Origin of the sequence: Thermosipho globiformans (assembly GCF_003990895.1) — a bacterium.
Classification (GTDB): domain Bacteria; phylum Thermotogota; class Thermotogae; order Thermotogales; family Fervidobacteriaceae; genus Thermosipho; species Thermosipho japonicus.
In genome coordinates this window covers 1-42747 of record NZ_BHXD01000014.1, presented here as the reverse complement: position 1 = coordinate 42747, position 42747 = coordinate 1, and the positions used below count along the sequence as shown (strand labels likewise).

The window sequence follows — 42747 nt, the reverse complement described above, 5'->3', positions numbered from 1 at the left end:
TACAAAAACAATTTTAGCAGGTGTAGCCCTTTTTTTATATTCTAATTTAACCTATTTTTTACTTTGGCCAGGGTCTATTATTTTAACATGAATTAAGTTTTTTAATTGCTCTTTCAAGTCTGTATAGCATTTCATCTATTTCATTATACGTAATATTAAGTGCAGGGAGTAATCTAATAGTATTACCTTTTACAATATTTAGTAGTATTTTTTCATTTAAACCATATTCAATGATTTTTTCTGAACGATTGTTATTATTAATCTCAATTCCTAGCATTAAACCAATACCTTTAATCTCTTTAATAATTGGATAATTTTTTTTCAAAGTTAATAACTTATTTTTTAGGTAGCTTGATTTTTCTTTCACACTATCTAAAAATGTTTTTGTTATTCTATTGATAACAGTTTTTCCTGCAGCAAGAGAAACAGGATTTGGTGCAAAGGTTGAACCATGATCGCCAACAGAAAAAACATCTTTATATTTCCCTGTAAATATAGCGGCAGATAATGGAAGACCACCACCAAGTGATTTTGCAACTGTCACAATATCAGGATTAAGATTAAAATTTTGATATGAGTAAAATTCTCCAGTTCTTCCTAAACCAGCTTGAACTTCGTCTGCAACGATAATGTAATCATAAATATCTTTATACTTATTTATTACTTCTACAAAATCTTTGCTGACGGTATCAAGGCCACCACTTCCATGTACACATTCGACAAAAATTGCTGATATTTTCTTACCTTTTTTCTCAATAAAATTTTCAAGTTTTTTTGAATCATTAAATGGTAAGAATGCAATATTTGAAAGTAATGGTTCAAATTGCTCTCTTAAATTTTGAAATCCAGTTATAGAAAGGGAACCAATAGACCTCCCATGAAAATTATTTTCAAATGAGACTATAATTCCTTTTTTTACCTTCTTTATAGCTTTCAAAGCTGCTTCGTTTGCTTCTGTTCCAGAGTTTGCAAAAAATACAGTACCATCTTTTTTAGTTTCTTCTACAAGTCTTTTTGCCAGAATAATTGCATTTTCATCGATAAAAAAGTTTGAAATATGCGTATACTTTTTTATTTGCATTGAAATTGCTTCATTGATTTCTTCATCGCAATGCCCGAATGAAAGAACTCCAATACCAGAAAATGTGTCAAGGTATTTTTCACCACTTTCATCATAAATCCATATACCTTTAGCATTTTTAACTTTTATTGGTAATCTTTTGTAAGTGTTTGAAATAAACATATTTTCATCCTCCAAGTGAAAATTCTTTTGCAAGTTCTTTTAACAATATTTCAGATTTTTCTTTAGAAACTAAGACAGATATCTTTATTTCTGAAGTAGTAACTAATTCTGGAATAATGTTATTTTCATAAAGAACTTTGAAGAATCTTGCGGCAACACCTGGACTTGATTTCATACCAACTCCAACAATTGATACTTTATCAAACATACCCTGATAAGACATTTCAATTAATGGATTTGCAACCTTTATTGACTTTTCTATAGTTTCTTTAAGATCATTTAATACTGAAAATGATAAATGGAATTTTTCATTATCAGCAAACATTGAAATCATGTCAATGTTTATTTTATTATCACTTAATGTTTCAAATATTTTTTCAATTATTTTTTTGTCTTTCGGAAGGTTATTTAAAGTTATTTTTATTTGATCCTTTTCTATAGTTGCGCCTGTAACTACAGGTTGTTCAAGCCATTCTGGTAATTTATCAACCACCCAAGTTCCCTCCTCTTCAGAAAAGGTTGAAGCGCAATATATTTTTATATTGTATTTTTTAGCAAGTTCAACAGCTCTAGAATGTAATACCTTTGCACCAAGAGAAGATAATTCTAACATATCATCATATGTTATATATTTTAATTTTTTAGCGGATTTAACTATTCTTGGATCGCATGTATATATTCCATCTACATCACTGTATATTTCACAATTGACATTTAACTTTGCAGCTATTGCAACTGCACTAGTATCTGATCCACCTCTTCCAAGTGTTGTTAGATCGCCATTTTCTGTTATACCTTGAAAACCGGTTACAATAATAACTTCATTTTTTTGAAGCTCATTATTTAATTTATCTATATCGATATCAATTATTCTAGCCTTTGTATGTTCGGTTGTTGTTTTTATATTTAATTGAAAAGCGTTTAATGATTTTGATTTAATTCCAAGTTCATTTAATGCAATTGAAAGTAAAGCCACAGACATCTGTTCTCCAGTTGTTAAAAGCATGTCCATTTCTCTAGGATGAGGATTTTTACTTAAAGATTTAGCAAGATTAATAAGGTTATCGGTAGTTTTTCCCATTGCAGAGACAATTACAATTATCTTATCACCTTTCTCTATTCTTTTTTTAATCCTTTTTGCAACTTTTAAAATTTTCTCCACATCTGCTACAGATGATCCACCATATTTTTGCACAACAATCATTTGATCACCTCAATTTTCTTAATCCTTCTACGATTTGTGTTTTTTGTTTTGTCTTTTCATCAACTTTTTTAATAATTTTTGCAGGAACACCAGCTACTACTGAGTTTGGTGGAACATCTTCTATAACAACAGCTCCGGCGGCAATTACACTGTTTTGTCCTATATGTACTCCTTCAAGAATTACTGCGTTTGCACCAACCATTACATTGTCTTCAATAATTACTGGTTGAGCGCTGGGCGGTTCAATTACACCGGCTATAACTGCACCAGCACCAATATGACAGTTTTTACCGATTATAGCTCTTCCTCCAACTACTGCATTCATATCTATCATTGTTCCTTCGCCTATTTTTGCTCCTATATTAATAACTGCTCCCATCATTATTACTGCACCGTCGCCAATTTCAACTAAATCTCTAATTATTGTTCCAGGTTCAATCCTTGCATTGTATTTTGCTAAGTTGGCAAGAGGGATTGCAGAATTTCTTGCTTTGATTTCTAACTTGTATTTTTTGATATGCTCTATGTTATTTTCAATTAATTTAACTATTTCTTCATACTCGCCAAATAGAATTCCAAAATTTTCAGTTCCAAAAAATTCAAGAGACTTAAAGTCTATATTTTTTAGATTTCCTGTTAAGTAAGCAACGGTTAAAGTTTTCTTTTTTGAATTTGCAATTAATTTTATAATTTCCTGTGTATTCATATTGAAGCCTCCTTTATAATGTCTTTGAATGTATAAATACCACTTTTTTTATTTAAAATGAATTTTGCTGCTTTTAGTGCTCCTAATGCAAAAACTTTTCTTGAGATTGCTCTATGTTTTATTTCAATTAATTCCCCTTCGTTTGAAAACAAAACAGTATGATCCCCGGGGATTCCACCTAATCTAAGAGAATGAATTTCTACTTCTCTATTTAAAGCATTTTTTAACAAAATAGCAGTGCCCGAAGGCTTGTCTTTTTTCTTTGAATGATGAATTTCAGTTATTTCACAATCCCAACCATTAAACATTTTTGTTGCTTTTTCTAAAAGATCTAAAAGTATATTAATACCAATTGAAAAATTGTACGATTGCACAACAGCAACTTTTTTTGATAAATTTTCTAATATTTTTAAATGTTTTTCAGTAAGTGCAGTAGTTCCAATTACCAGATTGCTATTGTATTTTTCACAATAACTTGAAGTTTTTTCTAGTGCATCCGGTGTAGAAAAATCTACAATAACTTCTGGAAAATCTTCTTCGATTATTTCATCTTTATCAATGAGTAAAACTGGTGTGTGTCCATCATTTGAAAAGACATCTAAAATTATTTTTCCCATTTTCCCTTTAAAGCCAACAAGTCCAAATCTCATATAACACCACATCCTTTAAGTGTTTCAGTTATTATTTTCATTGTTGGCTCTGAAGCCGGGACAAGTGGCAGCCTCAATTCATTATTTATAAACCCCATTATCGATAAAGCAGCTTTTACAGGGATTGGATTAGTTTCAATAAATAAGTTTTTAAATAGCTTATAATATGAAAAATGAATATTTCTAGCTTTTTCTATTTCCCCATTTTTTATAAACTTAAACATTTGAACCATTTGTAAAGGTATAACGTTTGATGCTACTGAAATTACACCATCTCCACCGCTTGCAAGTAGTTGAAAAGCCGTATCATCATTTCCGGAAAAGATTTTAAAATCTTTTAATTCTTTTAATAATAGTAAATCTTTATTGATTTGTTCAAACGATGAATTTGCTTCTTTTAATGCTTTAACATTTTTGCAGTCACTAGCAATTTTGTATACGGTCTCTGGTAGTATATTTATTCCAGTTCTGCTAGGAACATTGTATACAATTATATCTAAATCTGTATGTTCAGCGATATATTTATAATATTCATACAACCCATTTTGGGTTGGCTTGTTATAGTAAGGGGTTACAATTAAAAGACCATCTGCACCGTTTTTTTCGGCATTTTTAATTAATTCTATTGTATGATTTAATCCATTTGATCCTGCTCCAACTATAACTTGGGCTTTATTACCAGATACTTCCTTTGCTTTTTTTATCAATATTTCTCTTTCATCTAGAGAAATGTTTGGGGCTTCACCTGTTGTTCCTAAAACTATTATTGCATTAATTTGATTGTTAATTTGGAAATTTAATAGTTTTTCATAGCTTTCTATATCTAATTTCCCTTCTTTAAAAGGTGTAACAATTGCAGTTCCTATTCCTTCAAACATTTTCCACACCTCCTTCAAGGTAGATACCTTCATTTAAGAAATGAACAAAAAGAGTTCCTCCACGTGCCTTTACTTCTATTTTTTCTAAGTTATTTTTGTTGAAGACATATGCACTAGCTGTTGTTCCGCTTCCGCATGCAAGGGTTTCAGCCTCAACACCCCTTTCAAAAGTTCTAATTTTAATTGTTTTTTCATCTAATTCTTGGACAAAATTAATGTTACTATTTAGCTTTTCTCTTAAATGTTTTCCAATTTTGTTAACATCTATATTTTCTACGTTATCAACAAAAATTACAAAATGTGGTACTCCAACATTTAAAAGAAAACCTTCGAAAGAATCAATTGTTAATTTTTGTGGTATATTTGGTGCAGGCATTTTAATCATGACACCATTTTTGGTAAGTTTACCTGTAATTTCTCCAGCGTATGTATTAAATTTAACAAAGTTTTCTTTAACGTACCCTTTTTTCATCAAGTAATATAAAAATGTTCTTGCTCCATTACCACAGAATGCAGCTCTATTTCCATCTTTGTTGAAATAATCCATAAAAAATTGATCATCTCTTTTTTCAACAAAAATTACGCCATCTCTATCTTTTGAATTTTTAAGTACGAAATTACTTTTTTCCTCATCGCTTAATTTTGAGTCTAAAATATCACAAACTATAAATGAATTTCCTGTAGCTGTGAACTTTTCAACTATCATAACAATCCCACCATTAACATTAAAATTCTAATCGCATTTGTGGCTGCTCCTACTCTAATGTTATCTGCTACATTCCAAAAAGAAAATGTAAATTCATCAATTTTTCTAAGTCTTGAAACATATACATAATCACTTCCTGCTACATCGATAGGAGTTATTATTTCATTAGTAAGAATAACATTCTTTGAATTTTTAATTTGATTTTCAATTAATGACATATCATTGAAAGGAAGTTTTGTTTTAACAACAATAGTTTCTGAATGTCCATAAAATACAGGGACTCTTACGGTAGTAGGATAGACGTTTATTGAATAATCATCAAGAATTTTTCTTGTTTCATTAATCATTTTATGTTCTTCGGTACTAAAACCATCTTCTTCAATTTCACCTATTAGTGGGATAACATTGTGAGAAATTTGCTTTGGAAAAACTGTTTTTGATTTATCCCCAGCTAATTGTCTTTGCAATTCTACAATTGCTTTGTGACCTGCTCCTGAAACAGCTTGGTATGTTGAAACAAATATTTCATTGATTTTGAACTTTTCATGAACTTTATATAGAGATAAAACCATTTGAATTGTTGAACAATTTGGATTAGCAATTATCCCTCTATAGTTTTTTAATAAATGGCCATTAATTTCAGGGACAACTAATGGAATTTCTTTTTCCATTCTGAAAGCAGATGAGTTATCAATCACTATATTGCCTGCTTTTGCAGCAATTGGTGCAAAGATTTTTGAAACAGTTGATCCAGCTGAAAATAGTAAAAAGTCGAATTTTTGTTTCATTGAGTCTTCAGTCAACTCTTCAACAACAATTGGAGTGTTATTAAAAGTTAAAATTTTTCCAGAAGATCTTTTAGATGCAAAAAGTTTTAACTCGCTTACAGGAACCTTGAATTCTTCTAATACTTTAATCATTGTTCTTCCAACTTCACCTGTTGCACCAACTATACCAATTTTCATTTGAACACCTCCTAATAAAAAAACTCGCCTCGTGAAGAGGCGTTCGTTGAGAAAATATAAAATTATTCTCAACGATCGGCTCTCCACGGATATTTCCGTGACAGTGGCACAGGTATTCCCTGTACCCCCAGGCATGTAAGGTGGGAGAAACCTTACACCCTTCGGCGTCCTCGCCTTTCAGGCTCTCCCAATATTCTCCCCTTGAAAGAGAACCTTACTCATCTCGGACGCGCCTCCGATCGTATTTGTTAACTATTATAACAGAATTATAGAAAATATATATTACAAATTAGTTAATATAGAAAATAGTTTGTTAAATATAACCATTCCAAGTAGTGCGAAGGGATATGTTGCACCGTATCCTGCTGTTACAAGTTCACTTTTTGTTGAGTCTAAAGCAGCTCCCAATCCTGGAGTACTTGTCATACCGCCAGTTATTGCACCGGCGAGTATTATCCAATCAAGTTTGAAGATGTATTTTCCTATTATATAACCAACTAAAATTGAAAAAATGGCGCAGACAAATGAAATCACCATGAGATATAAACTTTCTCTGTTAAAATTTGAAATTACCTTATAACCGCTTCTTAGACCAATCGATGATAAAAATATTACAAGTCCTAAGTTTTGAAAGACCTTTAGTATATTTTTATTAAATTCAAAACTTAGATTGCCTATTTTTCCAAGTGAGCCTAAAAATAAAGAACTTAATAATATTCCCCCAGTGTTTCCAAGTTTTAAGGATGCAAATTTTAGGTTTAAATTTAAATTTCCAATTAGTATACCTAAAATTATAACTATTGAAAAGCTAATAAAATTAAAATTGGAATCTTTTGAATTAGCGATGCTTTCAATTTTATATGATTTTTTTTCTTCATTTATATTAATTTTAAAAATTATCGGGATAAAATAAATTGAAAATATTACTGCTAAAACACCGGGTATATAACCAACTGTATAGCCATAAATAATATCGGTAGAGCCTTCTTTTATGCTTTCAAGTGCACTAGCTAGACCAGGTGAGCTTGTCATGCTACCAGAAAAAACTCCTAACAAATTGAGGTTGTTTAAATTGGTAATGTAGGTAAAAAGTAATGTTGAAATAAATCCTGAAAAAGTTATTAAAAAGCCTAAGATTATAAATTTAAAGCCGTGGGTTTTGAGAATTTTTTTAATATCACTTGAAGCAATTAGGCCTATGGAAGAGACGAACAAAATGAGTGAGAAATTAAAAAACGTGTTTAAACTATTTTGAATGTTAATTAATTCTTTTTGAGAGTTTGTAAATAATGGAAACATCCAGCCAAAGAAAAGACCAGCAAAAAGTGTACCTGAAGTACCTAGTTTAAAGTTCTTAAATTGAATTTTTCCAAGTAATAATCCATTTAAAATTGAGATGAATAATAGAAAAAATGGATTGCTCATTTTACCCCTCCAATAATTCTTCAATGTATTTAGCAACAAAAATACCCATATTATTTAATTTGTTTTCTTTATATTCTATTGAACCTTCATAGCCTTCAATAATAGCACCTGCATGTCCCATTCTTTTACCTTTTGGAGCAGTTCTTCCAGCAAAAAATACTTGTATATTAGCATTATAACCTTTTTTTAAAAATTTTTCTATACCTATTATTTCATCATTACCGCCTATTTCACTGATGATAACAATTTTCCTTGGGTTTAAATTCGCAACAAATTCTAAAGCTTTATCAATTGATGTTCCAATTATTGGATCACCGCCTAATCCAATTGCAATTTTAATGCCAGTGGACTTTTTTGAAAGGTAATTGGATACTTCGTACATTAAAGTACCACTTTTTGAAATAATTGCTATATCACCAGGTTTGAAAGCAGATGATGGCATTATACCAATTTTGCTTATTCCTGGAAAAATAATTCCTGGACAATTTGGACCTACAAATGTTATATTTTTCTCTTTTACTTTTTTATATATTTCGATCATATCGTGAATTGGAATGTGTTCAGTTATTGTGACAATTTTTTTTATTCCTGAATCAATGGCTTCAAATATAGCACTTTTAGCGTGAGGTGCTGGTACGAAAACTATAACTAGTATCGCAATTATATTTTTCAACTGCTTCATACATGTTATCTAATACAGGTATACTTTCAACATTTTTTACAGCTTTGTTTTTTGAAACTCCACAAACTATATTTGTTCCATATTCAATCATTTTTTTCGTGTGAAATTTCCCATATTTTCCTGTAATACCTTGAACACAGACTTTTTCATTTCCATTAATCATTGATACTCCCCCTTATTGCAAATTTAATCATATCGTACATATCATCAAAATAAGCTATGTTATTTTCGTCTAATATTTGTTTGGCTTCTTCTTCATTGGTACCGGTTATTCTGACAAATATAGGAAGATTTTTATTTTCGTTTTTGAATTTTACGATTGCTTTTGCTATTTCGTCGCATTTTGTAATACCACCGAATATATTCATTATGATTTTTTTTACATTTAGTGACTTTAGTAATCTCAATGCTTCTAAAGTTACATTTGAATTTGCACCACCACCAAGATCCAAAAAGTTGGCAGGTTTTCCACCATATAGATTTACTGCATCCATTGTTGCCATAACTATTCCAGCTCCACAACCGATAATGCCAATATCACCATCTAATTTTACGAAATGAAATGGATATGAATCATTTACAAATTCTTGAGCCCATTTTTGTCTAAATAATGCATTGTCATCAAGATGCATTACACAATCAAGCGCGATTAACTTGCCATTTTCATCTTCTGCAAGAGGATTAATTTCAAGAAGGGTCAGGTCTTTTTCAGTAAATAATTTATGTAGCTTAATAACAATATCGTGAAATTTATCGGGAAGCTTTTTATAATCATTTATGCTTAGATTTAAAATATTATTTTTATTATTCTCAATTTCTATACCACCATTTTCTGAAAAAAGTATTTTTATATCTTTTTCTATTCTATCAATATATAAAGAAATGTAATATTCATGTTTAATATTTATTTTTTCTTCAACAAGAATTGCATAAGGTTTTTCTCCTTGAATTTCTTTTTTCAATAATTCAGACGCATTGGTTAAAAATTCGTCTTTTGTGTTTGCAAATAGTATTCCACCTGCTTTCATTCGACTTCCAACAAGGACTTGACTTTTTAATACAGCAGGAAGGAATTTTACTTGTAAATTATCTAAGTTTTTAATGATATAACCTTTTGGTGTTTCAATCCCTGCCTCTTTTAAAATTTTTTTACCAACAAACTCATGGATTTTCACCATCTCACCTCCAAAGTATTGAATAAAAAATTTTTTCTCAATCTTCCCTCGAGATTGAGAAACGCTTTGGAATAAAGGCAGGTCTCCTGGCTTCCGATTCATCCTATTCTCCACGCCTTCCCAGGAATACTTCCCAGTGGCATGTTGTGGATTTCGTCCTCGGTTACAGTGGCGGGGCCGCGCTGGATTTTCACCAGCTTCCCTTTTAAGCCAAATAGGCACCTTTATTCCAAAATAATATTCACTTTTCTAGAAAATTATAACAAAAATTATAATTTTTGTAATCTTTAATTATTTTAAAAAAGGCCAATTAATTGCGTATTATTCTTCGAAAGCAAATTCGTTTTTAATTTTTTTAACGCTCATATTAATTATTGGACTATTGAAAATTGATAGAGCCAGCTTTACTATGTACTGTGATAATATCATGTTAAACAGTACGTTAAGATCGTATGAGCCGAAAAAGGATACTACAACGAAAACTATAGAATCTACAAATTGAGTTATTATCATTGAAAAAGTATTTCTAAAGGTAACATTTCCATAGTTAAATAATTTTTTAGGCAAATTAAAAGCCCAAATATTAGTATATTGTGCTGAAAGATACGCTAAAAAGCTTGCTAATATTATTCGTGGAGTCGAATTAAACACTATTACATAGGCATCGTTTTTATTAAAAATATTTGATGGAGGATAAAATATCACTAAATATGAATATGCAACTAAGATTAGTGAGGCTAAAAATCCAACTTTGATAACCTTTTTGGCCATATTAGCTCCGTAAACTTCAAATATAATATTAGATATACCAAAACTGAGTGGATAAATTAAAACTGATAAAGTGATGACAAATGGGCCAATATTAACTAGTTTTCCTGCTATTATGTTTGAGATGATAATGACGGCGGTAAATAATCCTGTTAAAAGTATTAACCTTTCCTGTGATTTTTCCATGATCAACCTCCTTGTCTATAAATTAACAATTCATTTAGCATCTTATTCTATAACATTGCGTAATAGATTTCAAGTAAAAATAAGGTTAATAACATTAAATATTTATAAATATCAAAGTTTATAATGTTAATATTTTTATAATTCTAAAAAACTGAAAAATGCTCATTTTTCTGGTATAATAAATAATAAAAGGGATAGAAAGGGAGGGGAAAATATGAATAGTATTTGTTTATATGATGATGGCAAGCATAAATATTACCTTCTTGGATGGGAAGAAACAGAGGAGCCAAATATGGTCCCAACTAATCAATATTTAATTGTCCATGATAATAAAGGATTTTTATTAGATCCAGGTGGAGCACATGTTTTCCCAAGGGTACTTGCAAATGTATCTGAAATTATTGCTCCTGAAAATATAGAAGGGATCTTTTATTCCCACCAAGACCCCGATGTTTCTTCTGGAATAACAATGTGGCTTACAATAGCAAGCAGAGCAAAAATTTATATTTCAGAACTTTGGATAAGATTTTTACCTCATTTTGGTGTTTTTGATAAAAACAGAATAGTTGGACTAAAGGATAGAGGGGAGAAAGGTGTTAGATTTTCCGGATATACACTTGATTTTGTTCCGGCACATTTTTTGCATGCTCCAGGTCACTTTAATGTCTATGATCCAATCTCTAAAATATTATTCAGTGGTGATATAGGAGTTTCTTTACTACCGTTTAGTCAAAGAGTACAAGTATATGAAGGTGACTTTAAAAATCTAGTAAGTGCAATGGAAGGCTTTCATAAAAGATATATGAGTTCAAATGCTGCTTGTAAGATTTGGGTTGATAGAGTATCAGAATATGAAATTGATATGATTGCTCCACAGCATGGTGCTGTTTTAAAGGGAAGTGTTGCCAAAGAATTTTTGAATTGGTTTAAGACATTGAAATGCGGTAGCGATATAATTGAACAATTTTACGGGAGATGATAGGTATGAAAATAGATAAAAAAACTTTAAATACTTTATCATCGGCTTTTTATGTGCAAAATTTAATGTTATCTTTTATGTCGCAGTTGGATGAGGTATTAGTTTCTAGGATAACTGATATAAAGGAGGATATAGAAAAGATTACAGGTAGATTTGAAGAATTAAATGATAATATTTTTAAGCTTCTTGAGAATTTTTCAAAAGAAAGCAAAAGTATAGTTGAAAACGTAGAATATGCTACAGAAGTTAATCAGAAAATTAATGATGATTTAAAAAGTCTTGGAACAGATGTTGATAATGTTTCATTAAAATTTAAAGATACAATTGGTAAAACATCTGAAACTTTTGAAAAATTTTCAAAAGTAGAGGAGCTTGTAAAAGCTATACAAAGAATTGCAAAACAAACAAATTTATTGGCATTAAATGCATCTATTGAAGCTGCAAGAGCAGGAGAATATGGAAAAGGATTTTCTGTTGTAGCATCTGAAATTCAAAAGTTGGCAGAAGAATCACAAGAAACATCCGCTAATATTTCAAAGATAATTTCTGAAATTTCAAATTCTGTAAATGAATCTATTAATTCGTTAAAACAAATAGAGGGACTATTTAGTGCAGTTCAAAATTCGTTAAGCGAAGCATTAAATTATATGAAAAAGAATATTCAGGTGTTAGTAAGCTCCAAAAAATTGTATGAAGATACGAGTGAAAGTTTGGAAAATGAATATAAATTGTTGTCAAATGCAGTAGAAATTTTAGGTGAAACTTCTAAGGAATTTAATACGATTAGTGAAGTCATACGTTCAATAGTTAAAGCACAAAATTCTTTGAAAGATTTAAAGTTATAGAAAGGAAGGAAATATATGAAAGAAAAGGCTTTTTTAATTATACATGGTTTTGAACAGAGAGATGAATTATTTAAATTAATAAAGTTATTGAAAGATAATTTTCCAGAAAAGGAGCTGATTTTTGCAACGACGACCCCAACTAATTTAGAATGGAAACTATCAGATTTAATAGTTGAAATTGAAAAAGAGCATGAATTTATGAAAAAGACGAAGCAGAAGTAGAGAAAGTTTTGGAGGTGATTCTATTGGCTCGATTAAGAGTATATGAGCTTGCAAGACAACTAGAAATGGATACAAGAGAATTGATGAAGGAGTTACATGAGCTAGGAATAGAGATAAAAAGTCACATGAGCTATATCGATGAAGAAACAGTTAATCTTCTTCTTGAGATGTATGGAACTCAAGAGGAAGAAGAGGAACTTATTGAAGAGTATGAAGAATATGAAGAAATTGATGAAGAAGTTAATGGAAAACACTTTAAAAACAAAGAAGGTTCTTTAGAAAAGATACAAACAAACAAAAAGAAAAATTCAGTAAAAATAACAGAAGAAGATCTAAAATTGGACAAATTTGCTGAAAAAATTGGAGTTCCACAAAATAGGATTATACAGGACTTTTTTATGAAAGGTGAAATCCTGAAACCAGGTCAGTCGCTCAATCTGCAACTTGCGAAAAAAATTGCCAAAATGTATGATGTGAGGATTTCATTTGAAACTGAGGAAAAGGAAGAAGTTATAGAAAATCCTTTAAATGAGATAGAAAAATACTTTGAAGAAAAATACAAAGATCCCGAAAATTTAAAAGAAAGACCACCAGTAGTTACAGTAATGGGGCACGTTGACCATGGTAAGACAACATTACTTGATTATATAAGAAATACAAGAGTAGCTGAAAGAGAAGAGGGTGGAATTACCCAAAGCATTGGTGCTTATCAAGTTGAAGTTAACGGCAAGAAAATTACGTTTATTGATACACCAGGACACGAAATTTTTACAGAAATGAGAGCACGTGGTGCTCAAGCAACTGATATAGTTGTATTAGTTGTTGCTGCTGATGATGGTGTAATGCCTCAAACTATTGAAGCATATAACCATGCGAAATCTGCAAATGTTCCAATTATAGTTGCGATTAATAAAATAGATAAACCAAATGCAAATGTTGAAAAAACTAAGCAAGAACTTGTGAATAAATTAAACCTCATTCCAGAAGAATGGGGTGGAGATACAATAGTTGTTCCAATATCTGCAAAGAAAGGTCAAAATGTTGACACACTACTTGAAATGATCCTTTTAGTTGCTGAAATGCAAGAAATTAAAGGAATTCCTGATGGTCCTGTTAGAGCTGTGACTATTGAGTCAAAGCTTGACAAAGGCTTCGGTCCAGTTGCAAATGTGATAATTAAAGATGGTATTTTAAAGATTGGTGATTATATAATCTCAGGAAAAGTAATGGGAAAGGTAAAAGCTCTTGTTAACGATCAGGGAAAGAGAATTAAAGAAGCAGGACCATCTACTCCAGTTATGATAGTTGGTTTTGAAGAACTACCAGATTCTCATGGAATAGTATATAGTGTTGATTCACTTGATAAAGCAAGAGAAATTTCTGAAAAAATGAGGGAAATTGAGCAGAAAGAACTTAGAAGAAAAAGACATATGAAATTGGAAGAAATTTTGAAAATGATGGAGCAATCTGAGAAAAAAGAATTGAGATTGGTTTTAAAGGCAGATACTCAAGGTTCACTAATGGCATTATCTGGTGCTATAAATAAATTGCAGAGTGAAGAAATTAGTATAAATATAATTCACTCTGGGGTGGGCTCAATTACTGTAAGTGATGTTATGTTAGCTACTGCATCAGATGCAATTATTCTTGGTTTTAGGGTTAAGGCAGACAGTCAAGCAAGAAAAATGGCTGAAGCTGAAGGTATTCAAATTAAAACATACACGATTGTGTATAAACTAATAGAGGAATTACAAGCAGCACTTGAAGGTATGTTAGAGCCTGAAGAGGTTGAAGAAATAACTGGTCGTGGCGAAATTAAAAAGGTTTTTAAGATAAAGAAAGTTGGTTCCATAGCAGGTGTTCAAATGATTGAAGGTTATGTTGAGAAAGATGGGCTTGTTAAAGTTTACAGAAGTGGTAAACTAGTTTATGAAGGGAAGATAGAATCTTTAAAACACTACCAGCAGGATGTTAAAAGAGTTGATGCACCTCAAGAATGTGGAATAAAACTTGAAAATTTTGATGATATAAAAGAGGGAGATGAACTTGAATTTTCAGTATTAAAGAAAGTGGCAAGAAAGCTAACTTTTGAGGAGGACAAAGGAGAGGAATAAAGATGTTTGTAGATACGACTTTACGAGATGGTCACCAATCACTTATCGCGACAAGAATGAGTATTAAAGATATGCTCCCAGCTTTAAATGACATGGACGAGTTAGGATTTGAGGCGATGGAAGTCTGGGGTGGAGCAACTTTTGATGTTTGTGTAAGATTTTTAAATGAAGATCCTTGGGAAAGGATAAAGACTATCAAATCGCATTTGAAAAAAACTAAGACTCAAATGTTATTAAGAGGTCAAAATCTTGTAGGTTACAGACATTATGCTGATGATGTAGTTGAATTGTTTGTTAAAAAAGCAATAGAAAATGGAGTAGACAAAATTAGGGTTTTCGATGCACTGAATGATGTTAGAAATTTGGAAAAAAGCATTGAAGTTGCTTTAGCTAATGGTGCACAGGTTCAAGGCGCGATTTCTTATACAATTAGTCCTGTTCACACACTTGAATATTACCTTAATTACGCTCAACAATTGGTTGAAAAGGGTGTTAATTCACTTTGTATTAAAGATATGGCCGGTCTTTTGACTCCAAAATCTTCGTTTAAGTTAGTTAACGAGTTAAAAAAGAGATTTAATATACCAGTTGAAGTACATACTCATTGTACCGCGGGGCTTGGTGATTTGAATTATCTAGCTGCAGTTGAAGCGGGGGCAGATTATTTAGATACAGCACTATCTCCATTTGCTCTTGGAACATCTCAACCACCATTTGAAGCAATGTATTATGCTGTAAAGGAATATAGAGATTTACCTGATATAGATTGGAAGAAAATATCGGTATTAGTTGAGCATTTTAAAGCAGTTAGAGAAAAGTATAAAGATTATGATGTTATGATGAAAAGCATCGATTATAGAATTTTAGTTTCACAAGTTCCTGGTGGCATGTATTCAAATCTTGTTAAACAATTATCAGAACAAAAGATGTTAAATAAACTTGAAGATGTTTTAAATGAGATTCCAAGAGTAAGAAAAGATTTAGGTTATCCACCACTTGTAACTCCTACAAGTCAAATTGTGGGTGTTCAAGCAGTTTTAAATGTTCTAACAGGTGAAAGATACAAGAAAGTGACTAATGAAGTAAAAAACTATGTTAAAGGAATGTATGGAAAACCACCTGCACCAATTGACGAAGAACTCAAGAAAAAAATTCTCGGTGATGAGAAACCAATAGATTGTAGGCCAGCTGATTTAATTGAACCTGAGGTTGAAAGAGCAAGAAAAGAAATTGGAGTTTTAGCAGAAACTGATGAAGAGTTATTGATTTATATTTTACTTGGAGAAGTAGGGAGAAAATATTTATATAATAAGTATCAAGAAAAAATTAAAGTTGATCTTCAGCTTGTAGATGAACTTGGGGGAGGTTATCCTGTTTGATTGTAGGTTTGGGAAATGATATTGTAGAGATAAATAGATTTGATCTAAAACTTGTTGATAGAATTTTAACAAATATAGAAAAAGAGAACAAAAAATTAAACGCCCAATATCTTGCTGGGCGTTTTTCTCTAAAGGAAGCATTTTTTAAAGCAATTGGTACTGGAGTATCTAACAATTCATTTAAAGATATTTCTTTTTTAAGTAACAAAAATGGGAAGCCCTATTTTGTTATGCATAAAGATTTTAAAGGATTTAATTTTTGCCATATTACACTTTCTCATGATAAGTTTGCAAGTTCCATGGTAATTCTTGAGAAAGTTAAAGGAAAGATATTTTTAGGTCTTGGTAGTAATATAGGAAATAGAGAAGAAAATTTAAAGAAAGCTTTAGAACATATGGAAAATTTTGGAATAGGTATTTTAAGAGTCTCAAGTATATATGTAACAAAGCCTTACGGATATCTTGAGCAGGATGATTTTTTTAATATAGCAGTAGAGGTTGACACTGATTTATCGCCATTTGAATTATTAAATACTATTATGGAAATAGAAAGAATAATGAAGAGAAAACGAGAAATAAAATGGGGGCCACGAAATATAGATATTGATATATTATTTTATGGAAACTTGGTTGTAGAAAATAAAAATCTTAAGATTCCTCATTATGATTTCAAAAATAGAGATTTTTTTATAGCTCCCATGTATGAAATTGCAAAAGATTTTGTGGATCCTATTTTTAATATGAGTATGAATGAATATTACTCTAATCTTGAGAAAAATTGGGAGGTAATAAATTGGCAGATGAAGAAATTATAAAGATTGAGGAAATGATTGATAAAGCTATAGAAGAAGAGAATTTTCAGTTGCTAAATGAACTTCTTGAAAAGAGAGAAAATCTTTTAAAAAAAGGTATAAGTAAAGAACTTGCAAAATTGATATTAAAAAAAGATAAGCAAAGGAAAAATAAGATTTTAGAAATGATGGAACAACTTGGAGTTCAAGCAAAGAATATAAAATTAGGTGAGAAGGCTTTAAAAGGCTATGGAGGCATTGATGGCCTAAATAATACTGGTGGGAGGTTTAAAGGAAAAGGATGAAAAAGAAAATATTGGAAGCTTCAAAATTTATTGTTGAAAATGGTTTAGTAAAAGGTACATGGGGTAATATATCTATAAGATATGAAGATAAAATATATATAACCCCTTCTGGTATTCCATATGAAAAATTAACTGAAAATATGATAAGCGTTGTTGATTTAAAAGGAAATCATATTGAAGGATTAAAACCTTCATCAGAACTTCCAACTCATTTAGAGATATATAAAACTCGCGAAGATGTTAATGCAATTGTTCATACACACCCCGTTTTTTCAACAACAGTTTCGCTGGTTGCAGATTATATTCCTCCATTGATAGAGGACTCTGTTATGATATTAGGTTCTAAAATATTGGTAGCCGAATATGCACTTGCTGGTACCGAAGATTTAGCAATAAATGTTGTAAAAGCACTTGGAAATAATAATGCTGTTTTGCTTAAGAATCATGGGCTTATTACAGTAGGTGTAGATATTAAAGAGGCTTTGACTGCAAGTTTAGTTTGTGAAAAAACAGCTGAAATATATTTATATGCTTTGAATATTGGTAAATTTTCAACGCTTAGTGAAGAGGACGCGATTATGCTTAGGAATAAGTATTTGAATAGTTATAGACAGATTGAGAAAGATATTAGATAATAATGTTGGAAATAATGAGCAATGAGGGGGTTAAATGATGTTTGAAAAAGAAAAATTGGAAAAGATAAAGCAGGGAATGGAAAAGTATCAACAAAACGTTGAGAAAGCTGTACAAAGGTTCCCGGAAAGAAAGGAAAAATTTACTTCTACATCAGGATATGAAATTAAAAGGTTGTATACCCCATTAGATATTGCAGATCTTGATTATGAAAAAGATTTAGGTTTTCCAGGAATGTTTCCATATACGCGTGGTGTTCAACCAACAATGTATCGTGCAAGATTTTGGACAATGAGGCAATATGCAGGTTTTGGAACAGCTGAAGAATCAAATAAGAGATATAAATACCTTTTAGAACAAGGGCAAATGGGACTTTCGGTTGCATTTGATCTTCCAACGCAAATTGGATACGATTCTGATGATCCAATGGCAGAAGGTGAAGTTGGAAAAGTTGGTGTTGCAATAGATTCCCTTGAAGATATGGAAGTTCTTTTCGATGGAATTCCATTGGATAAGGTTAGTACTTCAATGACAATTAATAGTACCGCAGCAATTTTACTTGCTATGTATATTGCAGTAGCTGAAAAGCAAGGTGTGCCAATGGAAAAACTTTCAGGTACTATACAAAATGACATATTAAAGGAATATATTGCAAGAGGAACTTATATATTCCCACCACAACCTTCAATGAGAATTATTACTGATATTTTTGATTTCTGTTCTAAAAACATGCCAAAATGGAATCCAATAAGCATTAGTGGATATCATATAAGGGAAGCAGGTTCAACTGCAGTTCAGGAAGTTGCATTTACTTTAGCAGATGCTATAGCTTATGTAGAAGCCGCAATAAAGGCAGGATTAGATCCAAATGTTTTTGGTCAAAGACTTTCATTCTTCTTTGCTGCGCACAATAACTTCTTAGAAGAAATTGCAAAATTTAGAGCAGCTAGAAGACTTTGGGCAAAAATAATGAAGGAAAGATTTAACGTTACAAATCCTAAAGCAATGCTTTTAAGATTCCATACTCAAACTGGTGGTTCGACATTAACTGCTCAACAACCGATGAATAATATTGTAAGGGTTACAATTCAAGCTCTAGCAGCAGTTTTAGGTGGCACTCAATCTTTACATACAAATAGCTATGATGAAGCATTAGGACTTCCAACTGAGGAATCTGTTAGAATAGCACTTAGAACTCAACAAATAATTGCATACGAGTCCGGTGTTGCAGATACAATTGATCCTTTTGCAGGTTCTTATGCAATTGAAGCAATGACTAGTGAGATCGAGAAAAAAGCAATGGAATATATTGAGAAGATCGACCAGATGGGTGGAATGGTAAAAGCAATTGAAATGGGTTATATACAAAAGGAAATACATGAAAGTGCATATAAAGTGCAACTTGCAATTGAAAATGGAGAGGATATAATTGTAGGTGTAAATAAATTCCAAATTGAAGAGGATCTTTCTCAAAAAGAAGTGTTAAAGGTTGATCCAGAATTAGAAGAAAAGCAAAAACAAAAATTAAAGAAATTAAAAGAAAAAAGAGACAATGAAAAGGTTAAAAAGGTTTTAAATAATGTAAAGAAGGCCGCGTCAAGTGATGAAAACTTAATGCCATATATTTTAGAAGCTGTTAAAGCTTATGCTACTGTTGGTGAAATAAGCAATGCTTTGAGAGAAGTATTTGGTGAATATACTGAGACAATAATAATTTAATTATATGGAGGTGTTTTAAATGACACAAAAAGGTACATGGATGGTAAAAGAAGGTTTTGCTGAAATGTTTAAGGGTGGAGTAATAATGGATGTTACAACTGCAGAGCAAGCAAAAATAGCAGAAGAAGCTGGTGCAGTTGCAGTTATGGCACTTGAAAGGGTTCCAGCAGATATTAGAAAAGCTGGTGGCGTTGCAAGGATGGCTAGCATTAGTAAGATTAAAGAAATTATGGAAGCTGTTTCTATTCCTGTAATGGCTAAAGTTAGGATTGGCCATATTGCAGAAGCAAGGATATTAGAAGCTTTAGGAGTAGACTTTATCGATGAATCTGAAGTTTTAACTCCAGCAGATGATAAGTATCATATAAACAAATGGGATTTTAAAGTTCCATTTGTTTGTGGAGCAAGGAACTTGGGAGAAGCATTAAGAAGAATTGCAGAAGGTGCTGCGATGATAAGAACGAAGGGAGAAGCAGGTACAGGAAACGTTGTTGAAGCTGTAAAGCATATGAGAACTGTAATGGACGAGATAAGAATGGTTCAAAATATGCCTGATGAAGAATTGGTTACCTTTGCTAAAAATATTGGTGCTCCCGTAAACCTAGTAGCAAAAGTTAAAGAATTAGGAAGACTTCCTGTTGTTAATTTTGCTGCGGGTGGTGTTGCAACTCCAGCAGATGCAGCATTAATGATGATGCTTGGTGCCGATGGAGTTTTTGTTGGAAGTGGAATATTTAAATCAAAAGATCCAGCAAAAATGGCAAAAGCAATTGTTATGGCTGTTACATATTGGAATGATCCAGAAATGTTGTTAAAAATTTCTGAAGATATTGGACAGCCAATGGAAGGTTTAGAGATAGAAGAACTTGATGTAAAACTCCAAGAGAGGGGTTGGTAAAAGTTGAAAATAGGTGTTTCTGGGATCCAAGGAGATTTTAGAGAACATAAAGTTATGCTTGAAAAACTTGGAGTAGACGTTAAGGTAGTAAGAAAACCTGAAGAGTTAGATGAAGTTGATGGTTTAGTTATTCCTGGCGGTGAATCAACTACAATGATTAGAATTATGAAAATGGTTAACTTATATGAAAAACTTAAACAAAAAATTAAAGAAGGATTTCCGGTATTTGGCACATGTGCTGGAATGATTTTACTATCAAAAGAAGTTGTAAACTTTCCTCAAGACTCTCTAGGGGTAATTGATATTAAGGTGGAAAGAAACGCATATGGTAGACAAGTTGATAGTTTTGAAGAACAGATTGAGGTAAAAGGATTTGAAAAACCATTTAATGCAATTTTTATACGTGCGCCTAAGGTAGTAGATTACGGTGAGAGCGTTGAAGTTTTAGCAACTTATATGGATAGTCCAGTGCTATTAAGACAGAATAATGTCCTTGTAGCATCATTTCATCCAGAATTGACTGAAGATACAAGGATTCACGAATATTTTTTGAATATGGTGAAAAAATAATGTGAAGATTAATAAGTAAATTTTTAAAGCCCCAATTATATAAATTGGGGCTTTTTTTAGTTTATTGATATGATATAATATTTTTTAGATAAGAAAATGTTAAATGGGGGTTAATAAATTGAGTATTCCACAGGAATTAATTTCAAAAATAAAACTTCTTGCTCCAGGAACAAAATTAAGAAAGGCGCTTGATGACATAGTATTAGCAAATTTTGGAGCACTAATTGTTTTTATTTCAGAGGAAAAATATGAAAAATATTCGGATATTTTTCAAGCGGGATTTAAATTAGAAATTCCCTTTTTACCAGAAAAATTATATGAACTTGCAAAAATGGATGGAGCAATAATAATCGATGATAATGTAACTAAGATCTTGGCAGCAAACGTACATCTTGTCCCAGACCCAAGTATACCAACAAGTGAAACAGGAACCAGGCATAGAACAGCGGAAAGAGTTGCTAAACAGCTGGGAGAGCTTGCAATAGCAGTTTCAAAAAGGAGAAATGTTATTAGTCTTTACTATGGAAGTTATAAATATATTATTAACGATATTAATTTTTTAATTACACGGGTTAATCAAGCTTTAAATACATTAGAAAAGTATAGACAGAATTTTGATAAGATGATTTTAAATTTGGATGTTTTAGAGATTGAAAATAGAGTTAATCTAATTGATGTTGTAGAAATTATCAACAAAGGGATTGAAATTTTGAAGATAAAAGAAGAAGTTGAACCGTATGTTATTGAACTTGGTGTTGAAGGAAGACTTGCATCAATGCAATTGTTAGAAATAATTGTCGAATTAGAAGATATATTAAAAAATTTGATTCTTGATTATTCTAAAGAAGATATTGATGAAGAAGATGAAGCAATGCAAATTCTTGAAGTCTTAAAAGGGTACAAAGAAAGAAAACCTATTTCAACTGCCAGACTTTTGGGATATGAAGATATAGCTAACATAAACCAATTAAATGATTATCATGTTCAATCTAGAGGTTATAGATTGTTAAGAAACGTTGCAAAAATCCCAATGGCAATTACTCACAATGTGGTAAAGGCGTTTGGAAATGTATTCTCTTTGAGTAATGCAGATTTTTCGGCTTTAAAGGAAGTTGAAGGTATTGGTGAGAAAAGAGCAAGTGCAATTATTGATAGTATAAATTCAATGAGAAAAAGGATATCCCAAGGTTAGACTTGGGATATCCTTTATTTTTTCTCTTTTAATTTCTCTATTTCTTCTTCAACTTCTTTAGCACCCTCCAAATAGAATTGCTCTTCATCTGGAGATAATTCTTTTAGAAGTCTTAAAAATTCACCAGCATGTACTTTTTCCTCATTGGCAATGTCGTATAAAACTTCTTTTGCAAGTTGGTTATCTGTTGATTCGGCAAGTTGAGTGTATAACTGAATTGCTTCATATTCTGCTGCAATCATGTATCGAATAGCTCTAACTAACTCTTCATGCGAAAGTTTTCTATCACTTTTTAATGATGAAAATGGATTGGAAAATTCTGGCATAGCATTCACCTCCATTATTTGACTTAAAGCAATTATACCATAAAAGCTTATAATTTATGATTTTGATAATTTTCCAATTTCATTTATAAATTCTTCCTCTGTTGAATAGATAATATATGCTTTCTCTTTTTCATTGTAAATATTTGGCAGACTAAAATTAATTTTTTGGCCGGTATAAACTACTATATTATCTTCATATAATTCTATCTTATTAATAGATAGTTTAGAAGCAATTATGCGCATTCTTGCGTACTTTAACAAATTTAGCGCACTTTGTGGAACTTTTCCAAAGCGATCATTTAATTCATCAATTAGATCAAAAATCATTTGTTCATTTTCGAATGAAGATATCCTACGATAAATTCTAAGTCTTTCTATTGGATTTGCAATATACTCTTCTGGTATTATGATTGAACCTTTTATACCAATTATTTCTGTTTTAATTTCGTTGGTGATTTTTCCGTATTCTTTGTTAAGTACTTCTTCTAGTATTTCAAAGTAATAGTGAAAACCAATATCATTTATAAACCCATGCTGTTCAAGTCCAAGAATATTTCCGATTCCCCTAATTTCCATATCTTTAAGTGCTATTTGAAAACCACTACCTGGTCCCATAATTTCTTTAATTGCTTTTAATCGTTCTTTGGCTACTTTATTTATTTTTGAAGGATGAAAAAAATATGCAAAAGCTCTTTTATCTGAGCGGCCAACTCTACCTCTTAATTGATAAAGCTGAGCAAGCCCATATCTATGTGCATCATCTACAATTAGCGTATTTGCATTAGGAATATCAACACCATTTTCGATAATTGATGTTGCCACAAGAACATCTAATTTCCCATGATAAAATTCTTCGATCACTTTTTCCATTTTCTTTTTTGGCATTTGACCGTTTGCTATATCTATAGATACTTCTGGAACTATTTCTTTTAACTTTTTAGCTACATCTTCTATATCATTAACTCTATTATGTACATAAAGAACCTGACCACCTCTATTTATTTCTCTCATTATAGCTTGTCTGATTATTTTTTCATCGTAAGTATTTACATAAACCTGTATGTTTTTTCTTCCAAAAGGTGGTGTTTTAATAACAGACATGTCTTTTATACCACTTAACGCCATGTGTAAAGTTCTTGGAATAGGAGTTGCACTCATTGAAAGTATATTAATGTTTATTCTTAATTTTTTTAAAGCTTCTTTTTGTTGAACTCCAAATTTTTGTTCTTCATCAATTATTAAAAGGCCAAGATCAGAAAATTTTATTGATTTTAATAAGCCGTGTGTTCCAATAACTACATCAGTAATTCCTGTTTCAATTTTTTGTTTTACTTCATCTTTTTGTTTTTTTGTAAGAGAACTGTCATATAATTCAACGTTTATTCCAAATGGTTCAAACCTTTTTTTGAAATTCTCATAGTGTTGACGTGCAAGTACTGTTGTTGGTACTAAAACAGCTACTTGTTTTCCGGAAATTGCAGCTTTAAAAGCAGCTCGCATTGCAACTTCTGTTTTCCCATATCCTGCATCTCCTGCGAGTAATCTATCCATGTTTTTCTCAGAAGAAAGGTCCTCTGAGACTTCTTCGATTGCTTTTAATTGGTCTTGAGTTTCAATGTGAGGGAATGTCTTAGCAAATTCTTTTTCAAGTTCGCTATCACCTGGTAAAGAAATTCCCTTAGTATTTTTTCTAAGTGCATTTATTCTGAGTATTTCTTTTACAATTTTTTCAATTTGTGATTTTGCCTTTTTAACTCTTTTAGACCAATTATTTTTCTTTAGATTATCCAAAGTTACATTTTCATTTGTTCCTATGTATTTTTGTACCAAATCTAATCTGTCTGTAGGAACAAAAAGCTTAGAATCGTTAAATTGTAAAATTAAGAATTCTCTTTCTAAATCTTTTTGGGTAATTTTGGTTGTACCTACAAATTTAGCAATTCCATATTCTTTGTGTACTACAATGTCCCCAATATTAAATTCATCTTCAGATAATACAGGAAGGCTATTAATTTCCTCTTTCTTTTTTTTATCGATTTTTAATTTTTGTATGTCTGTTTTTAAATCGATTTCATTTGCAATTTTTATTATTTCTTTAAAGTCTATTCCTGAATATCTTATGTAATTTTGTCTAAGTTTGGGATCTATAATTAGTTGTCTTATTTCTCTTTCTTTTTTTGAAAAACTTTCTATTACTTTAGGTTTATTAAAAATTTGAAATTCGATATTATAATCTAAAAAAGTTCCGTTGTATTTTTCACCGATCATTGTTTCATGAATAACTGGTTCAATATATTCTCTTGCTGGAAGTATAAGGGCTTTTTCAATTTTTCTAATACTTTTTTGAGTAGAAGGATCAAACTGTCTAATGTCTTCAATTAAATTGTCAAATAATTCAATACGAGTTGGTACTTCGTTAGGACCATAAAAATCTATTATATCTCCACGTATTGAAAATTGACCTCCTTCGGTAACATTATATACTCTTTCATATCCAAACTTTGAAAATAATTCTTCAGGTGACTCAAATATATCACCAACTTTTAATTCAATGACATATTTTTTAAAAATTGCGGGAGGCATTACGAACCTTGTTACAGAATACAACGTAGCTACCCCGTTTAGCTTATTATTAAGGGCAAGATATAAAGAGTATATTCTTTTTGATCTTACAAACCATGAATTTTCAAGATTTTCATATGGGAAAACATCATAGGAAGGAATATAAAAATATCCTTTGATATTGCACTCTTTTTCAGATGGAACTATTAAAATTTTATTCATATTATCCCTCAATTATTATCGGCTTTCTAAAATCCATACCAGATTTTCTTTGAGAAGAGTTAGGATAAAATAAAGTATAGATATTACTTGCAAGTATGTCTTTTTCAAATTGCCAATTATATAAGCTTATGTTAAAATCCCATCTTCTTTCACTGTTTTTTAAAACATCTTTTAGTATTTTGCTTTTGAGTGAAGGATTTGTGATGATTGGAATTTTTGTTTTTTTCTTTGCATTTGATAAAAATTCTTGACCTTTTTTTGTGAATCCAAGAACTCTTGCATATTGAGGTCCTAGTTTATTTGAAAATTCCATATAGTTTTTTTCAAAATTGAATATCGCATGGAATATCAACCTTCTTATTCTTGAGAATGTAAATCTTTTTGCTTTTATATTTTCAATGAATTCTTTAAGATTAGTAGAAATATTTGCGCTATCAATAAATCTTTTGTCTAAACCTTCACTAAAACCATATATGTTTTCTAAATTTTTCCTTGTCTTTAATCTAAATTCAGAAAGTATAAATTGTTCTAAATTTTCCAAAAAGATAGGACCTCTTCCATTTTCAAATTCCTCTTTTAGTATTGAATAAGTGCTTTCTGGTACATATTCTTTAATACTTTTTTCAAGTTTTATAGCATTTCTAATTGATGTAGCTGAAGAAAATTTTCCAGATAAATTTTGTTCATTGTATTTTGCACCAACACGTTTAATAACATGATACTTAATGTTGCTTTTATATTTAAAAATTGCTTTAATATATTCTATTCCTAGAATATCATTTGAGTTTTCTAGCTTTTTAATAGTATCCAAATCAGTCTTTAAAAATTTTTGAAGTGCAAATTTCCTTGCATTTGGATATGATAAACCTTTTTTTAGTTCTCTTTTTATTAAGTAATCAAACTCTTTTGAATTTTCATATAAGATTTTGGATATCTTTTCAAGAAAGGAAATATCAGCACTTTCACTTCCAAATACAATATCTGTAACAAGACCAAGTTTATGCATTAGGCCAACTGAGCCAATAGCAAAGCCTCCGGCATCTTGTAATGAATAAATAGTTGGAAGTTCAAATACTACATCGATACCATTTAAAAGAGCCATTTTGGCTCTTGCAAATTTGTTAACTATAGCAGGTTCTCCTCTTTGGCAAAAATTTCCACTCATAACCGCAATTGTAAAATCAGGTTTTACTAGCTTTTTTGCAGATTTTAAATGATAGAGATGACCATTATGGAAAGGATTATATTCAACTACAACTCCTAAAACTTTCATTCTTCACCTCTAAATTTTCTGAAAACAAGTATTCCGCAAATAACTAATATAGCAAGATTTATTAGGAAAAGCATCATACAAATGTACATAGCCTCAATTTTATTACCGTTAATTCCAAAAAATTCTAAACCTAACCAAGTTGGCCCTAACGATGCTAATTTGTATAATTGAAATAAAAATGATATAAATGATAGTAAAAAGGAAATTATTATCCACAAATTAGCATATTCCCATGAATCTTTGGAAATTGAATAGAAACCTATAAAAAAACCATTGAGCGTGAATGATATTGCTATTATTAGCAATGCTGATGAAATATTCATATCGATAGAAAAAATATTTTCTATCACGGGTGAAAAAAAGAAAATAGCTATGTAAAAACTTAAAAAGATTAATCCAATTGTTGAAAGCAATGTACCTAAAATATAAATTAAGTATTTTTCCATGTTTTACACCTCTTTAAATATTTTACCACAAAAATAGGGCCTTTAAGGCCCTTGATTAATTTTTTGGTGGGTGCGGCAGGGATTGAACCTGCGGCCTCTTCCGTGTGAAGGAAGCGCTCTCCCACTGAGCTACGCACCCATGCAAAAAAATAATACCATAAAAATTTTTTAAAATCAAGAATTTGGTGTATATTTTTTATGGGGGCGAATTGAAAAATGGTTAAGAAATTTATTAATTTTACGCTATTTTTTGTTTTGGCTGTTATGTTTTTTATAATTATTTCTCCTTACGTTTTTAAATATCAAAAATTTTTTCCAAAAACTTTGAACAAGGAAATTGAGTTTATTAATTCCAAACTTAAATTACATTATATTGATGATGAGAGAGTAATTAATTTTAAAGATATAAAAATTAATAGATGGATGAATAAATACGAGTTTTATAAGATTCTATTTAAAGAATTTTCAAAGTATCCTGGGGTATATATGCTATTACCAGAATCTAATAAATCTACTTATGTTCTACCATTTGAAATTAGATTTGTTGATGGAGAATTTGTGGTTATTAATTCTTCATGTGATATTGAAGAAGGTGCAGTGGTTAGTAAAATTGATAACAGGGATTTGATTGAATACTTATCGGATTTTTATTCAGAAAAATATGTTATTAATGAGAACAAACAATTTTTTTCAAGATATATTTTCCTATTTTTAGGAGAATTTTTAAAGAAAAAGAGAATTGAGGTTGAATATAAATTTTTAGGAAAGAGTAAAAAAACAATTGTTGAAACGATTCCTTATGAAGAGTTTATAAGAAAAGATCCAGTTTTAGTAGAAAACAAATCAAATGATTTTGCTAATATAACGATTTTCTCTTTTAATTTTTTAGGAGATAAATTTTCAGAAATTTTTGAAGAATTTGAAAATATTGCAAAAAATAATAACATTAAACATATAACTTTAGATTTTAGATATGCATATGATATTCCAATTGACTTAAGTAGTTTATACATGATAATGTCATTTTTAATAGATAAAAAAACAATTTTATTTGAAGAAGCAATGTTTAAATTTGGAAGCTATAAGTATACTTATAAAAATTTTGGAGAATTATCTCCAAATAATGTAACGTTCAAAAATAAAGAAGTTGAAATAGTTGAAAATTGCTTTGATCCAATTGGAAATTTAATTTGTAATATAATTAAAAATGATAAATTAGAATTTTACAATAATTATAAGGAAATTATTACTCCTTGGACAAGGTTAAGAATATACATTCCAAGTGCTAAATTTTTTATTAAATAGCTATAATATTTAATGTATATTTTTATAAAATGTAAAAGAGTTGATTTTTTTGTAAAATATGTGGTATAATATTGATGAACCATTACACTACTCCAGAAGAGGGGGGATTTTTGTGAAAAAACTTTTAGCATTTTTGATGGTAGTATTTGCGGTAGTATTATTTGCTGCCGATCCAAACACTTTGGTAGATGCAACTATTGGTGAGCCAGATACTCTTGATCCACATCTTGCATACGACACAGCTAGTGGTGAGGTTTTGTATCAGGTATATGAGAACCTTATACAATATAAAGGTTCCAGTTTGAACGAATTTGAACCAAGGCTTGCAACAGAAGTTCCAACAGTTGAAAATGGACTTATAAGAGATGGTGGAAAGACGTACGTATTTCCAATTAGAAAAGGAGTTAAATTCCATAATGGAAATGATTTAACTCCTGAAGATGTTGAATACAGTTTCCAAAGAGCACTTCTTTATAGTCCAGCAGGTGGACCAGTATGGATGCTTTGGTATTCCATCTTTGGAATGTGGGATGTTGAAGATATGGTTTATGAAGTTTCCGGTAAAAAATGGAACGAATTATTCGATGAAAATGGAAATCCACTTCCAGAGGCTGAAGAAGTATTTAAGAAAGTTTATGATGTAGTAGATAAAGCAATAGAAGTAGATGGAGACAATGTTATAATCCATCTTAGAAGACCATATGGTCCATTTTTGAATGTAATTGCTCAAAGTGCTCACTGGGGAGCAATTCTTGATAAAGAATGGTGTATAGAAAAAGGACTTTGGGATGGTCAACCAACTACATGGTGGAAAGAGCATGTAATGTCAAAAGAAGATTCTCCAATTTATCAAACGGCAATGGGAACAGGACCATACAAATTTGTAGAATGGGATAGAGCACAACAAAAGGTAATACTTGAAGCAAATGAAAATTATTGGAGAGAACCAGCAAAGATTAAGAGAGTAATTATATGGGGTATTGATGAATTTTCAACTAGAAAAGCAATGCTAGAAAAAGGTGATGCTGATATTGCATATATTCCAACACAATATCTTGATCAAGTAAGAGGAAATCCAGATCTTGAAATAATTGAAGGTATACCAACATTATCAGTTACAGTTCTTGCATTTAACTGGTCAATTAGAGAAGGAAGCAAATACGTTGGTAGTGGAAAACTTGATGGAAATGGAATTCCATTGGATTTCTTCAGCGATGTTCATGCAAGAAAAGCAATTGCACATGTTATCAACTATGATGCACTTATAAGTGAAGTATTGAAAGGCTTTGCTAAGAGAGTTCCAACAGCATTACCAGAAGGTCTTCTTGGATTTGATCCTTCACTTCCATTGTATGATTTCAATCTCTTTAAAGCAAGACAAGAATTAATGCAAGCATGGAACGGAGAAGCATGGAAAAAAGGATTCAAATTCTCAGTTGCATATAACTTAGGAAATGAAGCAAGACAAAGAACAGCAGAAATGGTAAAAATGTATCTTGAAATGTTATCACCAAAGATTAAAGTTGATGTAGTTGGTTTGCAATGGCCAACATTCTTAGATGCAACAAAACGTGGAGAACTTCCAATATTCATACTTGGATGGCTTGCAGACTTCCCAGACCCAGATAACTTCATATTTACATATTATGATTCAAAAGGTGACTATAGTTCAAGGCAAGGAGCAAAATTCAGAGAATTTGTAAGTACACCTATGGAAGAACTTGGTGGAAAGAGTTTGGATGATTTAATTGAGCAAGCTTCAGCAGAAACAGATTCTGCAAAGAGAGCAGAGTTGTATGCACAAATTCAAAAATTTGTTGTAAAATATGCAATTAGTGTACCTCTTTATCAACCTGTTGGAGTTAGGGTTCACAGAAAATGGCTCAAAGGTTGGTATCCAAATGCAATGAGACCAGGTGATGATTATTACGCATACTGGTTTGAGGGAAAAGAATAATTAAAAAGTAATTAATTTCTTGCGGCCCATTATGGGCCGCATTTTTTATGTTATACTTAGGTATAGGAGGTAGATAAAATGCCATACGATGGGTTTGTTATGAGGCAATTTTTAGAATATTCAAAACCATATTTGCTTAATGCTCATATTAGAAATTTTTATATCTTTAATAAGATAATTTATTTTAGTTTTCAAAATTTTGATTTAAAAGTTTCTCTCAATCCAAGTTATTCTTATATAACTTTTGAAAAAAGAAATTTACCTTTAAACACTAAAAGTCATTATTTTGTTGAGTATTTAAGAAGTAAAGTTAGAGGTGGTATGATAAAAAATATTGAGCAAATTGGATTGGAAAGGACTTATAAGTTTGAAGTTTACAAAGTTGATGACGTTGGAAATAAACATAATTATGAAATTTATATCGACATAATGGGAAAACATTCAAATATAATTTTAGTAGAAAATGGGATAATTTTGGATGCCTATAAACGAATAAAAAATAGATTTAGAAACATTTTTCCAGGAGAACAATTTAAAATTTTCAGTTCAAATAAAATTAATCCTCTTGATGTAAATCAAATTAAAAAGCTTAAAACTATTAATGAAAGTAAAAAGGCTTTAGAATTTATTTACAAAAATATTCAGGGATTTTCTAAAGTAACTGCTAGAGAATTGTTGTATAGAGCAGGTATAGATGAAGATGAAGTTATTAAATGGGATGATAAATTAGAAAAAATTTTGAAGGAAATTATTCAGGAATTTAGTGAAAATTATATGTATGTTTATTTTGAGAATAATAAACCATTTGAAATTTCTGCATTTTCTTTAAATCATTTAGCTGAAAAATTTAGAAAATTTTCAAAACCTGACGAAGCAATTAATTTGTTTTTTAGTTGGAATGAAAAAAAGAGTTTAATTTATCAAAAGAAAAAGACTTTAGAAGATGTATTGGTAAAATATATAAGCAAGTTGGAAAATACATTAGATAAGATTAATAGTGAAATTGAAAAAAATAAAAATTACGATTTGTATAAAAAATATGGAGAACTTTTAAAGGCTTATTTTTATCAAATTGATGAAAAGATGAACAAAGTAGTTTTGTATGATTGGGAAAATGATGAAAATATCGAGGTTCCTCTAGATTCTAATAAAGAACCACTTGAAAATGCAAATCATTACTTTAAAAAATACAATAAAATGAAAAATAAGTTGAAAGGTCTTTTAGAGAGGAAGAAAGTATTAGAAGATGAATTAGACTACCTATATCAAATCTGGTACACAATTGAAGAAGCTGAAAGTGAAGAAGAAATTGAAGAGATAAAATTTGAAATGCAAAATATGGGGTTGATAAGAGAAAAGAAAAGCAGAGGTAAAAAAGTTAACAAATCAGAGCCAAGAAAAGTAGAGCATAATGGGTTTGTAATATATATTGGGAAAAATAACAAACAAAATGATGAGCTTGTTCGCAAATCAAATGATGAAGACTTGTGGTTTCATGTTCATGAAATGCCTGGATCACATGTTGTATTGAAAAACAATGGAAAGGTTATAGACGAAGAAGTTATAAGATTTGCTGCGGAGCTTGCAGCTGGGTATAGTAAAGGTAAAAATTCAGGAAAGGTTCCAGTTGACTATACAAAGGTAAAATATGTTAGAAAAACTAAAGGTTTAAAACCTGGCCTTGTATTGTACAGTAATTATAGAACAATTTATGTAAGACCGAGGAGGATTGATGATGTTTAAGGTCTATTCGGATTTTTCACCGTCAGGAGATCAACCTGAGGCAATTAAAAAATTAGTTGAAGGTTTAAAAAAAGGATATAGAATACAAACTTTATTAGGTGTTACAGGAAGCGGAAAGACATTTACAATGGCCAAGGTTATCGAGAATGTTGGCAAACCAACTCTTATAATTTCACCCAATAAAACTCTAGCTGCTCAATTATACTCTGAATTTAAATCTTTTTTTCCAGAGAATAAAGTTGAATTTTTTGTAAGTTACTATGATTATTATCAACCGGAGGCATATATTCCAACCAGGGATTTATATATTGAAAAAAATGCTGACATTAATGAGGTAATTGAAAAAATGAGAATCAGTGCAATAAAGTCAATTATGACTAGGAAAGATGTTATTGTTGTAGCAAGTGTTTCAGCAATATACAATTGTGGAGATCCTAAAGATTTTAGTGATTTGAATTTTGTTTTATCTGTAGGGCAAGAGATTGATTTAGAAGGATTTTTAACACATTTAGCAAGAATTGGTTATGAAAGGAAGGAAGAAGTTGCACTTGGAGGAACTTTTAGAGTTAAAGGCGATGTCATAGAAATATATCCTAGATATCAAGATGAAGGAATAAGAATTGAACTTTTTGGTGATGAAATAGACTCGATCTATACTTTTGATCCATTGAACCGAAAAATTATAGAAAAGCTTGACAGGGTAGTTATCTATCCTACAAAAGAATTTATTACGACAGAAGAAAAAATACAAAGAGCAGTCAAGTCAATTTTAAAAGAATTAGAAGAACAGTTAGAACATTTTAAAAATCAAGGAAAGTATTTAGAGGCTGAAAGATTGAAGCAAAGAACAATGAATGATATTGAACTTCTTACAGCACTTGGATATTGTTCAGGTATAGAAAACTATTCAAGACATTTTGATGGTAGAAATCCTGGAGATCCACCATACAGTCTTTTAGATTATTTTGGAGATGATTATCTTGTATTTATAGATGAGTCGCATATAACTATTCCCCAACTTAGAGCAATGTATAGAGGAGATTTTTCAAGAAAGAAAAACCTGGTAGATTATGGTTTTAGACTTCCATGTGCTTATGATAATAGGCCACTGAAATTTGAAGAATTTTGGAATAAGGTTAAAAATGTTATTTTTGTTTCAGCAACACCAGGAGATTTTGAAATTAATAATTCTCAACAAGTTGTAGAGCAAATAATAAGGCCAACAGGACTTGTTGATCCTGAGGTTGAGGTAAGACCTACTCAAAATCAAATAGATGATCTAGTTAATGAAATTACCAAAATAAGAAAGCAGAATGAACGCGCATTAGTTACTGTTCTTACTAAAAAAACTGCTGAAAAATTAGCAGAATATTTAATAGAGATGGGTATTAAAGCCTTGTACATTCATTCTGAACTTGATACGATAGAACGTGTCGAAGTATTAAAAAAACTTAGAAGAGGAGATGTAGAAGTAGTTGTTGGTGTAAATTTGTTAAGAGAAGGATTAGATTTACCAGAAGTTTCATTGGTTGCGATATTAGATAGTGATACTGAAGGGTTTCTGAGGAGTGAAACTACATTAATACAGATTATTGGCAGGGTTGCCAGAAATATAAATGGTAAAGTAATTATGTATGCTGATAAAATAACACCGGCTATGAAAAAAGCAATTGATGAAACAAATAGAAGAAGGAAAATTCAGATTGAGTATAACAAGAAACATGGTATTACTCCAAAAACTATAATTAAACCACTTGATGAAGAGATATTTAAGCAGTTTATGATAGATGAAGATGAGGAAAAAGAAGAAATTAAAACAATATTTGAATTAAAAGAATCGCTATCAATTGAAGAGTATATTGCATTGCTTGAAGAAGAAATGTATAAGGCTGCATCAGAGTTAAGGTATGAGGATGCGGCAAGATTAAGAGATGAATTATTTAATATCAGAGAAAAATTAAAGAATAAATCTTTTTAAACGATAATATAAATGAAAATAATAAAAAAATTGTATAATAAGGTGAGAGTATGGAAAAGATATCAGATGTTATATTCAAAGCAAGTGAAACTTTGAAGGAAAAGGCATTATTTCCATTATTTTCAATTTCTGTTATAGATATAATTGGAACAATTGAAAAGAAAGATTTTTTCTATAAAATGGCTAGGACTTTGTTTAATATAGTTCCAGCAGTAAATGGTGTAGAGATTTTTGATAACATTAAGTTAATAGCATCGTTTGGGACAACTAATGGTAAAAATAAAGATTACAAACTAGATAATATAGTTTTTAGATTGTATTATAATAAAATTACTCAATTTGAAGAAAGCCTTTTAAAATATATTTTGACAATTGCCGAAATTCACTATAGAAATGTTAAAAAATTCGAAGAGGTGAAAGAAAATTCACTATACGATGAATTAACTGGTGCTTTAACAAGAAAAGCTGGAATAGAAATTTTGCAAAAAAAGTTTTACGAGATTAAAAGAAGCAACAAAAAAGCAAGTATAGTGTTTATAGATATCGATGGTTTAAAAGAAACGAATGATAAACTTGGACATTTTGCAGGTGATAAATTGCTAAGAGAGTTTGTTTTAGTTATTAAAGAGTTAATAAGAAAAGGTGATTTTATAATTCGTTGGGGTGGTGACGAGTTTGTATTGTTTTTAAATACTATGGATGCAAAGAGTGTAATTAATAGATTGGAGAATTTGATCAGAACGAAGTTTTCATGGGGCGTTTCCATAATTCCAGAAGGGTTTAATGACATTTTAGAAGCGATTGAATATGCAGATAAGCTTATGTATAAACAAAAATTTTTAAAAAAGATGAAAAATAATTAAAAAAGTGCCTCTTTTAAAAAGAGGCACTTTTCATAATAAAAGTATAGATTTTTTCAAGCTTTTCATAAAGTTCTTTGATTGATCCGTCATTGTTTATAATAATTCCTTCATCAAGTATGTCAACTTGGTTTTTTAATATGTTTTCTATAGCTTTTTGAGAAAGTCTTCTTTCAGAAACTCTTTTAAAAATTGTATCTAAACTACATTTTACTGTAATTGTAAAATCACATTTTATTTTTAATCTTCTTTTTATAGCTGCTTCAATTACATAGAAATTTTCTTTGGCAGTCATTCTTTCAAGAATTTCTAACATTTTTGGATGTAAAATTTGTTCTAATTTTTTGAGCATTTTTTGATCTTGAAATACGATATCTCTAATTTTGCTTCTATCTAATGTATTAAAAACTTCTAAGATTTTGTCTTTTTCATGTTCAAAGGCAATTTTCCCAAGCTCATCCATATTTATATACTTAAACCCTTTTTCTTTAAAAAATTTCGATACAGTTGATTTTCCTGTTCCAATTTTGCCAGTAACACATAATATTAATTTCAAATTACCTTCACTCCTAAATCTTTAATTTCATTACTTTCTAACTCTTCTTTGGTAATAATTCTAAGAGTTTTTTCTGGTAACATGTTTTTAGGAGTTTTTTTAATTTTTTCTTCAAGATTTTCATCATTTTCAATTATGATAGTAATAAAGTCATCTGATTCGTAAATATTTATTGGAGAAAAAATGTTTGATAAAATTTCAATATAATTCATTACAATTCAATCCTTTTTTCCTCAATGTTTATTTTATATTCATCATAACCTGGTCTTCCCATCAGAGCATAAGTTAATTTTTTACCAAGTTCAACACCAGGTTGATCGTAAGGATTTATATTAAACAATTCACCAGCTATTGCAGTTGCAAGTTCATAATGCATAAAAAATTCGCCAACATGTACTTCATCAATAACAGGGAATGTTATTTTTAATGAGGGCTTACCATGTTCCAAAATAGCACTTTCAGTTCCAAGTTGTTCGTTATTTAACAATTCAGATAGGTATTTTCCCTGTAAATAAGAAAGAGCTTCTTCATCATGAACATTTGGTATTTTAATATCCCTATTAAATTTTTCAGTTTTTAAGAAAGTAATGATTTTATCATCTGGACCTTCATTATACAATTGAACCTGTGAATGCTGATCAACAGCTCCAAGTGCTTTAACTGGTGTTTGTCCTACATTAACTATATTTCCATCTTTGTCTAGTTTTTTTCCAAGGCTTTCTGCCCATAGCTGCCTATACCAATCAGCGAGGTGATAGAGTCTATTTGAATAAGCCATCATAACGGAGATATTTCTTCCTTTTTTGTAATATAAATAGTGAGTGATTGCTATTAAAGCTGCAGGATTTTCAAATAGTGGTTTTAAGAACCTTGAATAAGCAATTTTTGCCCCATCGTACAAAGCTTCTATGTTTATACCTGCTGCGTATGCTGATAAAAGACCAACTGGTGTTAAAACACTGAAGCGACCACCAACATTTTGTGGTATTTCTAAAGTTTTTATGTTTTCTTCATTAGCAATTTTTCTTAAAACCCCTTTTTCTGGATCGGTAGTAAAGATAAGATGTTTTTTAGGATCGAGACCATATGATTCAATAATTCCACGAGCAATTAGATAATTTGACATTGCTTCAGCTGTACTTCCAGATTTTGAAATGACATTAAACAATGTCTTTCTTATTTCGATTGTATCTAAAATGGAAGCAACAAAATCTGGATCAACATTATCTATAACAAAAATTCTTAACTTTCGGTTTCTTTCATCTTTTGAAAGAAAGTTCCAGTTAAGCGGTTTCAATGTATTTTGAAGCGCAATATTTCCTAAAGCTGAACCTCCAATACCAAGAACTACTAAATTATCAAACTGAAAAATAGTATCTTTTAAATCTAAAACAGAATCTATCCATTTTCTTGAAAAGATAGTTTCAACAAATCCAGGGCGGTTAGTATCAATTTCCTTTATGATTTGATTTATTTTATTTTCGTATGATTTTACTTCATCAAGTGTAATATTATTTGGAACTTTATTGCTAAATAAATTTGTAAAGTCAAATTTAAGCATTTTACACACCCCTTTATTTTAAGAATTTTATTTAAAGGATTATTAATGATATAATATTTTCATCTTTTAATATATTTCTGGGGTTGAGATAACTAAGTTCAATTAAAAATGACATCGCAACTACTTCTCCACCGGCTTTTTCAACAAGTTTTTTTAATGCTTTTGCTGTTCCACCTGTTGCAAGAACATCGTCGAAAATTATAACTTTCTGTCCTTTATTTATGCTATCAACGTGCATTTGAAGTTCTGCTTCTCCATATTCAAGGGTGTATTTTTCAGATATTACTTCATATGGTAGTTTTCCAGGTTTTCTTACAGGAATAAAACCCTTATTTAATTTGTAAGATAACGCACCGCCAAAGATAAAACCGCGAGCTTCTGGTGCAACTATTAAGTCAAAATCTATTTCGGATAATTTTTCAGCAAGCATATCAATAGCATGTTTAAAAGCCCCTTTATCCTTGAGTAACGGTGTAATATCTCTAAATATAATCCCCTTTTCTGGAAAATCAGGAATATCTCTGATAAATGTTCTTAAATCCACAACAGGCACCTCCAAATTTTTTATTTTACGCCCAATCCAACTGGTATACCACGTTGAATAGTACCATCTTGATTTACAACTTCGTCCTGTATTACCATAGCACTTGATCCACCACCATCTAGCATCATAGCATAAAAATATCCTTTTTCAAGTAAAAATTCTGTTGCTATATCATAATTCATTCCAGGTGAATCATTATATCCTTCAATTACAATAAAATCAACTTTACCTTCCTTTGTAATTGCAATAATAGTTCTACTAGTCTTTGATAATGCAAGACCATTACCATATCTCAATTTTTCTTCATCACTATCTATTAATTTTTTTCCATTTTCAATTAGCAAAGGGCCGGCACCTATTGCATGCTTAATAGGGAATGGAAAATCAGAATTAAGTGTTAAATTCACCTTTGAGCCCACTTCTATATTTTTAAGATATTTATCGTACTTTTTTGTAATTAAAAGAACCATTGAGTCTTTTGGGACTTTTTCAACGTATTCTTTTGAAATTATTTGATTATTGGATATTACAAAATAATTTTTATCATCATCTTTAGGAATTTTTAATGCATATTCATCTGTATATAACAAAACTTCACCTTTTGCATTTGTATTCACGCCCTTTACGAGAAAAAGCAAATCATCAAGATAAATATTTACCTCTAGGTTAATTCTTTTTATAAATACTTCATTTGAATACGTTACTATAAATACAGGTCTTAGCCCGTATTTGTCCGATAAAAGTTTACCATCTTTTATAACCAAGTCAATTGGTATATTAGTAGATGGATCAAAATAGTTTGCATTTATACCAGCAATGCAATTATTGTTTTTAAGCATTTCTCGCAAGTCTTCTCTGGTGCCTATTCCATTGCTTGAAATAATTGGAAGAATTTCTACTTTTTTTGGATCTATGTGTAGATAATTTACTAAATATTTTTTTTCATTAAAAACTTCAATTTTCCTTTCCCATTCAAGTCCATCCTTTAAAGTTTTTTTATCTTCTTCTGTAAAATTAAGAGCAATTTTGACAATATTTTTTTGAAAAGAAATAATTGGTACTGGTTTAAGCCTATTGTTTAAAATAAAAAATAAGAATGAATTTTCATTTTTTTGAAAACTAACATTACCTATTATTACAGGATTACCATTAATCGGTTTTAATTCTATTGTCAAATCTCTGTTGTCAACCAATAAATTAATAAATTCTTTTGTTATTTCTTTAGAAAAGAAAAATGTTAGATTATTATCTTTAAATTCGACACTTTTTAGTAATGGTAAAGTATCATAATATATAAAGAGATTGCCCTTTTTAATAATCGAAAGATTTAGATATTCTTTTAAGAAGTCAATATTTAAGTAAAGTTCATTATTTTCGATTTTATAGGCGTTTTTATACTCAACATCAAAATTTATGGTAAATGTACCATCTTTTCCAATAAAAAGATCATCATTAAATACCATAAAGATTTTTTCATTTTTAACATATTTAAATCCAATATCTTTTAAAGTTTTTTCATCAACCCACTTGTCGGGAAAAAAATAAGCTTTGTTTTGAAACAACAATGAATTAGCGAAAAATAGTGCGCTAAAAATAAAAATCTGAAGAATAAGAATTAACTTTTTCAAAGAGACACCTCACTTTACTATGTCTAAAATAATTTCCAAAGAATTAATTTCCGTAGAAGAAATATTGTAAGCTTGTTTGAGCAAGTTCATAGCTTCATTAATATTGCTTTTTTCACTTACATAAAGTCTTACCAGTGTATCTCCATTTTTTACTTTGTCGCCAATTTTTTTCAAGAATTCTAATCCAACAGAATGATCAATATTGTCTTCTTTTTTGACTCTACCTGCACCTAAGTAATTACAGGCAATCCCAACTTTTTCAGTATCAATGCTTGAAATATATCCATCCTCTGATGCTTTGAATTCAACTATTTTATTGGAGATAGGTAATATTTTTTCAGGAGATTCTACAACCATTTCATTTCCTTCTTGTGCTTTAACAAACTCTTTGAATTTTTCAAGGGCTTTACCCGTATCTAGAGCTTCTTTAGAAAGCTCAAAACATTTTTCATATGATCCAAGGCCAGCTAAATGGCACATCCAGGCAGAAAGTGTTAAGCAAAGAATTCTAAATTTTTCATCGCCTTGTCCTTTTAAAGTATTAATTGCTTCTAATACTTCAAGAGAATTTCCTGCAAAGGTTCCAAGTGGTTCATCCATGTTTGTTAAAACTGCAACGGCAGTTTTGTTATGAGATTTTGCTATTTCGACCATTGCACTTGCAAGTTCCTTTGCTGAACTAATGTCCTTCATGAAAGCTCCACTACCTACTTTTACGTCTAAAACAAAGGCATCAGCACCACCTGCAAGTTTTTTGCTCATAATACTTGAAGCGATCAACGATATTTCATCGACAGTTGCAGTAGCGTCACGCAGTGCATATATTTTCTTATCCGCAGGTGCTAAATTTGCTGTTTGTCCTACAACCGCAATTTTATATTTATTTACATTCTCAAAGAATTTTTCAAGACTTAATGAAGTTTTAAAACCTGGAATTGATTCTAGTTTGTCAATGGTTCCACCTGTGTGGCCTAACGCTCTTCCTGACATTTTTGCAACAGGAATTCCTAACGATGCTACAATAGGTGCAACAACCAATGTTGTTTTATCACCAACGCCACCAGTTGAATGTTTGTCAACTTTAACTCCTTTTATTGGAGAAAGATCAAGCATATCACCAGATTTTGCCATTATTTCCGTAAAAATAGCTCTTTCGTCTTTGTCAAGATGTCTAAAGTAAATTGCCATTAAAAAAGCTGACATTTGATAATCTGGAATTTCCCCATTTACATAACCCATTATCATATATTCAATTTCTTCTTTTGTTAATTTACCACCATTACGTTTTTTTAAAATTACATCATACGGTCTCATTGTTATCTTCCTCCCTGTTGATTGGTAATGTAACTACAAATTTTGTTCCAACACCTTCTTTACTTGTAAATTCAATAACTCCATTGTGTTTTTCAACTATTGTTTTCACAATTGAAAGTCCTAAACCTGTTCCGCCCATTTTTCTACTCCTTGCTTTGTCAACTCTATAAAATCTTTCAAATAATTTCTTTTGAGCTTTTTCGGGAATACCAACTCCTGTGTCTTTCACTACCAATTTAATTGAGTTATTTTCTTTCCAAGCTTCAACAGTGACTTTCTTTTCGCCTTTTTCCTTTAATGAAGTATATTTGATTGCATTATCAACTAAATTTAATGTCATTTGAGTTAACCTGTCCTTGTCACCAACTAAGTATAACTCGTCAGGATAAACAAATTCAACTTCTACTTGATAATCTTTTGCAAGCGGCTCAATTATATTTCTAACATGTTCTAAAACTTCAGTAAAATTTATTTTTTCGAAAACAAATTGTGTATTTCCTGATTCAAGTTTTTCTAGATCTAAAAGATCGTTTATAAGTCTGGTCATTCTTGCAGCCTCAGATTCTATAATTGATAGGAACTTTCTGATTAATTCTTTATCTTCAAGATCATCTTCAAGTAGCGCTTCAGCATAACCATGTATAGAAGTAAGAGGTGTTCTAAGTTCATGTGATACATTGGATATGAATTCTTTTCTAACATTTTCAAGGACACGTTCCTGTGTTACATCATGCAATACTATAATAAATCTTTCGTTATTTTGTTCTAAGGTAACAGGTACAATTTTCACTTCATAGTATTTTTTTTCACCATTAACGAATATGCTTATTTCACCAGAAGTTAAGCTTTTATTATTAATGGTTTCATCAAACATTTGATTGACATAATAATCTTCAAAAACTTCATAAATTTTCCTTTCTTCAATTCCGGGTCTAGTAATTTTACGTGCTTCATTATTAGCGAAAGTAATAGTTCCATCCTTTTTAGTGATTATAATAGGATCAACTATGTTGTTGAGTATAGTTAAATGATTTTTTAAAGATAGTTCAAGGTCATAATTTTCTTCTTCAAGTTTTGTAATTTTTTTTCTTATTTTTTCCGCAATATAAAGAGGAGGAGAATCTTTTTCCTCCTCTATTAACTGTGCTAATTTATTTAAAGCTTCTTTGTAAATTTTCATTTTTGATAATTTTTTTCTAAAATAGGCAATTGTTATTAATAAGATTATTGTTATAAGTATTGTTGAAACTTCAAAAAGCATGTCATTATTCTTCCTTCCCAGGATCTCTAAACTTGTAGCCCTTTCCTCTAACAGTTACAATATATTTTGGGTTAGAAGGATCTTCTTCTATTTTTGTTCTAAGTCTTCTTATATGCACATCGACTGTTCTTGTGTCACCAAAGTAGTCATAACCCCATAATTTATCAAGTAGTACATTTCTTGAGAAAACTTTACCCTCGTTTTCAGCTAAAAATCTTAAAAGATCAAATTCAAGAGGAGTAAGGTTTACTTTTTTACCTTTGATTTTAACTTCATATTTGTCTACATCTATTTCGAGATCTTTTGCAACAATTTTTTTAGGTTTTTCTTCTTTAACTTGAGTGGAAAGTTGCATTCTTCTAAAGACTGCTTTTATACGGGCAAGTAATTCTCTTATACTAAATGGTTTAGTTATATAATCATCTGCGCCAAGTTCCAAACCTAATACTTTGTCGAATTCTTCACCTTTAGCGCTTAGAAAAATTACTGGTGTAGATTTATATTTTTCTTGACTTCTAATATTTCTGACAAATTCAAATCCGTCCATTCCAGGTAACATAATATCAACTAAAAACATATCAATTTCTTTGTCTTTTATTTCTTCTAAGGCTTTTTCGGCATCTTCAACAGGAACAACCTCATACCCCTCTTTTTCAAGCGTAAAACTAATAAGTTCTAATATCTCAGGCTGATCATCAATAACCATGATCCTTCTCTTTCCCATAAAATTAACCTCCTCTCGATTTTAAATGTTAACTGATATCTTCTTGAAACATTATATCATATTTTTTAACAAAATGGAAATACTTTTGCATGTATTTGGAACAAAAAAATGTTATAATTCTGTTAACAAAAGGTGATAATAAAATGTTTAAAGAACTTTTACATTATAAATTTAAGTTGACCCTGGCCAAAGTAAAAAATAGGTTAAATTAGAATATAAAAAAAGGGCTACACCTGCTAAAATTATTTTTGT

At 30.3% G+C, this 42747-nt stretch carries 40 protein-coding genes, 1 tRNA gene, 1 pseudogene and 2 riboswitches; of the genes and pseudogenes, 17 read left to right on the top strand and 25 right to left on the bottom strand.

Going from position 1 to position 42747, the window contains the following annotated elements; translation table 11 throughout:
- Window positions 1-82: 82 nt before the first annotated feature.
- The 12 genes from EO083_RS08835 to EO083_RS08785 form a co-directional block, all read right to left on the bottom strand.
- Window positions 83-1243, bottom strand: coding sequence for an aspartate aminotransferase family protein (locus EO083_RS08835; protein ID WP_126993936.1), 1161 nt, complete (start codon window positions 1241-1243; stop codon window positions 83-85).
- Window positions 1244-1247: 4 nt separating this feature from the next.
- Window positions 1248-2447: an aspartate kinase gene (locus EO083_RS08830; protein WP_126993934.1), complete on the bottom strand. Its 1200-nt coding sequence runs from the start codon at window positions 2445-2447 to the stop codon at window positions 1248-1250.
- A 4-nt stretch (window positions 2448-2451) separates the two neighbouring features.
- Window positions 2452-3153 carry a 2,3,4,5-tetrahydropyridine-2,6-dicarboxylate N-acetyltransferase gene (dapD, locus tag EO083_RS08825; protein ID WP_126993932.1) on the bottom strand — a complete coding sequence of 234 codons (702 nt, stop codon included), beginning with the start codon at window positions 3151-3153 and terminating at the stop codon, window positions 2452-2454.
- Window positions 3150-3803: a 4-hydroxy-tetrahydrodipicolinate reductase gene (locus EO083_RS08820; protein ID WP_126993930.1), complete on the bottom strand. Its 654-nt coding sequence runs from the start codon at window positions 3801-3803 to the stop codon at window positions 3150-3152. The genes dapD and EO083_RS08820 overlap by 4 nt, the downstream gene beginning before the upstream one ends.
- Entirely contained in the window at window positions 3800-4681 is an 882-nt protein-coding gene (gene dapA / locus EO083_RS08815; RefSeq protein WP_126993928.1) for a 4-hydroxy-tetrahydrodipicolinate synthase, read from the bottom strand. The genes EO083_RS08820 and dapA overlap by 4 nt, the downstream gene beginning before the upstream one ends.
- Window positions 4674-5387 (bottom strand): diaminopimelate epimerase, encoded by a 714-nt coding sequence (gene dapF / locus EO083_RS08810; protein ID WP_126993926.1) that lies wholly within the window; start codon window positions 5385-5387, stop codon window positions 4674-4676. The genes dapA and dapF overlap by 8 nt, the downstream gene beginning before the upstream one ends.
- Window positions 5384-6352: an aspartate-semialdehyde dehydrogenase gene (locus tag EO083_RS08805; protein WP_126993924.1), complete on the bottom strand. Its 969-nt coding sequence runs from the start codon at window positions 6350-6352 to the stop codon at window positions 5384-5386. Before EO083_RS08805 ends, dapF begins: the two co-directional genes overlap by 4 nt.
- A gap of 68 nt (window positions 6353-6420) precedes the next feature.
- A riboswitch (Lysine riboswitch) is annotated at window positions 6421-6598 on the bottom strand.
- A 36-nt stretch (window positions 6599-6634) separates the two neighbouring features.
- Entirely contained in the window at window positions 6635-7777 is a 1143-nt protein-coding gene (locus EO083_RS08800) for an aspartate-alanine antiporter-like transporter (RefSeq protein ID WP_126993922.1), read from the bottom strand.
- Window position 7778: 1 nt separating this feature from the next.
- Window positions 7779-8459, bottom strand: coding sequence for a succinate--CoA ligase subunit alpha (locus EO083_RS08795; RefSeq protein ID WP_277600370.1), 681 nt, complete (start codon window positions 8457-8459; stop codon window positions 7779-7781).
- Window positions 8395-8622 (bottom strand): hypothetical protein, encoded by a 228-nt coding sequence (locus tag EO083_RS10120; RefSeq protein WP_277600369.1) that lies wholly within the window; start codon window positions 8620-8622, stop codon window positions 8395-8397. The genes EO083_RS08795 and EO083_RS10120 overlap by 65 nt, the downstream gene beginning before the upstream one ends.
- Window positions 8615-9634 carry an ATP-grasp domain-containing protein gene (locus EO083_RS08790; protein WP_126993920.1) on the bottom strand — a complete coding sequence of 340 codons (1020 nt, stop codon included), beginning with the start codon at window positions 9632-9634 and terminating at the stop codon, window positions 8615-8617. The genes EO083_RS10120 and EO083_RS08790 overlap by 8 nt, the downstream gene beginning before the upstream one ends.
- A gap of 59 nt (window positions 9635-9693) precedes the next feature.
- A riboswitch (cobalamin riboswitch) is annotated at window positions 9694-9875 on the bottom strand.
- 80 nt (window positions 9876-9955) lie between these two features.
- A complete protein-coding gene (locus EO083_RS08785) occupies window positions 9956-10588 on the bottom strand; it encodes a queuosine precursor transporter (RefSeq protein ID WP_126993918.1) in 633 nt (210 codons plus the stop codon).
- A 214-nt stretch (window positions 10589-10802) separates the two neighbouring features.
- Between EO083_RS08785 and EO083_RS08780 the strand changes: the two genes are divergently transcribed.
- From EO083_RS08780 to disA, 12 genes and pseudogenes are all read left to right on the top strand, one after another.
- On the top strand, window positions 10803-11567 hold the full coding sequence (locus EO083_RS08780; RefSeq protein ID WP_126993916.1) for an oxygen-binding di-iron domain-containing protein: 765 nt from the start codon (window positions 10803-10805) through the stop codon (window positions 11565-11567).
- Between the two features lie 365 nt (window positions 11568-11932).
- Window positions 11933-12412, top strand: a pseudogene (locus EO083_RS10200) (methyl-accepting chemotaxis protein); the annotation flags it as partial.
- A gap of 15 nt (window positions 12413-12427) precedes the next feature.
- Window positions 12428-12634, top strand: coding sequence for a DUF3783 domain-containing protein (locus EO083_RS08770; RefSeq protein ID WP_114702393.1), 207 nt, complete (start codon window positions 12428-12430; stop codon window positions 12632-12634).
- A gap of 23 nt (window positions 12635-12657) precedes the next feature.
- Window positions 12658-14748 carry a translation initiation factor IF-2 gene (gene infB, locus EO083_RS08765; RefSeq protein WP_126993912.1) on the top strand — a complete coding sequence of 697 codons (2091 nt, stop codon included), beginning with the start codon at window positions 12658-12660 and terminating at the stop codon, window positions 14746-14748.
- Window positions 14749-14750: 2 nt separating this feature from the next.
- The gene (locus EO083_RS08760) at window positions 14751-16127 is read left to right on the top strand and encodes a pyruvate carboxylase subunit B (protein WP_126993910.1); all 1377 of its coding nucleotides are present in this window, start codon (window positions 14751-14753) and stop codon (window positions 16125-16127) included.
- Window positions 16124-16942 (top strand): 2-amino-4-hydroxy-6-hydroxymethyldihydropteridine diphosphokinase, encoded by an 819-nt coding sequence (gene folK, locus EO083_RS08755; protein WP_126993908.1) that lies wholly within the window; start codon window positions 16124-16126, stop codon window positions 16940-16942. The genes EO083_RS08760 and folK overlap by 4 nt, the downstream gene beginning before the upstream one ends.
- Complete coding sequence (locus EO083_RS08750; RefSeq protein ID WP_126993906.1) at window positions 16921-17223, top strand: RNA-binding protein; 303 nt, start codon at window positions 16921-16923, stop codon at window positions 17221-17223. The genes folK and EO083_RS08750 overlap by 22 nt, the downstream gene beginning before the upstream one ends.
- Window positions 17220-17858, top strand: coding sequence for a class II aldolase/adducin family protein (locus EO083_RS08745; RefSeq protein ID WP_126993904.1), 639 nt, complete (start codon window positions 17220-17222; stop codon window positions 17856-17858). The genes EO083_RS08750 and EO083_RS08745 overlap by 4 nt, the downstream gene beginning before the upstream one ends.
- A 37-nt stretch (window positions 17859-17895) precedes the next feature.
- A complete protein-coding gene (locus EO083_RS08740; protein ID WP_126993903.1) occupies window positions 17896-19575 on the top strand; it encodes an acyl-CoA mutase large subunit family protein in 1680 nt (559 codons plus the stop codon).
- Between the two features lie 19 nt (window positions 19576-19594).
- Complete coding sequence (gene pdxS, locus EO083_RS08735; RefSeq protein ID WP_004103611.1) at window positions 19595-20473, top strand: pyridoxal 5'-phosphate synthase lyase subunit PdxS; 879 nt, start codon at window positions 19595-19597, stop codon at window positions 20471-20473.
- Between the two features lie 3 nt (window positions 20474-20476).
- Window positions 20477-21043, top strand: a complete 567-nt coding sequence (gene pdxT, locus EO083_RS08730) for a pyridoxal 5'-phosphate synthase glutaminase subunit PdxT (RefSeq protein WP_126993901.1) — start codon at window positions 20477-20479, stop codon at window positions 21041-21043.
- A gap of 103 nt (window positions 21044-21146) precedes the next feature.
- On the top strand, window positions 21147-22235 hold the full coding sequence (gene disA, locus EO083_RS08725) for a DNA integrity scanning diadenylate cyclase DisA (RefSeq protein ID WP_206512288.1): 1089 nt from the start codon (window positions 21147-21149) through the stop codon (window positions 22233-22235).
- A gap of 14 nt (window positions 22236-22249) precedes the next feature.
- Here disA and encB read toward each other — a convergent pair whose 3' ends face one another.
- From encB to EO083_RS08700, 5 genes are all read right to left on the bottom strand, one after another.
- Window positions 22250-22561 (bottom strand): encapsulin nanocompartment ferritin-likeEncB family encapsulin nanocompartment ferritin-like cargo protein cargo protein, encoded by a 312-nt coding sequence (gene encB, locus EO083_RS08720; protein WP_126993897.1) that lies wholly within the window; start codon window positions 22559-22561, stop codon window positions 22250-22252.
- A gap of 54 nt (window positions 22562-22615) precedes the next feature.
- On the bottom strand, window positions 22616-25345 hold the full coding sequence (mfd, locus tag EO083_RS08715; protein ID WP_126993896.1) for a transcription-repair coupling factor: 2730 nt from the start codon (window positions 25343-25345) through the stop codon (window positions 22616-22618).
- A 1-nt stretch (window position 25346) separates the two neighbouring features.
- A complete protein-coding gene (locus tag EO083_RS08710) occupies window positions 25347-26618 on the bottom strand; it encodes a nucleotidyltransferase (RefSeq protein ID WP_126993895.1) in 1272 nt (423 codons plus the stop codon).
- Window positions 26615-27064 carry a hypothetical protein gene (locus EO083_RS08705; RefSeq protein WP_126993893.1) on the bottom strand — a complete coding sequence of 150 codons (450 nt, stop codon included), beginning with the start codon at window positions 27062-27064 and terminating at the stop codon, window positions 26615-26617. The genes EO083_RS08710 and EO083_RS08705 overlap by 4 nt, the downstream gene beginning before the upstream one ends.
- Window positions 27065-27128: 64 nt before the next feature.
- Window positions 27129-27203: transfer RNA gene (locus EO083_RS08700), tRNA-Val, on the bottom strand.
- Window positions 27204-27280: 77 nt separating this feature from the next.
- On the opposite strand from EO083_RS08700, the gene EO083_RS08695 reads away from it, so the two are divergent.
- The 5 genes from EO083_RS08695 (at window position 27281) to EO083_RS08675 (ending at window position 34910) form a co-directional block, all read left to right on the top strand.
- Window positions 27281-28369: a hypothetical protein gene (locus tag EO083_RS08695; protein ID WP_126993891.1), complete on the top strand. Its 1089-nt coding sequence runs from the start codon at window positions 27281-27283 to the stop codon at window positions 28367-28369.
- A gap of 112 nt (window positions 28370-28481) precedes the next feature.
- Window positions 28482-30326, top strand: coding sequence for an ABC transporter substrate-binding protein (locus tag EO083_RS08690; RefSeq protein WP_126993889.1), 1845 nt, complete (start codon window positions 28482-28484; stop codon window positions 30324-30326).
- A gap of 78 nt (window positions 30327-30404) precedes the next feature.
- Window positions 30405-32069: an Rqc2 family fibronectin-binding protein gene (locus EO083_RS08685; protein WP_126993887.1), complete on the top strand. Its 1665-nt coding sequence runs from the start codon at window positions 30405-30407 to the stop codon at window positions 32067-32069.
- On the top strand, window positions 32062-34047 hold the full coding sequence (gene uvrB / locus EO083_RS08680; RefSeq protein WP_126993885.1) for an excinuclease ABC subunit UvrB: 1986 nt from the start codon (window positions 32062-32064) through the stop codon (window positions 34045-34047). Before EO083_RS08685 ends, uvrB begins: the two co-directional genes overlap by 8 nt.
- Window positions 34048-34097: 50 nt before the next feature.
- On the top strand, window positions 34098-34910 hold the full coding sequence (locus EO083_RS08675) for a GGDEF domain-containing protein (protein WP_126993883.1): 813 nt from the start codon (window positions 34098-34100) through the stop codon (window positions 34908-34910).
- 13 nt (window positions 34911-34923) lie between these two features.
- Here the strand turns inward: EO083_RS08675 and coaE are convergent, their stop codons facing one another.
- From coaE to EO083_RS08635, 8 genes are read right to left on the bottom strand one after another with little or no spacing between them, the layout of a single operon-like run.
- Window positions 34924-35463 (bottom strand): dephospho-CoA kinase, encoded by a 540-nt coding sequence (gene coaE / locus EO083_RS08670; RefSeq protein ID WP_126993881.1) that lies wholly within the window; start codon window positions 35461-35463, stop codon window positions 34924-34926.
- The gene (locus EO083_RS08665) at window positions 35460-35675 is read right to left on the bottom strand and encodes a hypothetical protein (protein WP_126993879.1); all 216 of its coding nucleotides are present in this window, start codon (window positions 35673-35675) and stop codon (window positions 35460-35462) included. The genes coaE and EO083_RS08665 overlap by 4 nt, the downstream gene beginning before the upstream one ends.
- Entirely contained in the window at window positions 35675-37024 is a 1350-nt protein-coding gene (locus tag EO083_RS08660; protein ID WP_126993877.1) for a glucose-6-phosphate isomerase, read from the bottom strand. Before EO083_RS08660 ends, EO083_RS08665 begins: the two co-directional genes overlap by 1 nt.
- Window positions 37025-37055: 31 nt before the next feature.
- Complete coding sequence (locus tag EO083_RS08655; RefSeq protein WP_126993875.1) at window positions 37056-37568, bottom strand: adenine phosphoribosyltransferase; 513 nt, start codon at window positions 37566-37568, stop codon at window positions 37056-37058.
- Window positions 37569-37588: 20 nt separating this feature from the next.
- The gene (locus EO083_RS08650) at window positions 37589-39196 is read right to left on the bottom strand and encodes a phosphodiester glycosidase family protein (RefSeq protein ID WP_126993873.1); all 1608 of its coding nucleotides are present in this window, start codon (window positions 39194-39196) and stop codon (window positions 37589-37591) included.
- Window positions 39197-39205: 9 nt separating this feature from the next.
- A complete protein-coding gene (locus EO083_RS08645; RefSeq protein ID WP_126993871.1) occupies window positions 39206-40510 on the bottom strand; it encodes a thymidine phosphorylase in 1305 nt (434 codons plus the stop codon).
- The gene (locus EO083_RS08640) at window positions 40497-41771 is read right to left on the bottom strand and encodes a sensor histidine kinase (protein ID WP_126993869.1); all 1275 of its coding nucleotides are present in this window, start codon (window positions 41769-41771) and stop codon (window positions 40497-40499) included. Before EO083_RS08640 ends, EO083_RS08645 begins: the two co-directional genes overlap by 14 nt.
- 4 nt (window positions 41772-41775) lie before the next feature.
- A complete protein-coding gene (locus EO083_RS08635) occupies window positions 41776-42495 on the bottom strand; it encodes a winged helix-turn-helix domain-containing protein (protein WP_004103564.1) in 720 nt (239 codons plus the stop codon).
- Window positions 42496-42747 lie beyond the last annotated feature (252 nt).

Bases quoted from the DNA above. Each gene is read 5' to 3' on its own strand.
- EO083_RS08835 (WP_126993936.1), bottom strand. From the start codon at position 1,243: ATGTTTATTTCAAACACTTACAAAAGATTACCAATAAAAGTTAAAAAT.
- EO083_RS08780 (WP_126993916.1), top strand. From the start codon at position 10,803: ATGAATAGTATTTGTTTATATGATGATGGCAAGCATAAATATTACCTT.
- EO083_RS08770 (WP_114702393.1), top strand. From the start codon at position 12,428: ATGAAAGAAAAGGCTTTTTTAATTATACATGGTTTTGAACAGAGAGAT.
- EO083_RS08760 (WP_126993910.1), top strand. From the start codon at position 14,751: ATGTTTGTAGATACGACTTTACGAGATGGTCACCAATCACTTATCGCG.
- EO083_RS08665 (WP_126993879.1), bottom strand. From the start codon at position 35,675: ATGAATTATATTGAAATTTTATCAAACATTTTTTCTCCAATAAATATT.
- mfd (WP_126993896.1), bottom strand. From the start codon at position 25,345: ATGAATAAAATTTTAATAGTTCCATCTGAAAAAGAGTGCAATATCAAA.
- EO083_RS08805 (WP_126993924.1), bottom strand. From the start codon at position 6,352: ATGAAAATTGGTATAGTTGGTGCAACAGGTGAAGTTGGAAGAACAATG.
- pdxS (WP_004103611.1), top strand. From the start codon at position 19,595: ATGACACAAAAAGGTACATGGATGGTAAAAGAAGGTTTTGCTGAAATG.
- EO083_RS08800 (WP_126993922.1), bottom strand. From the start codon at position 7,777: ATGAGCAATCCATTTTTTCTATTATTCATCTCAATTTTAAATGGATTA.
- EO083_RS08740 (WP_126993903.1), top strand. From the start codon at position 17,896: ATGTTTGAAAAAGAAAAATTGGAAAAGATAAAGCAGGGAATGGAAAAG.
- encB (WP_126993897.1), bottom strand. From the start codon at position 22,561: ATGCCAGAATTTTCCAATCCATTTTCATCATTAAAAAGTGATAGAAAA.
- EO083_RS08660 (WP_126993877.1), bottom strand. From the start codon at position 37,024: ATGCTTAAATTTGACTTTACAAATTTATTTAGCAATAAAGTTCCAAAT.
- EO083_RS08710 (WP_126993895.1), bottom strand. From the start codon at position 26,618: ATGAAAGTTTTAGGAGTTGTAGTTGAATATAATCCTTTCCATAATGGT.
- uvrB (WP_126993885.1), top strand. From the start codon at position 32,062: ATGTTTAAGGTCTATTCGGATTTTTCACCGTCAGGAGATCAACCTGAG.
- EO083_RS08705 (WP_126993893.1), bottom strand. From the start codon at position 27,064: ATGGAAAAATACTTAATTTATATTTTAGGTACATTGCTTTCAACAATT.
- disA (WP_206512288.1), top strand. From the start codon at position 21,147: ATGGGGGTTAATAAATTGAGTATTCCACAGGAATTAATTTCAAAAATA.
- EO083_RS08820 (WP_126993930.1), bottom strand. From the start codon at position 3,803: ATGAGATTTGGACTTGTTGGCTTTAAAGGGAAAATGGGAAAAATAATT.
- EO083_RS08645 (WP_126993871.1), bottom strand. From the start codon at position 40,510: ATGAGACCGTATGATGTAATTTTAAAAAAACGTAATGGTGGTAAATTA.
- EO083_RS08795 (WP_277600370.1), bottom strand. From the start codon at position 8,459: ATGAAGCAGTTGAAAAATATAATTGCGATACTAGTTATAGTTTTCGTA.
- EO083_RS08745 (WP_126993904.1), top strand. From the start codon at position 17,220: ATGAAAAAGAAAATATTGGAAGCTTCAAAATTTATTGTTGAAAATGGT.
- EO083_RS08640 (WP_126993869.1), bottom strand. From the start codon at position 41,771: ATGCTTTTTGAAGTTTCAACAATACTTATAACAATAATCTTATTAATA.
- EO083_RS08635 (WP_004103564.1), bottom strand. From the start codon at position 42,495: ATGGGAAAGAGAAGGATCATGGTTATTGATGATCAGCCTGAGATATTA.
- EO083_RS08785 (WP_126993918.1), bottom strand. From the start codon at position 10,588: ATGGAAAAATCACAGGAAAGGTTAATACTTTTAACAGGATTATTTACC.
- dapA (WP_126993928.1), bottom strand. From the start codon at position 4,681: ATGTTTGAAGGAATAGGAACTGCAATTGTTACACCTTTTAAAGAAGGG.
- EO083_RS08830 (WP_126993934.1), bottom strand. From the start codon at position 2,447: ATGATTGTTGTGCAAAAATATGGTGGATCATCTGTAGCAGATGTGGAG.
- dapD (WP_126993932.1), bottom strand. From the start codon at position 3,153: ATGAATACACAGGAAATTATAAAATTAATTGCAAATTCAAAAAAGAAA.
- dapF (WP_126993926.1), bottom strand. From the start codon at position 5,387: ATGATAGTTGAAAAGTTCACAGCTACAGGAAATTCATTTATAGTTTGT.
- EO083_RS10120 (WP_277600369.1), bottom strand. From the start codon at position 8,622: ATGATTAATGGAAATGAAAAAGTCTGTGTTCAAGGTATTACAGGAAAA.
- EO083_RS08685 (WP_126993887.1), top strand. From the start codon at position 30,405: ATGCCATACGATGGGTTTGTTATGAGGCAATTTTTAGAATATTCAAAA.
- EO083_RS08695 (WP_126993891.1), top strand. From the start codon at position 27,281: ATGGTTAAGAAATTTATTAATTTTACGCTATTTTTTGTTTTGGCTGTT.
- EO083_RS08675 (WP_126993883.1), top strand. From the start codon at position 34,098: ATGGAAAAGATATCAGATGTTATATTCAAAGCAAGTGAAACTTTGAAG.